Source organism: Thermostichus sp. MS-CIW-37, from assembly GCF_054060065.1.
The window spans coordinates 1-57,244 of record NZ_JBSSCV010000017.1 but is presented as its reverse complement, the minus strand read 5'-3'; the positions used below and the strand labels follow the sequence as shown (position 1 = coordinate 57,244).

The following is a 57,244-nucleotide window of genomic DNA, read 5'->3' as shown; positions in this document are numbered from 1 at the left end:
AGGGCATGATCTGCTCTCTGGCCGAGCTGGGGCTGGAGAAATCTTCCGAAGGGATCCACGAATTCCCGCCCGACTTGGATCTGGAGGTTCATCCGCTTGGCTCTGATGTGCGCCCCCTTCTAGGCTTGGACGATGTGGTGCTGGATCTCACTTCCACCGCCAACCGGGCCGATGCCCTGAGCATGGTGGGGATCGCCCGCGAAGTGGCTGCCCTCACCCGCAACCCGCTGCGCCTGCCCCCCGTCCAGCCTCTCCAAACCAAGCCCATCCCCAACTTTCAGTTGCGCATTGCCGACGCCAAAGCCTGCCCCGCCTACAGTGGCGTGTTGATCGAGGGGGTGAAAGTCGGCCCTTCCCCCGACTGGCTAAAACACCGACTGGCCGCCGCCGGGATGCGCTCCATCAACAACGTAGTGGATGTTACCAACCTGATCCTGCTGGAATGGGGCCAGCCCTTGCACGCCTTTGACTGGGAGCGCCTGCTCCAGGTCATGGGCAAGAAAAAACCCACCATCGAGGTGCGCTTGGCCCAGCCGGGAGAAACCTTAAAGACCTTGGACGGCCAAACCCGCACCTTGCAAGCCGACAGTCATCTCATTGTGGCCGGCAGCCAACCGGTAGCTCTGGCCGGGGTCATGGGAGGGGAAGAAACCGAGGTCGGCTCGACCACCACTCGCATTTTCTTGGAAGCAGCCCTATTCGATCCAGCGGTGACGCGGCGCTCGGCCCGGTCTCAAGGTCTGCGCACCGAGGCTTCCACCCGCTATGAGCGAGGGGTTAACTTTGCCACCCTCGATCAGGCCCGGGATCGGGCGGTGCAGTTGATCCTGGAACTGGCAGGGGGAGCAGTAACCGGCCTTACCACCTTTGACCGGCGGCCCCCCCTGGAACGCAGCCTGAAATTGCGGCTGTCGCGGCTGATCGATGTGTTGGGGGACGAGGTGCAGGCGGCGGATGTGGAGGAGATCCTATCTGCCTTGGGCTTTCAGCTCTCCCGTTGCGAAGGGGCCAATTCCCAGAGTGCCCTCTCCCCCGCTACCGAGACGGCAACCGTGGCCCGCTGCGTCTGGCAGGTCGCCGTTCCCCCCTATCGCCTGCGGGACATTGAGCGGGAGATCGACCTCATCGAGGAGTTTGCCCGTCTCTACGGCTATGACCGCTTCTCAGAAACCCTACCCACCGAGCCGCAGGTGGGATCCCTTTCGGCGCGGGAAACATTCACCCGCCAGATCCGAGAAGTGCTGCGGGGCATTGGCCTGACGGAGGTGTATCACATCTCCCTCTGCCCAGCGGAGGAGGATGGATCTTTGGTGAGGATTGCCAATCCACTTTCGCCTGAATATTCAGCCGTGCGCAATGCGCTACTTCCCGGCCTGGTGGAGGCCTTCCGCTTCAACTGGGATCAAGGCAACGGCCCGCTGCAAGCCTTTGAAATCGGTCGTGTTTTTGCCCATGCCCTTCCCCCCAACCCCCACCCTTACCGGGAAGCTGAGCATATCGGCGGTATCTTGGGCGGGGATCCCAATCCCCACGATTGGCAGCACCGCAACCGACCCATGGACTGGTTCGAGGCCAAGGGACTGCTGGTCTCTGCCCTGGAGCGGCTGGGATTTGGCCCGGAGTTTCGTCTGGATCCCCCTGAAGAGCAATCGCCGCTGCTGCACCCCGGTCGCCAGGCCGGCCTGTGGCTCGAGGGATCCCGCATCGGTTTGTTCGGGCAACTGCACCCCCGCCTCTGTCAGGAAAAGGGGCTGCCAGATCAGGTCTATGGGTTTGAGCTGCAGTTGGATCCCTTGCTGGAAAGCCTGGAGAGACGGGGCATTGTGCAATTTGTCCCCTTTTCGCCCTTTCCTGCTGCCGATCGGGATATCGCCTTCTTTGCGCCACTCGACCTTGCCGTTGGTGAGATCGAGAAGGTTATCCGTCGAGCGGGCGGAGAACTTCTCCAATCGGTGCAGCTTTTCGACGAGTACCGGGGCCAAGGAGTACCTGCAGGGCAGCGCAGCCTTGCCTTCCGCCTGGTGTACCGTGCTCCCGATCGCACCCTCACGGATGCGGAGGTAGAAGCTCTGCAAAACCAGGTGAGGGCGCAGTTGACAACACAATTTCCGGTTACCTTGCGCAGCTAGCCGACCACTTTACCCCAGCCGCGGCGGGCTGCCCTTCTCTGGCAGCATCTTCATCAGCAGTTTGGCCCGGCGTTGCTTGCTTCTGTGCCGGACGAATGGCTAGGACGGTTGGTGGGGGTGTCGGGAGATCTGATCCAACGTTGCCGTCGAGAAATGAGGATCCCCGCTGGCGCTTTGGGCTGCAGAGAGCAAGATTGAGACGGGGGGAGCCCAAGAGAGAAACTCGAGCGCTTGTTTCACCAAAAGACAAGCTGCTGCCGCCTCAACCCCAGCAAAAGGACGGCAAAACACTTGGTCAAAGGAATTGGTGGCTTTCCGGCTGCAACACTATCTCGCTCGGTACAGCACCGGCGGGCGCTGTAAGGGCAAAGCAGATGGCTTCCGCAGCCGTGGCAGGGCTGAGCATCTTGTCTCGTTGCACCTTCAGGCTGATGGGATCCCAGAAGGGTGAGTCGATGCCCCCGAAGTAAAACAGCGTAAATCTGACCCCAAAGCGCTTCAGCTCATCGGCCATGCACTTGCTAAACCCGACCACCCCAAACTTGGCCGCACAGTAAGCAGAGGCCATCGCCATGGGATGACGTCCAAGAACGCCGGGGAAATTGAGGATGTGGCCGGATTTTTGCTCCCGCATGGGGTTGGCAGCCAGTTGGCTGGTGTAGAAGCTGCCCTTCAGGTTGACCGCTATCATCCGCTCTAGGTCTGCGGGGGTTAGTTGCGGAGCAGGTTTCAGGATCCCGGCCCCGGCCAGGTTGATCAGCACGTCAATGCGCCCATGCGTTTGCACCGTTTGGTTGACCAGTGCCTCTACCTGGGCATAGTCTGTCACATCGGTAGGGATCCCCACTCCAGAGGCAGCCCCCAGAGAGAGCGATTTCTCCACCAGAGTTCGCAGAGGCTCCTCTCGCCGAGCGGCCAAGACCAGATGGGATCCGGCCTGAGCCAGCATGGGCACCAGGACGCTGCCGATACCCCCTGTTGCCCCTGTGATCAAAATAACTGCCTGCGATAGCGGAGAAGACACGTTACGTTTCTTAAACTCTTTTTCCCATCATACACAGGGATCCCGACAAGCCAGTCACAGCCCCACTGGATCCCTCGACAGAGGTCATCTGAGCGGTGGAGAAGACAGAAAGGGCTGGCACAGCCACAACCCACTGAACCCCAAAGTCAGCAGAGTGAGGGGCAGGCCAAAGCGCAGATGTTCCCCAAACGAAAGCACATAGCCTTTTTTGGCCGCTGCCTCAACCGTGATCAGATTGGCCACCGCCCCAAATAGAGTCAAATTGCCCGCCAAAGTGGAGCCGGCAGCCAGCAACAACCAAGCGGTAGTCTCCTGCCGAGGGAGCAACGATTGCAGCAACAGCACCGCCGGCACATTGGAGATGATGTTGGACAAAACGGCCACACTGCTCAGCAGGGCAAGAGGGGATCCCGCCAGACTCTCTGCCAAGGATCCCAAGCCCATCCCCCAAACAGTGACCAGCTCTCGCGTTGCCCGCGTTAGGATGAACAGCCCGGAAAACATCACCAGCAGATTCCAGTCCACCTGCCCCAAAAATCGCTCCGGCTTCAGCCTGCGGGTAATCAACAACAGGGCCGCCGCCACCAAAGCCGATTCTGCCAAGGGAAGTCCGGCTACAAAGGCCACAAACAGCCCCCCCGTAATCACCACGCTCTTGCGCAACAGGGGCGGGTAGAGCCGCAGCGGCAGCCAAGGCACCCGAGCAAAGGGTTTCAACGAGCGCACCTCAGGGTAGTACAGCCACAGCAACCCCACTTCCAGCAGCAGCCCCACCACGGCAATGGGGGTCATCTGGGCAGCAAACTCCAGGTAGCCGATCCCAGAGAAGGAGCCGATCAAAATATTCTGCGGGTTGCCGCTCAAGGTGGCGACGGATCCCAGGTTGGTGGCTGCCGCCAAGCCCAGCAGATAGGGAATCGGGTTTAACCCCAGCACCGTTGTGACCTGCAAAGTCAGGGGAGTAAACACCAGCGCCAGCGTGTCGTTGAGCAGGAAAGCCGAGAGCAGCCCGCTGCCGAACACCAGCATGATCAACAGACCAAAGGGGCTGCGGCTCACCCGAATCAAGCCCAGCAAAGCCAACTGAAAAGCCCCCCCATAGGACAAGCTGGCATTTACCACCATCATGCTCAGGAGAAACACAATCGTGGTCGGGTCAATGGCTTCCCAAGCCTGCCGTAGCGACAAGGTCCCCAAGCCAATCAACAGGGCGGATCCCACCAGGGCGATGGTGGCCCGGTTCATACGCAACCTAGGCAGGGATCCCAGTCCCAACCCGACATAGCTCAAACCCAACACCAACCAAGACAGCCCCTGCACCCCTCAATCCCTCCCCCACTTCTTTCAGGATCCCTGATGGGTTTAGCCAATGGCAAAGGCTGGAGTTGAAACAGGCCCAACATTCCCGATACTCAATAAGTCACAAATAAGTCACAAGAACCAATCATGGTCAGAAACCTTTCGGGATAGTCCAAAAGCTCCGCTGGATCAGCGCGTTTGCCTCGGCGAGCTGCAGACCGAGCAGAGGTGGCGAGAATATCCAAGGTCTGGCCATCGTTCGTAGGATAATGGGAGCCCGCAGACATTGAGTTACCCACCGTTCACTGAGGAGTTGTCCCCTTGGTCAAAGAACGCGTAGAGGTGATCGTCCCGGCCACCACCGCCAATTTGGGGCCAGGGTTCGACTGCATCGGTGCAGCCCTAGAGCTCTACAATCACTTCTATTTTCGCGAGATCCCTTCTGGCCTCAGCATCCACTACCGCGGCAGCGACCACATTAGCCAGAGCAAGGACAACCTGGTGTACCGGGCTTTTTGCCGCGCCTTTGAGTTGCTGAGTAAGCCTGTGCCGGGGGTAGAAATCGAAATTACCCTCAACGTGCCCCTGGCGCGGGGGTTGGGCAGTTCTGCCACCGCCATTGTCGGCGGCTTACTGGGGGCCAATGCCATTGGAGCACTCAACTTAGCTCCCGAAACCCTTCTACAACTGGCTATTGCCTTGGAGGGCCACCCAGACAATGTGGTGCCCGCCCTGCAGGGCAGTTGTCAGCTTTGTGTGCAGGGACAGCAGGGGCAATGGGTGTTTTGTCCCGTGGAGTGGCATGAGAGCATTGGCATCCTGGCCGTAGTGCCCAACTTTAAGCTTTCCACCCAAGCGGCCCGCGAGATCCTGCCCAAATCCGTCAGCTTGGCGGATGCAGTTTTTTCCAGCAGCCATCTGGGCCTACTCATCCGCAGCCTGCAGTCGGGGCGGGTGGACTGGCTGAAGGTGGCTCTGCAGGATCGGCTGCACCAGCCGGCGCGTATGGAGCTGATCACTGGGTTCAAAACGGTTCAAGCTGCAGCCATGGCTGCCGGAGCCTATGGGGTGGTGATCAGCGGAGCCGGCCCCACTCTTCTGGCCCTCTGTGCTCCCGAGAATCGGGAACGGGTGGGATCCGCGATGGTCAGCGCTTGGGCGCAGTTGGATATTGAAGCGGAGGCCAAACTGCTCAACCTGGACCGGCAGGGAGGACGGGTGGTGATCCACTCCCAGCCGTCTGGATAGGAAACTCCCTCTCCAGTCGGGGAGCTACCCTGCTGCCGGGAAGCCATCTTGCAGCAGCAACACCAAGGGCGGAAGAAATAGCCAAGCCGCCACCATCAAGGACGCCACTGCCGCCATCAACACCGCTGCCGCCGCGCAATCTTTGGCGATCTCGGCCAGGAGATGGTACTTGCTGCCCAGGGTGAGATCCACCACTGCTTCCAGAGCGGTATTCACCAGCTCCAGCGCCATCACCAAACCGCTGGTTAGGCTAATCACGGCCATTTCCAGGGCGCTCAGCTGCAGGCCCAGCCCAAGGCCAAAGGCCATCACCGCCATCACCATGTGAATGCGCAAGTTGCGCTGGGTGCGGATGGCATAGACCAAGCCCTTGCCCGCGTAGTAGAAACTTTTGCCCAAGTTGTCGGCCACTTGCCAAGAGGGGGGGCGTCGCCAGGGATCCATCCCCGAAGGCTCGGCAGTTGCTGCGGGATCGGCCTCAGAGATAGGCGCTGGGTCTACACCGGTGGGCCCGGAATGGACGCGCCGCCGGAACACCGCCAGGCGAGAACGCTCCGGCAACCGACTAGGGCTGTTGGCCATGGGCCACCTCCCCATCCAGTTGGATGGCGGCAAGCAACTGTCGCTGTTGCTGCAACATGCGCTGTAGGGACAGTTCATCCGGGTGATCCCACCCCAGCAGATGGAGCAACCCGTGGCTGGCCAACCAGGCCAACTCTTGCGAAAGACGATGCCCCTGCGCCTTGGCTTGTGCGCGGGCGGTGGGCACCGAAATCACAATATCCCCCAGTAGGCGTACCCCCGTTATGTCTTGGATCTCAAAGGGGGCAAACATCTCCTGCGCGGCAAAGGCCAACACATCGGTGGGCTCGTCGAGATGGCGAAACTCGCGGTTGAGCTGGCGGATGTGTTCATCGGAAGTGAGGCAAAGGCTGAGCTCGCATGGCTCCTGTACTCCCAGCTCTTTCAGCCAGATCTCGAACCAATGACGCCAAGTGGCTTCTTCAATCGGGCTTGGGATGTTGAATTGCAGATAGAGATCTAAAAATCCATCCATGCGGGCCTCACTCACACCACGCCCCTTATTCTACTGGTTTGCCCAGATTGGGCCAGGTTTTGCTTCTTTGCTCTGCCAGCTGTTTCAGCGCCTGTCGTAGTCGATTCTCCAGCTCATGGCAGCCCGAATGCAAATCCTCTGGCGGGAACAGATCTCCGGCAACGCCGACCGCCCAGGCCCCTGCTTGCAGGTATTCCGCTGCCCCGGCCAAGGTGACTCCCCCTGTGGGGATCAACGGCAGGGATCCCAGCACCGATTGTAGATGGCGCAGGTAGCGGGATCCCCCCATGCTCTCCACCGGAAACACCTTCACTGCCGTTGCCCCCGCCTGCCACGCCCTCCAGATCTCGCCGGGGGTGAGGGCACCGGGCACGATGGGCAGCCCTACTTCCCGACCCCAACGGATGACTTGCTCATCGGTGAAGGGGCAAACGCAAAACTGGGCTCCTGCCTGCCAAGCCTGCTCCGCCATCTGTCGATTGAGAACAGTGCCCACCCCTATCCAACACTGCGGGTGGTCTTGCCGCAGTTGGGCAATCAACTCCAGGTATTGGGGAACTTGCGTGGTGATTTCAATGTGGCGGATCCCGGCCCGGATGGCCAGCATGGATCCCTCTAGGGCCTGGGCTGGGCTGGCACAGAGGCGGATCACGGCAATCAGCGGCTGCTGCCACAGATGGAGTAACCAGGGGTGCTGTGACCCTTTCCCGAAACCGCACTCAAAATCCTCGAATACCATCTGTGGGGAAATACCCTCTCATCGGTTTCTCATCTTTGCCAGATGTTGAGGTCGCTGTCGCTCGCCGGTGGGTTGGGCTGCCCACCATCAGACCCATGAGATCCAAAGGTTAGTACGAGCCTAACAGCGGTGTGGTTATTTCAAACAGGTTTGAGACAGTTCCCGGTTGCCCCTCGCCCCTAACCCTTCTTTCCCTGGGAGAGGAAAGTCAAAACAAAGAAACGAATAGTTTCACTGCTCCTGAGAGTGACGCCGCTGTGTCGCCAGGGTCTTTTTCTTATGTCCTGTCGCTTCTTTCTATTTCTTGTCAAGCAGCCATAACCGGCAATAGCCAGCTCAGGCTCGATCAGATCCGTGGGGATCTTTGTATCCTTAGGGTCGATGGGTCGGTTGCAGAGGGTGTGAGGAGTGACGAGTCTGAGTCGTGGGGCACGCAGACTGAAAGTGTGGGTGATGCTTGGATTGCTCACCCTCTTGCTGTTGGTGGGACTGGGGGGGGTTGCCCCGTCTCAGGCGCAGAATGTCAACCAATTGCAACAGCGGCAGCAGCAGATCCAGCAACAAATCCAGAGCACTCAGCGCCGCTTGGGAGAACTGCGCCAAGCAGAAGAAGAAGCCCGCCGCCGCATGGGATCCCTGCAGCAAAACATTCGACAGACCGAATCCAGCCTTCGCGACAATCAGTATCGTCTGGAACAAGCCCAGAAAGCCCTGGAGCAAGCTCAAAAGGAGCTACAGGAGCTGGAAGACCGCCTGAGACGGCAGCAACAGGGCACGGCTGCCCGTTTGCGCTACATGCAGCGACAGGGGGCCGAACATTGGTGGGCTTTGCTGCTCACCAGCCGTGACTTGAACGAGTTTTTCGACCGCCGCCACCAACTGCAACTGTTGATCGAGGCGGATCGGCAGTTGATCCAAGAGCTGCAAGCAATGGCCAAAGAGGTGGATCAACAGCGCATTGCCCTGGAGATGCAGCGCAACGAGATTTCCTTGATTTTGCAGGAGCTGGCCGCCCAGAAGAATCAACTGCAGCAGCAGGCTGCCGCCCAAGAGCAACTGGTGGGCCGCTTGGCCAACGAACGCGCGGCCTATGAAGCAGCCCAACGGCGGTTGGAAGCCGATTCTCGACAGCTCACCAGTCTGATCCAGCAACTGATCGCCCAGCAGGCCCAACAGCAAGGGGGCAGGGATCCCGTTCAAGGGACAGGCCGATTCATTGCTCCGGTGCGCGGGCCGATCACCAGCGGCTTTGGCTGGCGGGTTCACCCCCTCTACCGCAGTCGCCGCTTTCATGCGGGGATCGATTTTGGTGTGCCCACCGGCACCGCAGTCAGAGCTTCAGACCGGGGCACCGTCATCTACGCCGGTTGGTACGGCGGCTACGGCTATACGGTGATTGTGAATCACGGCGGCGGCATCACCACCCTGTACGCCCACAACAGCCGCGTTGCCGTTGGGGTAGGCCAGCAGGTACAGCGGGGGCAAGTTGTTGCTGCTTCCGGCTCCACCGGCCTCTCCACCGGGCCCCATGTTCACTTTGAAGTGCGCGTCAACGGCCAACCGGTCGATCCCCGCCGCTACCTCTGAAGCAAAGCCTCCGCCGCCACCGGCCTCAGGGATCCCGCCTGCAATGTCCACCGCACATCGGCAATGGAGGACAGCTCCTCCGGGTCGTGGGAAACCACCAGCACCGTCCAGGTGGACTTTAGCCGAGCCAACAGCTCGATCAACTGCCGTCGCACCGACCAATCCAATCCTGCCGTCGGCTCATCCAGCAACAGCAAAAACGGGCCACGGATCAACTGGACGGCCAGGGCCAAGCGCCGCTGTTGCCCGCCGCTGAGGCGGTTTGGGGAGGTATGTAGAGGGATCCCTTCCAATCCCACCTGTCTGAGGGCGTTTTCGATCTCTTTTCTCTGTAGCTCTGGATAACCAAAGCGCATTTCCTCCAGCACCGTCAAGCCGCAAAAGTGGCGCTCTGGAAACTGAAACACCAACCCCGCCATGCTGCGCAAGCGGTTGGGGGAAAGTTCTGCCCCTCCCCAGGTAATCCGTCCTTGAGTGGGCCGCGCCAAGCCAGCCAAAATCTCCAGCAGGGTGCTCTTGCCCGCCCCACTTTTGCCCACGATCAGCCCCAACTGGTTCAGGCCCAACTCAAAGGAGAGATCGTTGAGAATGGGCTGGGAAACGCCTGCCGGATGGTAGGAAAGATGCTGAACTTGCAACATGAGGGGCAAAAGAGGGGGATGCTGTCGTTATTTTGGCACCGGAAGATCCCCGCGCGACAGCTATGGCCCTTCTTCAGCAGGAAGGTCGAAGCTTGGGAAACACCTCTATCCGGAGGAGCAGATTAAGCTAGCCTAAAGGTAGGGTAAATTATCGCTCTGGTTATCCTGATGGCGCAGCCTTCTTCTGCAGATTCTCCTTCGGTTGGGGCGGGATCCTCCCCGCAGGTGAGCTATACCCGCCTGGCTATGCGCAACATGGTGCGCAAAGGCAGAACCTCCCTGCTGCACTTCACCCTGACGGCAGTGGGGTTAGTGGCCTTGCTGGTGGGGCTGGCCTACCTGTTTCAGTAAACTACCCGACCCTAACTGCTTCGCAGTACAGGGCGGGCTTTCGGTAGCCCTGCAGTTAGCAAGCCAACCACGGGCCTCTGGGGTGGTTTACAACACCCCCAATCGACCGTTACCAGTGCCTTAAACAACCGTTTCTGGTGTCCGCAGTATAGTTATAACCTGGGTTCCGCGAGAATGTCCTGGCAATACCCTCCCGCGGTTGTTCCTGGGGCGGAAGAGGCACACCTTGGGAAGTCTTTCATTACGTTCAATGTCTCTCCTTAAGTTTTTCCCAAGATTAGGTGTTAGGAAGGAACAAGCAGCAATGGCTCCTACGGTTGGACCTACGGTCCGCTTCCGCGAACGAGCGCACGGCAATCCCGGCTGCTGAAACGCCAACCTTTGGCTTTAATGCTACGCATCGCTAACGCGACTGGATTTTGGCCTATGCAGACTTCGCCAGATCTCACCTCCGCTCGTTCTGTCATTCGCCTGCTGTTGTTTGCCAAGAGTCGAGCTGTCGTTGCCGAACTTGAGGAACATCTGCGCCAGCACATCCAGGGGTTGCCCGGTCAATACCCTGCCCAACTGGAAGTGGTGCCACTGGAGGAGCACCCCTACCTAGCAGAGCATTACAAGCTGGTGGCGACTCCGGCTCTGGTCAAGGCTGAGCCCTTGCCTGCTCAGGTTTTGGCGGGCGGAGACTTGGCGACGCAGTTGGAAGTGTGGTGGCCCCGTTGGCAAGGCCAGGCGGCCTTGGCTTCCCATCAAGAAGGGGCAGGACAGGATCCCACCTCCCCTCCGACCACCGAGGCGCTGTTGCAAATGTCGGAAGAGGTGTTTTTGCTGCGGCAGGAGCGGGCCCAATTGCGGGAGCAGTTGGACTTCAAAGATCGCGTTCTGGCCATGCTGGTGCATGATTTGCGCAGCCCCCTGACGGCCACGGCTTTGGCGGTCGAAACCCTGCAACAGGGGCGCGAGGGATCCCTGGACAAAGCGCTAGAGCGGCAGTTGTTCGACCACGCGCGCCAGCAACTGCGCAAGATGGACAGCATGATCACCGACATTCTGGAGTCGGCCCGTGGCGCTGCCTCAGAGCTGAGAATTCGAGCCGTAGAAACCCAGTTGCCCGGCCTCTGTCAGGCGGTGATCGAGGAGCTATGGCCGCGCATTCAAGGCAAGCGGCTGCAGTTTCAAGCGGATATTCCCGTGGATCTGCCCTCCGTCCATGTGGATCCCGACAAGATCCGCCAAGTTCTGTTCAACCTGCTGGACAACGCCATCAAGTACACCCCTGCCGAGGGATCCATCCGCCTCGATGTCCTCCATCGCACCAGCCAAAAGGTGCAGGTGACCGTCAGCGATACCGGCCCTGGGATCCCGGAAGCCGACCAAGAGAGCATCTTCTCCGATTCCGTCCGCCTGTCCCGGGATCAGCAGCAGGAGGGCTATGGCATCGGCCTTTCCCTCTGCCGACGGATTGTGCGTGCCCACTACGGCCAGATTTGGGTGGAGTCTTCCTTGGGCAAAGGCAGCAGCTTTCATTTCACTTTGCCTGTATATCGGCTCTGCAAGCGCTAGCCGAGAGCTGGCTCCCCAGTGGTGCAAGCCCTCAGAGACTGACGGTTTTCCAGCATCAAGGAGTTGCCAACAGCCGGCAGAATAGGCACGTACGGAGTCCTGGGTTTACTGCTCGCGCTGCGCGACGCTTCCGCGTTGGAGCGGTTCCGTCTTTCAGGTCTTTTGCGTTTGAATGGGTTAAGGATCCCTTGGCTTTTTCCTCTTCATCTTCTTCATCTACAGTAAAGTGCTTCTCGATGAGTGCTTCTGGGATGAGCCCCGTAGAGACGAGTCGTTGTGCCGCTGAGCTGCCCCTACTGCTGGCTCCGGCAGGGGATTGGGAGTGTGCCAAGGCGGCGGTGGAAAACGGGGCCGATGCCATCTATTTTGGGCTGGAGCGCTTCAACGCCCGGATGCGTGCCCGCAATTTTACGGAAGCGGATTTGCCGGAACTGATGGCCTGGCTGCACCGGCGGGGGGTACGGGGCTATGTTACTTTAAATACCCTGGTTTTTCCAAGGGAGCTGACGGAAGCCGAGGGATACATCCGCTCGATGATCGCGGCGGGGGTGGATGCGGTGATTGTGCAGGATATCGGCATAGCCCGCCTGATCCGGCATCTTTCTCCCGACTTTCCCATCCACGCTTCTACGCAAATGACCATTACCAGCGGAGTGGGAGCGGAGTTTGCCGCCGAGCTGGGCTGTGAGGTGGTGGTGCTGGCGCGGGAATGTTCCCTGCGGGAAATCGCCCAGATCCGGGCCTATCTGGAAGAGAAGGGATCCCCTCTATCTCTGGAGGTCTTCGTGCATGGGGCGTTGTGTGTGGCCTACTCGGGGCAATGTCTGACCAGCGAGGCGCTGGGGGGGCGTTCGGCCAACCGAGGCGAATGTGCTCAAGCCTGCCGCATGCCCTATGAGCTGGTGGTAGACGGGATCCGCCGCGACTTAGGCGAAAAGCGGTATCTGCTCAGCCCTCAAGATTTGGCCGGGCTGGAGGTGCTGCCGGAGCTGGTGAAGCTGGGGATCCGCTGTCTGAAAATTGAGGGCCGACTGAAATCCCCAGAATATGTAGCCAATGTAACGCGGGTGTATCGGCAGGCGTTGGATGCGCTGGGAGCGGGGCAGCCGTGGCAGCCTTCGCAGCAGGAACGCTACGAGCTGGAGATGAGCTTTTCTCGCGGGCTTTATACGGGCTGGCTGCGGGGCATCAACAACCAGGAGCTGGTGCACGCGCGGTTTGGCAAGAAACGGGGGGTTTACCTGGGGCAGGTGGTGGGGATCCAACAGGATCAGGTGGGGATCCGGCTGGAGGCACCCCTCAAAGCTGGGGACGGCGTGGTGTTTGACCAGGGGCAGCCGGAGTTGCCGGAGCAGGGTGGGCGAGTTTACCGGGTGCAAGAGAAGCAGGGGCTGGCCTGGCTCAGCTTCGGAGAGGGGGTCATTGATCTCAAACGTCTGCGGGTGGGGGATCGCCTCTGGAAGACCAGCGACCCGGAACTGGAAAAGCGCCTGCGCCAAAGCTACGCCGGGGATCACCCCCGCTTTCAGCGGCCTGTCCACATGGAGGTTCACGGCCAAGTGGGATCCCCGCTGACGCTGATCCTGCGGGATGAGCAAGGCCATACGGTGCAGGTGGATTCGCCGCTGCCCCTGGAAGCTGCCCACCGCCAACCCCTCACCACCGAAAAACTGCGACAGCAACTGGGCCGTTTGGGCTCCACTCCCTTCAAGTTGGGATCCCTGCACAATGCCTTGCAGGGGGAGGTAATGCTGCCGGTGAGCCTGCTCAACCAGATGCGCCGACAAGCGGTGGAACGCCTACAAGCTCTGCGGGCCCAGCCCCCGCGCTGGCAACTCAACCCTGAAGCTCGCTGGCAAGATCTGGTGCCTTCTCAGGAGGAGCCCGCAAGGGGATCCCCGCAGTTGGTGGCGTTGGTGCGGGATCCGGCGCAACTGCCGCCGGTGATAGCCAGCGGTATCCGGCAGATCTATCTGGAGTTTGAGGATCCCCGCCGCTATCGGGAGGTGATCCGCACAACCAAAGCCATCCATCCTGAGGTGGAGCTGTGGGCTGCCCCGCCCCGCATCACCAAGCCGGGAGAAACCTGGATCCTAAAGCAAGTGTTGGCCGCTGGGGCCGATGGCTACTTGGTGAGAAATTACGATCATCTCCGTTTCTTTGCCGGGCAGCGCTGCATTGGGGATTTTTCGTTAAATGTGGCCAATCCCATCACAGCCTACTATCTCAAAACCCGCTACAACCTAGAGCGCTTGACGGCTTCCTATGACCTCAACCATGAGCAACTGGGATCCCTGCTGCAAGCCGGCCCCGCCGGTGGGTACGAGGTTACCCTTCATCAACACATGCCCCTGTTCCACATGGAGCACTGTGTCTTCTGCGCCTTTTTATCCAGCGGAACGGATTACACCAATTGTGGTCGCCCTTGCGAAAAACATGAAGTGAAGCTGAGGGACAGGACCAATGTCGAGCATATTTTGAAGGCCGATGCCGGCTGTCGGAATACCCTCTACAACGGCAAGGCCCAAACGGGGGCAGAGTATGTGCCGAAATTATTGGCCTTGGGCCTGCGCTATCTGCGCATCGAATTTTTGCATGAATCCCCCGCCGAGATTCAACAAACGCTGCATCGCTATCAGCAACTCTTACAAGGACAACTTAGCGGATCCCAACTGTGGCAGGAGCTAAAGCTATACAGCCAATTGGGGGTTACGCGCGGGTCTTTGGAGAGTTAACGGCTGCGCTGTCTTTCTCTAGGGCGCCGGCTCTGCAGCTGTGCTCCGACCGGAGCAATGCGAAAAACATTCCGGCAAAGTTGGCGTAAAATTTCCTCAGGGTATTGTTATTCCCAGGTGCTTCCCCAACCTCTTCTCAGCTTTTTCTCTATCCTCTGGTTGCCGTGAAACACACCCTCAGCGCCCTCGTGCAGGATCAGCCTGGCGTTTTAACCCGCATTGCGGGGATGTTTGCCCGTCGCGGCTTCAACATCGACAGCCTCACCGTTGGCCCCACCGAACGACCGGGGATCTCTCGCATCACCATGGTGGTGCAGGGAGATGAACACGATGTGGAGCAGATGACGAAGCAGCTCTACAAGCTCATCGACGTGCTGAAAGTTACCGATATCACCCATGTTCCCTGCGTGGAACGGGAGCTGATGCTGGTCAAGGTCAATGCCAGCCCCGATACCCGCTCCGCCATTATGGATGTGGCCCAAATGTTTCGCGCCCGGATTGTGGATGTGGCGGAGGAGTCTTTGACTCTCGAGGTAACCGGGGATCCCGGCAAAATGGTGGCCATCATCAAGATGTTGACCAGCTTTGGCATCCGTGAGATCGCCCGTACCGGCCTTGTGGCTCTCACCCGCGAGTCCGGTGTGAATACGGAATACTTGAAGCAACACCCCACCCTAGTCACCATCTGATGGCCCCAGGAGAAGCGATGCCGAAGTCGGGGTGGAGGGGCCAGGGATCGGTTCTGCGGGGCACGATTAGCCTTGTGGCTATTGTGCTGGTGGGGCTGCTGGCCGGCTGCGGCCCTAGACCGCCAAAGCCGATTGTGCAGCAGGCCCTCGCCTATCAGATCGCTCATGTGTCCGGGCCGGTGGGATCCTTGGTGGGCAGTGACCAGCTAGCAGCCCGCCTGCAATTGCAGGATGTGAAAATCCGCCAGGATCGCCGTGAACCCTTGCTGTTGGCCTCAGGAGAAACCCTGGAAGGCCATCACCTCAGCGGCACCTACACCCTGAGCGTGCAGCCGCCGGGATCCCGCCGCCCCTATCGCCGCAAAGGGGATCCCTTCCAGCTCACCCTGGCCCACCAAAAGGCACAAACTGTTGCTACACAACGCTCGCCCGACCGCGTCAAAACCGTGCCCGAACGGTGGCTGCTGGCCTACAGCTCACCGGATTCCAAGACTTGGGAGGTCATCGACTTTCTGCCTCAGCCCGCACCGGCACCGGAGTTGCCTCCTGCCGGGCCAGAACCTACACTGCCGGCAACTGCACCTGCTGCCGCCGACGTTGGCAGGACGGAGTCCGATGGAGCTCCCAGCCCTACCAATACTTCTACTCCCACCTGAAGCAGAGGTATGGGGATGTCCCAGCTCACCGCAGCAGAGCTGCCCCCCAGCCAAATAGCCCATCCACCAACAGGGTATTCAGCACTGCTCCCGCAAATGCCCAATGGTGCAAGCGGCGGGATCCCTGGACTCTCCACAATCCAACACCCAGCAACAGAAGGCCCAAGCCGATGCCCCAACCCAGGCCCCAGGGGGTAGCCATTTTGTCGAGGGCCGCCCTAAAAGGGACAACCGCCTGCTCCAACCGGTCAAACTGCATCGCCTGCCGCCACTCAGGCAGCAGCCCCACCGAGTGAATGTAGAGATCTGTAACCGCCGTACCCCACAGGGAGCCGAGATAAAACCAGGTACCGATGCGGGCAAACCGTCGCCGTGTCCCCCACCAGACAATCGGGATCCCCAAGGCTTCCATGGGCATGTGCCAAAGAGGCTCAAAGCGCAGCCATCCCCAATACAGGGATCCTGCCAGCCAAGTCAGGGTAAAGCCGTACAGCAAATCTCCCCACAGGCGGGTACGGGGCTGGGAGTAGAGATGCAAGCTAAGGCCCAGCCAGCCCAAAGACATCACCAAGCTGACCCAAGGGGCATACCGCACCAGGGGCGCTTGCACAAAAACGGGCAGACTCACGAGCAGAGCTGCCACTCCCCCAATGGCATGGTGGGATCGAAAACGCCTTTGAGCCGAGAGAGGGCGGGGATCCAGCCCGGCCAAACGCTCAGAGGACAGCAGAGGCTCATCTTGGAGAGGGGGTAAAAAAGGTGTAGAAGACAAAATGCAATATTAAAAACCTTTACATCAGTTAACATAGCACCTTCTTTGCCCTTCCCTCTTCTCCCCAGCAGGAGCGGGGAAGCCTTGGGGGCCTGGCATTCTCTCTCCAGAGATGTCAGGGTGGGAAGGAGGTGCTGGCCGGAGGAAACTGTATGGACTTGTTGTTGGCAGGAGACATCGGGGGCACCAAAACCAGCCTCAGCCTTGTCAATGCCGAGGATCCCGAGCACAGCCTTTACCACTGCCGCTATGCCAGCCAAGATTACGCCAACCTTGCCCCGATGGTGGGAGAGTTTCTGGCCCAGGCTCGGCGGGAGCTGGGGCGAGATCCACAGCCTGCTGCCGCCTGTTTTGCAGTGGCCGGCCCCGTCATGGAAACAAGGGGCTCAGGGTCTGAGGGACAGACTGCCAAAGTGACCAACTTGCCCTGGGATCTGCAGTCGAGCCAATTGGCCGCAGAGCTGGGGATCCCGCGCGTAGCCTTGATCAACGACTTCAGCGCTGTGGGGTATGGCGTGCTTGCCCTCGGCGACCAGGATCTGGACACCTTGCAAGTGGGTGAGCGTCAACCGCGGGCTCCGATTGGCGTGATGGGAGCAGGCACGGGTTTGGGGCAGGCTTACCTTACCTGGGGAGAAGGGGGTTACCAAGTTCATGCCAGCGAGGGCGGTCACGTGGACTTTTCCCCGCGCACCCCTCTGGAGTGGGAGCTCTTGAGGTATTTGCAAAAACGGCACGGACGTGTCTCCACCGAGCGGGTGGTCTCAGGGCAGGGGATCGTTGCCATTTATCAATTTTTGCGGGATAGCCAGTGGGGCTCAGGAGAAGAACAGCTGCTGGCCCAAATTGAGGCTTGGGAAAAGGGAGCTAAGCATATTGACCCGGCAGCCCAAATTGCCAATGCTGCCATGGAAGCACGGGATCCCCTGGCGGTGGAGTGTCTGCGGCTTTTCATCAGCCTGTACGGGGCTGCAGTCGGGAACTTTGCCCTACACCTATTGCCGCGCGGGGGCCTGTTCATCGCTGGGGGGATCGCGCCCAAGCTCTTGCGCCTACTGCATCAAGGGGAGTTTTTGTCCTCGTTTTTGGATAAGGGGCGGATGCGTCCTCTTCTGGAGCAACTGTCGGTGCAGGTGGTGGTGAATGCGCAGGTGGGGCTGAGGGGAGCTGCTCGCTACGCCGCCAACCTTTTGTGAAGGAGCAGCCGCTGCTGTTGAGGTTGCCACCCCTGGAACACCCCATCCAGCAGGTGATGGCAGCGCCCCCAACGGATGCTGGAATCGTGCTGGAAAATCTCGCCCAGCCGTCCTTTGCCCCAGACTCCATCTTGAGCCAGCAGATGGGGCAAGATGGGATTGCGCCTTTGCTGGGCTGGATTGGCAGACCCCACACCGGAAAGCACTCTGCCTGTGGCTCCGCCATCCAACTGACAATGATCGCCACCACGCAGAGGGACTTTATAGAAACTTCATGGTTGATCCGATGAATCCAATCTTTTGGGCTTTGGGCATAGCTGTGCTGCTGGCCGTGGGCTTGGCAGCCTATCTGTTGACTGCTCGCAAATACGAGTCTCCCGCCTCTGTGGCCAAGTCTTACGACGAGTGGACTCGGGATGGGATCCTAGAGTTTTACTGGGGCGAACACATTCACCTAGGCCACTACGGCTCTCCTCCCCAACGAAAAAATTTTCTGCAGGCCAAGCACGACTTTGTCCACGAGATGGTGCGCTGGGGGGGGTTGGATCGACTGCCTGCAGGGACGACCGTGTTGGATGTGGGCTGCGGCATTGGTGGGAGCTGCCGCATCTTGGCCCGCGACTACGGCTTTGTTGTAACCGGTATCACCATCAGTCCTCAGCAGGTGAAGCGGGCCCAGGAGCTCACCCCCCCTGATCTGCCTGTCCAGTTTCAGGTGGCAGATGCCCTCGACCTGCCCTTCCCCGATGCCAGCTTCGATGTGGTGTGGTCCATTGAGGCAGGGCCTCACATGCCGGACAAGGCCCGCTATGCCCAAGAGATGCTGCGGGTGTTGAAGCCAGGGGGAATCCTGGTGGTGGCGGACTGGAACCAGCGGGACGACCGGCAAAAGCCCCTGAACTTTTGGGAGCGGCTGGTGATGCGGCAACTGTTGGATCAATGGTCACACCCTTCCTTCTCCAGCATCGAAGGCTTTGCCGAGCAGTTGGAGGCTACTGGCCTGGTGGCGGGACGGGTAGAAACCGCCGACTGGACTCAGGAGACCCTTCCCTCTTGGCTGGATTCCATCTGGCAGGGCATTGTCCGTCCCGAAGGGTTGCTGAAGTTTGGCTTGGTGGGCCTGATTAAGTCGCTACGGGAGGTGCCCACTTTCTTGCTCATGCGCCTGGCCTTCGGCACCGGCCTCTGCCGCTTTGGCATGTTCAGGGCCGTGCGAGCCGCCACGTCGGCAGACTCCACCCGCACAGAAGTGGTTGCCCACAGCAGCCAATAGGAGAATAAGAGAGATGACAACTCTTGCTCCCACTCCGGATACTTTGGCAGCCCTCTACGACGTGATTATCGTCGGCGGAGGCATCGCGGGCTTAACCCTAGCTTGTGCCCTGCGGGGATCCGGCCTGCGGTTGGCCCTCATTGAGGCCCAGTCGGCTGAGGCAGTCAAACAGCGCCCCCTGGCCTATGCCCTTTCGCCGCTGTCAATCCGCATCTTCCGGGCCGTCGGGGTGTGGGAGGCGCTGGCTCCCCACATTACGCCCTTTGCTCAGGTGATTTTAACCGACGCCAACGCTCCCCAGCGGGTGACGTTTAGACCGGAGGATGTGGGGGAAGCGGCAGTTTTCTACTGTGGCGAGCATGCCTGGCTGCAGCAGGCGCTCCAGGAGCAGGTGGCTGCCGATCCCAAAATTAGCTGCTACTACGAAGCCAAGGTGGAGAGCGTAACCTATGGGAAGGCTGCAGCCGAGGTAGAGCTGGAAACGGCCCAGGGGCGTCGCCAACTGCGGGCCTCCCTGGTGGTCGCCGCCGACGGCCTGCGCTCCCAGGTGCGGCAGTGGGCAGGGATCCCTAGCGACGGCTGGGACTATTGGCAGTCCTGCATCACCGCCTTGGTGGCCCCTTCCCAAGACCACCAAAACATTGCCTACGAGCGCTTCTGGCCTGCCGGCCCCTTCGCCATCTTGCCCCTGCCCGGCAACCGCTGTCAGGTGGTCTGGATCATGCCCCACGAGCAGGCCAAAGCCACCCTGGCCCTTCCTCAGGCCGACTTCTTGGCCGAGATGCAGCGCTACTACGGCGGTCAGAGCGGCCAGCTCACTTTGCTGAACCGGCCCCAGGTTTTCCCGGCTCGCCTACGGCAAAGCCGCCGCTACTATCAGCATCGTCTTGCCTTGGTGGGAGATGCCGCCCACCACTGCCATCCGGTGGCTGGCCAAGGGCTCAACCTCGGCATCCGCGACGCCGCTGCCCTGGCCCAGGTGCTCCTAGACGCCTGGAGACGGCATGAGGATCTGGGAGATGTCAAAGTCCTGCGCCGCTACGGTCGCCGTCGCCGCTGGGAAAACTGGGTGGTGCTGCTCTTCACGGATCTGCTCACCCGCACTTTCTCCAACTCCTACTGGCCCGTAGTGGTTATGCGGCGGTGGATCCTGAGAGGGATGATGGCCTTCCCCCCCCTGCGGTGCTTGCTGCTGTGCTTGATGACGGGACTTTGGGGGAGCTCTCCCTACAGTCCCAGCTCCTCCTTGGCCTTCTGAGCGGCCAGGAGCACCTCCGCATCCTCAGCCTGAGACCAGTCAGGATCGGCAATTTCGGCGTAGAACCGCTGGTCGTAGGGGCGGGTTTGCACCACCACCGGCATGGGCACGGCATGGCCCAGAATTAGGGCTTGCTGTTTGGAGTCCAACTTGGCCAGCACCGTTTTCAAGTTCTGGCTGCCCGCCACCCCTGTGAACACCGCCTCGATATCTTGGTCGTCGTTGAGGAGTGCCGTAATGCGAGTGCCCAACTGCGACATCACTTCGCTATCGATGCGGGAAGGGCGTTGATCCACCACCAGCAGCGTGACAAAGTACTTGCGCATCTCGCGGGCAATGGTGCCGAAAATGGTCTGCTTGGCTGCCCGCGGATTCAAAAAGCGATGGGCCTCCTCAATGGTGATGCATAGTTGACGGGGCTTGTCGAGGGGATTTTTGGATTGCAAGTACCGCTCCGTCTGGTGCACGTAGGCCTGGTGAATGCGGCGGGTGATGACGTTGGCAGCCAACATGTAGGAGAGCAGGTTGGACTGGGATCCAAACTCGATAACCACGTGAATGCCGCGGCTGAGGGCATCCAAAATCTGGCCGATGTAGTTGTGGGGCAGGGTGCTGCGGATGTACTTGAGGTTGTCAAGGCGGGTGAGCTTGCGCTGCAGGGCCATCATCGAGGCTTTGTTGCCCATTTTCTGTTCGCAAAACTCTTGAATCTCGGTGTTGGAAAGGCTCAAGAGGCGGCTGATCCAGTCGCGGCCAAACTCGTTGCGCAGGATAATGGCGTTTTCCAGGCTGGCTTCCGATAGGTTCAGCTCCTCTGCCAACAGGGCCAGATCCTCCACCTCGATCTGGTTGTAGGCGATGAAGAGCTCCTGCGCATCCCGCACCCCTCGCCGCCGGGTGGAATCGGGATCCAGGGTATAGATCTGTACCTGACCGGGAAAGAGCTGCCGCAAGCCCTTGACGGTGCTGGCGTGTTTGTCTTCGCTGGCCGCCTCCCAGCCGTACTCGGAGTGCATGTCAAAGATCAAGTTCACCGCTGCCCGTTTGCGGATGATGCCGGCCAGGATCAGGCGGGCTAGAAAGGACTTGCCGGTGCCCGATTTGCCGAAAATGCCGTTGCTGCGCTCCACCCAGCGATCCAAGTCCAAACAGATGGGCACAGCCATGTCGAGGGGCTGGCCGATAGCAAAGTTGCGCCGCTCCGGGTCGTCTTCCCAGCCGAAAACGGTGCGAAAGTCCAGTTCCCGTGCCTCATACACTTGCGAAAAATGGGCGGGCACTGTTTTCACGGGCAGCAGCTCCATGGCGCCAGCGGAAGGGGGTTCTTGGCCGAGGGGAGCTGCCAACGCTTCTGGCCGTTCGGGATTGACCAGGGGATACAGCCTTTCCCCTTCCGTTTGCCGCGGCACCAACATCAGCATCGGGGTGAGGGCAATAATGCCGTAGGTGCCGGTACCTGCCAGCACCTCCTGCAGCAAGGTCTCTTCCGGGCGGGGGGGATTGACCAGAATTTGGGGGTTGCTGGTTTCTAGGGTAACGTCAGTAAGCAGGCCAAAGAAGCGGTTGCGCTGCCCCTGGATCACCACGAATTTGCCCACCCGCAAGTCTTCTACCGAGACACCGGGATTGAGGCGAGCTTCCAGCCCTCGACTCAGGGATCCCTGAATCACGGTGGCCAAAGGTTGAGGAGGGGTCATGGCAGTGGGGGTTGGGTTCCAGATGCCTTATTCAGTTGCCCATCTGTAAGCGGGCGCTGGTGCGGGGGGCGCCATCCTGCACAATCCAGGTGCGGACGATCTCCACTTCCTCCGGCGTCCAAAAGCCCAGACGGGACAGGGGCAGCCCGCGGGCCTGAATGTAAGCAATCTCAGGGGATCCGCCGCGAGCTTGGGGGCGGTTGGGGTTAACGGCGTTGAGGATGTAGGCGTGGCGGCTCGTCCACCGGGGATTGATCAACTCGCTATTGGGATCCCCGGGCCTGACATAGGCCATCGTGGCCTCATAACTGTCCAGCAACTGGGTGCGCTGCCGTCCTGCCGGCTGATGGCAACCCACACAACTGGCTTCTAGCAGCGGTTTGACATCCCGTTCGTAGATAAATTGCGGTTCGGTGCGAAAACTCAGCTGAATGGCCTGCTCGAGGGGCAGCCCCTCTTGGGGAGAAAGCGTGAGGGTGTAACGGGTGCTAAAGCGCAAAGGATCCCGAGGCTTAAGCAACAACTCGTCTCCCTGCACATCAAAAATAACCGCTGCCGGCGGATCCAACTGAACCGCCAGACGTTGTAGATTGGGATCCAGTGGCCGATTGAATTGCAGCCGAATGACTCCATCCACAAAAACATCCTGCTGTTCGGGGGTAGGCTGGGAAGACACCCACTCCAAAAATGCCTGACTTTGAGAAGCATTCGACTGAGGCCAAACTTGCCGATGAGACTCGATGACAAAGAACGCTGCTGCCAACAACAACAGCCCCGCCCAAGTTCGCCACCGCCGCCAATGGCGAAAGACATTTTGTACGGTCGGAGTGTTCATTGCCGCAGACCCAATTTAACTGTTGTCAGAATAGCGAACTTACCCACACTTCAGCCATTGATGAGGTACAAACTGCCAGGGATCCCCAGCGGATCATGAGGATCCCTTGTTCTGAAAAGTAGAAAGACAATGAGCACCGGAGCGAAGGGAAGAGGTCGCTGCTCCCAAGCCCCTAGAGGCCGAAAGGAATACCAAAGGCTTTACCCAAGCTGAGATGAACTCACCAGCAGGGAAAAGCATCCAGGGAGACAGCAAATCAGTTGACCCGCTCCAGCTTGATGTTATGGTGGCCCAGCTTGATCTCGAACTCATCTCCGGGCTTGAGGCCCATCTTCTTGGTGTAGGCAGCTCCAATCAGGAGGTTGCCATTCTTATGAACCGAAACCCGGAAGGTAGGAGCGCGGCCACGGGATCCATTTTCGTCACTAGCGCCGAGATCCACGCCAACGGCCTTCAACAGGGCGTTGTTAAACTGCATCAGATTCACTCGCTCCTGACCATTCTTGGTATAGGTGACATAACCACAGGCGCGAGCTTTTTCCTTGCGATCCGCATTTCCCATTGAAGTTACCTTGTCGAGGAGCTCTTGGCCAGTGAGTGGTTTTGGTTTACTGGTTGTAGCCATATCGAGATGGTTTTAGGGACAACTGTTAGTGTAGCCAGAAACAAACAGGGATTGCAACAGAGTTTGATCCAATTCCTTCTTATTACAGGGAATAAGTCAGCGACCGCAATGGGATCTGAGGGGTGGTTGCGCAAAACAGCAGTGGGGAATTCCCTCTAAAGGCCAGAACCTGTGGGGGAGACTTTGGCTGAAATTGGGTAATGACAGATCCTCAGGCCCTATTCTCGACAGGGTCAAAAGTATCTTTGGGCGAGGGATCCCCGCTTCGCCGCCGGAATTGAGCAAAACCAGCGAAACTGGAAACAAGGCTGTTTGCGTGTCACTCGATATGGATCCCTTTTGGTCAGGGCGGCGTCTCCTCATTGGGGTGAGTGGGGGGATTGCTGCCTACAAAACGGCAGCTTTGGTGTCTGCTCTGGCGCAGCAGGGAGCAGAGCTCAAGGTGGTTTTGACAAAAGCTGCGGAACATTTTATTTCTCCTTTGGCTTTTGCCACCTTGTCTCGCCAACCGGCTTTCACCGATGCCGCCTTTTGGCAGGCAACACGAGGACGACCGCTGCACATCGAGTTGGGGGAATGGGCGGAGACTCTCCTCATTGCGCCCTTGTCGGCCAACACCTTGGGCAAGTTGGCTCATGGGCTGGCGGATAATTTGCTCACCAATGTGATCCTGGCTTCCCAGTGTCCGGTGGCGGTGGCACCGGCTATGAATACGCAGATGTGGAAGGCAGAGAAGGTAGCCGAGAATTGGCAGCGGCTGCAGCAGGATCCCCGTTTTTGGGCCTTACCGACGGCCAGTGGCCGCTTGGCCTGTGATGCGGTGGGGGAAGGGCGCATGTTGGAGCCGGAGGCCCTGCAGGAGTATGTGCGGGCTTTGCTCTGGACAGCGGGGAAAAAAGATTGGCAAGGCAAGCGGGTGTTGGTGACGGCGGGGGGGACACGGGAGCCCATCGACGCGGTGCGTTTTATCGGCAATCCGGCCAGTGGTCGGATGGGCGTGGCATTGGCGGTGGCGGCGGCCTGCCGAGGAGCGACGGTGACGCTGGTTCATGGGCCGTTGGGGATCCCTTTTGATCCAGCGCCCTTCGCCATTCGGGCCATTCCGGTGGAAACGGCAGCCCAACTGGAGGCGGCTTTGCAGGCGGAATTTCCCCAGGCGGATCTCTTGTGGATGGCTGCTGCTGTGGGGGATGTGCGCCCCTCTCAGGTTTACGCGGGGAAGCTGCCCAAAGCCGATCTACCCCAGATGTTGCCGTTGGAGCCGATCCCTGACCTGCTGGCAGCTCTGGCCCGCCACAAACGCCCTGGCCAACGCCTCATCGGCTTTGCCGCCCAAAGTGGGGATCCCTTGCCACCGGCCAGAGAGAAGCTCCGCCAGAAGGGCCTGGATGCTATTGTGGCCAACCCCATCGACCAACCGGATAGCGGCTTTGGCAGCAGCCACAACCAAGGCTATTGGATCCCCCAGCAGGGAAACCCAGAACGGATCCCATTGGCGACCAAGTCAACCCTGGCCCACCGGCTGCTGGATCTGGCCCGGCACTTGGAGTTGGGCTGACTTCGACACCAAGACTAACGATCTTGCCAAAGATCAGGTACCTTTGAGGCTAAGCGCAGAGGGATCCCATGGCGATCATCGTCCTGAAAGCCTGGTATTTGGATTCGGTGTTGTCTGCTTCCCAAGTCCAACAGAGGGCCCCCGACCTGCGCCTGAGCCGTACCGGCCTCTTGAAGACGGCGATGCGGGCCGACTTTCTCGACGATGTGGAGCAGGTGAAGGCTTCCCTGTGGTGGCAGCGCTACCTGGAAGGAGAGCTGGTGGAGTTTTACATCGAGGGCAGCGGTGCCTACAGCATCTCCAACCTCGATTTAATTAGCCGCGAGATCTACTTTAATAAGCGGGCCACTCTGAACATGACCGAGCCCGTCATCTACTTCTGCGGCCAATCGGATTACCCCAACTCCAGCGCCACTCTGTACCGGGCATTGCAAGCCGTGGTGGAGGCTCTCAATCGCGACCACAGACCGGTCGTGCCCCTGCAGCTGCAGGGATCCCTTCCCGCTGAGGCTGAGACCCCGCTCATCGATGCGGCCTTGATTCGCAAGCTCAAGCACGCGCTGCTGGTGGTGGCCGATGTAACCCCTGTGCAGGTGAATGGCCGGGGGCGTCCCCTACCCAGCCCTCAGGTCTGTCTGGAGTTGGGCTATGCCCTGCAATCGAAGCGCCCCGAACAATTGCTGCTGGTACAACTCCCCCGCGACGGCATCGAGGGATCCTTCCCCTTTGAGGTGGAAGACAGCAGTTTTTTGAAAATCACCGATCCCCAGCGTCTGGTCGATCACCTGGGAGCCGAGATCGCCCGGCAGTTGCAGCGCAACCGGGTTATCTCCCTCTAGCCAGCAGCACCTATCCAACCTCCCCTCGCAGCCGTTAGACTCTTGGAGATGGTCACTCCTGGCCATGGGGGATCTGGCTCCCCGAAACCCAAACAGCCTCCATCGTCGCTACCTTTTCTCCCCTTGTGAACCATGACCCTGGCTAACGCAAATCCTTTGGTTTCGCCGGATCGCTCTGCATCAGGTTGGCAGAGAGGTCTGAACAGCATAATGTTCCTGCTGCTGTTGGGGGTTCCCCTATCTTGGGTGGGGCACTTCCGGGGCTGGGATCCCAACCTGGTCTTCCTCTGTGCGGCTTTGGCGGTGGTGGCCTTGGCAAAGTTTATGGGTCAGGCCACGGAAGAGATTGCAGCCTTGACAGGGCCGACAGTCGGGGGGCTGATCAACGCCACCTTTGGCAATGCGGCGGAGTTAATCATCGGCTTGGTGGCACTGCGGGCGGGGCTGGTGGATGTGGTAAAAGCCTCCATCACCGGCGCGATCATCAGTAACCTACTCCTGGTGGCCGGCTTGGCCATGTTTTTGGGCGGGATCAAGTTTCGGGAGCAGAGCTTTCGACCCGAGGTGGCCCGCATGAATGCCTCGGTGATGAACCTGGCGGTGGTGGCCTTGATCTTGCCCAGCGTGGTCACCTATGCCGATGCCAACTTGGGGGAGATCTCCATCCAAGAGCTATCCACGGCGGTAGCCCTGGTGCTGATCGGGGTTTACGGTCTTACTTTGCTGTTTTCCCTCAAAACCCACAGCTACCTCTACACCCTTCACGAAGCGGAAGCCGCAGAAGATGAGGCGGCCAGTCGCCTGGCCCTCAATCCGGTTTTGCAGGCGGAGGGATCCATTCCCCAGGTGTTGACGGCTCCGCCCGAGGGAGCCGGTTTGGGGTTTTGGGTGCTGGCCCTCTTGGGGTTGACGGTGTTGGTGGCGCTGGAGTCGGAACTGTTGGTGAGCACTCTAGAGGATACGCTGGAACACTTTCACATGACGCCGCTGTTTATGGGGGTGATTTTGTTGCCGATCATCGGCAACGCGGCAGAGCATGCGACGGCGATCACGGTGGCCATGAAAGACAAGATGGATCTCTCCTTCTCGGTGGCGCTGGGCTCGACGATGCAGATTGCCCTGTTTGTGGCACCCCTGCTGGTGCTGGCCGGGGATGTGCTGCATCAGCCCATGAACTTTAACTTCGGCATGGTGGAGTTGGTGGCCATTGCAGTCTCGGTGCTGCTGATCAATTCCGTTAGCAGCGATGGGCGATCCAACTGGCTGGAAGGGCTACTGCTCTTGGCCACCTACGCCATCCTTGGGATTGCCTTCTTCTTTCTGGAGTGAGGTTGTTCAAGTGCTTCGCACCGCTGACGCGAACGGCTCATGCTGCACAAACTGCGATCGGTAGACAAGCCGGAGCCGGGGAAAACGGGATCCCTGTTTTGGCCTCTCCTTTTCAGTGCATCTCTTGCCCTATCCCCCATAAGCGGGCCCGCATGGGGGCAGGAAACTGCTGAAAACAACGGCACCGCCCCCAACCTGCCTTTGCTCAACCGTTTGGATGCCCTAGAAGAGCTGCGGCAAGCGCTTAGCCTCCCCACCTCTTCTATCCAGGCGGAGGCCGTGACGCTGGATGGGCGGCGTTTGTTCGTGGTTACCGCACCGCAGGGGGATCCCGGCAGCCTGCCTCCGGTGTCGCAGCGGGTGCGCTCCATTGAACAAACCCTGCACCAGTTGGCCAGCGCCGGATTCGATCCAGAGGCGCTGCAGGTTGAAGTCACCCTGGACGGCCAGACCAACCAGCCTGTTATCCGGGTGAATGGGCGACATTTGCTAACCATCACCTCCCTCGATGCTCAATTCCAGGGCGCCCAACCCATGGACTGGGCTGAGCAGGTAGCCGGCATTGTTGAGGAAGCGCTGCGCACTTCGCAACGGGAGCGGCAGCCTCAATTTTTGCGCCGCCAAGCGGTGATTGCCCTCGGCATCCTGGCTGTGGTAGGGAGCCTGAGCCAGCTCTGCCAGCGAAAACGGCGACGGCTGCAGCAAAAACGCGATGCCCTGCAGACGGAATACCAGGCCATCCAAGCAGAGATTCAGGAGCGCCTAGCGGGGGAAGAGCAGCCGGGCGTGGATCCCGTCTTGGTCGAACAACAGGCCGGACGCAAACGGCAGGAATCCTATTTAGAGCTGCAAATTCGCCTGCTGCGCCTGGTGCAAATTGGCCTGTGGGTGGGCGGAGTTGGGGTGAGCTTGGGCCTTTTCCCACAAACGCGACCCCTGCAAACGTTTTTCCTGGTTTCGCTGCGCGGCCCTCTGTTGCGGTTGACAGGGGTGGGTCTGGCCACCTATGGCAGTGTCTGGCTGAGTGGACTAGTGCTGGATAACCTCTTTGCTGCCCTGCGCCAAGAGCAAAATGCCCCCACCTATCGCCTCAGCAAACGCCTCAGCACCTTTGCCAGCGTCTCTAAAGGAGTTGCAGCCACTACCCTGGTTTTGCTTGGATCCCTGGCCGGACTGGCCTCAGTGGGGGTCGACATCGGCCCCTTGGTGGCCAGCCTGGGCTTTATTGGGCTGGGGATTTCCTTTGCTGCTCAGGATCTGATTAAAGATGTGATCAATGGGCTGTTGATTTTAATTGAAGATCAATTTGCCGAAGGGGATGTGATCGTGGTGGACGGGCGGGGCGGCCTTGTGGAACACATGGATCTGCGGCTAACCCAGTTGCGCAACACCGAAGGCAGCTTGATCTCCATTCCCAACAGTGCCATCCGGGTGGTGGAGAACCTCTCCAACGGCTGGTCACGGGTGGATCTGGGGATCATGATTGCCTATGAAAATGACCTGGAACAGGCGATACGCATCACCGAGCAGGTGGCTCTGCAGATGTACCGGGAGCCAGCTTGGCGGGAAAAAATCCTCGAGCCCCCCGAAATGCACGGTGTCGATGATCTGGGGGAGCGGGGGATCACGTTGCGCATTTGGATCAAGGTGCAGCCCCTGCAGCAGTGGAGGGTGGCGCGGGAATACCGCCGTCGCCTCAAACACGCCTTCGACCAAGCAGGGATCCAGATTCCTTTCCCACAGCAGACCCTCTGGTTCCACAGCCCCTTGGAGATGCGCATCCAGGGTCTCAGCCCAGAGGAGACCCACCGCCTGCTGCACCTAATGGAATCGCGGCTCGAGGCTCGCCTGCGGGAAAGGGATCCCGTTGCAAACGACTTGACAAATTGACAAAATAGGCGGCTGCCGAAAGCTTCTACCCTTAGCCGCTCAGCCGGCTAGCAGTTTCAACAGGGCGGTCGCGCCAGCAGGCCGCAAGTCTAGTGACTACTCATCGCCGATGATTTCCGGCTCAGTCAGTTCATCCGACATTTCGATGACAGCGCGGCGGATCGGCTTCATCCAGCCATCTTCTATATCATCCGGATCCTCGTAGCGGCGGCGCTTGGCGCGGTTGGCCACCTGTACCGTGATGCGATAGCGATTTTTGGAAGCGTTGATCAGAGCCTCTACCCGACGCATCAGCTCGTCATTGTCAATAGCCAGTTGATTCTTGCGGGAAGCCATAATCGCAGTCTTAAATCTTGATATCTTGTTGCCACCAGGATCCCAACGAGACTCCGTCCCGCTAACGCGAAAGGACTCCGTCCCGCTACCGCGATCCTAGCAGAGAACCTTCCAGTTCTTGCATTCCTGTAGCGTTGCATGGCAATAGGGTGGGACTTTTGCCAAGAACTCATTTGTCAAGATTTGTCAAGAACTCATTTGTAGAGCAGCTTGCTCTGCTCTTGTACAACTCACAGGGGCTGCTAATCCAGCAAAAACTGTACCCACTTCGGCGGGGGTGGCAGCGGGCAACGAAAGTGCTCCATCACCAGGGCGGCCACCAAATGCACCGTGAATACGTAGATGAGGGAATTGAAGGCAATAAATCCCACCACCACCACCTGAACCATCCAGGGTTCTGCCACCCAGTAGACGCCCCATCGGCTGAGGGACACATCCAGGAGCCAGTTGGTTAGGCCGGTAAGTTGAATGGTTACGTAGATCCAGAGGTTTTCCCCCACCAGTAGGGAGGAAAGCACCAACTGAAAGATCAAGCCCAGGGCGCTGAGCACAGCCCCGCTCACCACCGAGACGTACCAGGAAAGACGCTGCTGCCACAGGCGGGCACACCAATAGCCCAGCAGACCATAGGGAATGACATAGAGAATGCTGCGCGTGGGCCCTATCAGCACCGTCAGCAACAGGCCGGAGACCACCAGGGCCATTGCCCCTGTGCGGGGATCCCAGCGCATCACCGCCAGCGCCACCGGAATGGGGAAAAACAGACGTATAAAGGGGGCCAGCGGCGTGTAGCTCAGGATCCAGATCAAGGCCGCGGTACTGGCCAAAAAAGCCGTTTCCACCACCCTCAAAGCCGGAGAACGGGGAGGTGGGGGGGGTAAGGGAGGAAAGTCATCCTGCACAGAAGGCTGAGGCGGCGGGGGCACATCCAGAAAAGCACAACTTTTCCCAGCTTAGCTTGTCGGGGTGTGGGGGTAGCTAAGCCCCGCACTGTACTCGTAGAGTCAGTGTCGGGATACAGATACCCCCACATGGTGTATGGTGGGAGTACTTGCACAAAACGGCTTTTGCCGGAATCTGGTGCAACTACGCGGTAGGGCATTCCGTGTCTGCTCGTGGAGGGTTCTTGCGTAGGCTCCCCGATGAAGCGAGAAGCCCACGCTGTACCCGTAGGGTCAGCGATGGGAGTATGTCACGCCACCGGTTGCCGGGTTGGGCGAATTGTTGCCCAGAGGTGTGGATCTGGACTGCAAATCGGCTACAGGATAGGCCCTGTTGTCGATTGGGGCTGCCTCAGCGGATCCCTTTTGGATTTCAGGACATTCGGCAACATTTCCCAAGGCCAACCGTGAACCGACCTCAATCGGCCAGTCTCCTCCGCCCCTACCCATCAACTTGTCTTGAAATGAGTGGGGCGTTCTGATAGAGTCGAGGCGGGATTTGCCCCGAAAAAGGCGGATCCCTTCTGGACAAGTCTAGGGTTAATGCTATGGCAGTGCGGGTGGGCATCAACGGTTTTGGCCGCATCGGACGGCTGGTGTTGCGGGCTGCTTGGGGCTGGGAAGAGCTGGAATTCGCCCACATCAACGAGATCAAAGGGGGAGCGGCGACGGCGGCCCACCTGTTGAAGTTTGACTCGGTGCAGGGCCGCTGGGCTATCGACATTGAGGGATCCGATAACCGGCTGCGCATCCAAGAGAAAACCCTCACCTTTAGCGAACACAAGTCTCCTGGTGAAGTGCCCTGGGCAGAGTTGGGGATCGAGCTAGTGCTGGAATGCTCGGGCAAATTTGTCAAGGCAGCGGAGCTGGATGCCTACTTCAAAGCGGGGGTGCGCAAGGTGATTGTGGCTGCCCCTGTCAAGGACGAAGAGGCCCTCAACATTGTTATGGGCGTCAACGATCACCTGTACGACCCGGCCCGGCACCATTTGCTCACGGCGGCTTCCTGCACCACCAACTGCCTGGCTCCTTTGGTGAAGGTCATCCACGAGGGAATCGGCATTGTTCACGGGGTGATCACCACCATCCATGACGTCACCAATACCCAAACCATGGTGGATGCCCCCCACAAAGACCTGCGGCGGGCCCGCTCCGCTCTGCTGTCTTTGGTGCCCACCACCACCGGCTCGGCCACGGCCATTGGTCTGATTTACCCCGAACTCAACGGCAAGTTGAACGGCATTGCCGTGCGCGTGCCCCTCTTGAATGCTTCCCTAACCGATGCCGTGTTTGAGGTCAGGCGGCCCACCACTGTGGAGGAGGTTAATCACCTTTTAAAAACGGCAGCCGAGGGCGAACTCAAGGGGATCCTCGGCTACGAGGAGCTGCCCCTGGTCTCGGTGGATTTCAAAGGGGATCCCCGTTCCAGCATTGTGGATGCGCCCTCGACGATGGTGGTGGATGGTACCCAGGTGAAGATCCTGGCCTGGTACGACAACGAATGGGGCTACGCCAACCGCATGGCGGAACTGGCCCGCAAAGTGGCCCGCAGTCTATAGAAACATCTCCCTTGGAGACCTGCCCATGACTTCTGTTTCGACGGCTCAAGCCTCTGCGGTTCGCAACTACGCCCTGGTTACAGCGGCCTATTGGGGGTTCACCATCACCGATGGCGCCATCCGCATGTTGGTGCTGCTGCACTTCCACAAGTTGGGCTTTACCCCGATCCAAATTGCCATGCTGTTTCTCTTCTACGAGATCTTCGGGGTGATTACCAACTTCCTGGGCGGCTGGATTGGATCCCTGTTTGGCCTGCGGCTGACCCTCTATGGCGGCATTGCCATCCAGATCTTGGGATTGGTGATGCTGGGCGTGTTGAACATGCAGTGGCCGGTCTGGGGCCAGGTGGCCTACGTGATGACGGCCCAAGCTCTGGCCGGGATCGCCAAAGACCTCACCAAGATGAGCTCCAAAAGCGCCATCCGCCTGGTGGTGCCCAAAGAAGCGGAATCCCGCCTGTTTCGTTGGGTGGCTATGCTCACGGGATCCAAAAACGCCCTCAAGGGGGTGGGGTTCTTTGTGGGAGCGGCCCTGCTGCAGATCTTCACCGAAATCTACGGGGATCCCATGGGCTTCCGCATGGCCAACTTTGTGCAGGCGGGGGCGTTGGCTTTGATCTTCTGTTCGGGGGCGCTGCTGCCTGCAGACATGGGCAAAATCAAGGCCAAGATCCCCTTCAAGCGGCTGTTTTCCAAGAGCAGAGAGATCAACATCCTCTCGGCAGCTCGCTTTTTCCTGTTTGGGTCGCGGGATGTGTGGTTTGTGGTGGCCCTGCCGGTGTTTCTCTACGACGAGCTGGGCTGGACTTTTATGCAGGTGGGCAGTTACATGGCCATCTGGGTGATTGGCTATGGGTTCATTCAGTTTGTAGCGCCGCAACTGCTGGGTGGGGGTCGCCCTGGCCGTGCTCCCAAGGCCCGCACCATCCAGATTTGGACCTTCGTGCTGACGGCGGTGCCGGCGATCATTGCCACAGCCTTCATGGCCGGGCTGGCACCGGAGCTGGTGATCACCGGCGGCTTGATCCTGTTCGGGATCGTCTTTGCCTTCAATTCGGCAGTGCATTCCTACCTAGTGCTGGCCTACACGGAGGATGACGATGTAGCCCTCAATGTGGGCTTTTATTACATGGCTAATTCCGGCGGGCGGCTGTTGGGGACGGTAACTTCTGGGATCCTCTTCCAGTTCTACGGATTGGAGGGCTGTCTTTGGTTTTCCACCCTCTTAATCTTGGCGGCGGGGCTGTTCTCGTTGAAATTGCCGGATCCCAGCAAAACCCCGGTGGAGTGGGTGGTTAAGCCAGGGGATTGAGGATGGAGGGCTACCAGCGGAGATGATGCAGTCCGCTCAACCCAATCCACACATGGATGGGCAGGGAAAGAAGTCTGCGCTGCCGATGCAACTCAGCCCAAACAAGAGGCCCAACGATGAGATAGTAGAGGAGCAAGCAGCTTTTCCGGCAGACTATGAGCCTGCGCATCGTTCCCACGACGCCCTTTCCCGGCCAAAGACCCGGCACTTCTGGCCTGCGCAAGCCGGTATCGGTGTTTCAGCAGCCCCACTACCTGGAAAACTTCGTCCAATCCATTTTTGATGTCCTGGAGGGATCCGCCGGCCAAACCCTGGTGGTGGGGGGAGATGGCCGCTACTACAACCGCGAGGCCATTCAGATCCTGCTCAAGATGGCGGCGGCCAACGGCATCGGGCGAGTCCTGGTGGGCCAAGGAGGGATCCTCTCCACGCCGGCGGTTTCCTGTCTCATCCGCAAGTACGGCGCCTACGGGGGGATCATCTTCTCTGCCAGCCACAACCCCGGCGGCCCCCAGGGGGATTTCGGCATCAAGTACAACATCGGCAACGGTGGCCCTGCCCCGGAGAAGGTGACCGAGGCCATTTACGCCCGCACCCAGCAGATCCGGGAGTACCGCATCCTGGAAGCTCCCGATGTCGATCTGGATCGCTTGGGCGAGCAACGGCTGGGGTCCCTGACGGTGTCCGTCATCGACCCGGTGGCCGATTACTTGGGCCTGATGCAGCGCCTGTTTGATTTCGAGGCCATCCGCGACTACCTGGCCTCTGGGATCCGCATTGCCTTCGACGCCATGCACGCCGTCACCGGCCCCTATGCCCACGCCATTTTCCAGGGATCCCTGGGAGCACCAGAGGGCAGTGTGCTCAACGGGCAGCCCCTGCCGGATTTTGGCGGCGGACACCCGGATCCTAACCTGGTGCATGCCCGCCCATTGGTGGAACTGTTGTTTCGGGAAGATGGGCCGGACTTTGGGGCCGCTTCCGATGGGGATGGGGATCGCAATCTGATCCTGGGCCGCCAATTTTACGTGACCCCCAGCGACAGCTTGGCAGTCTTGGCTGCCAATGCCCACCTGGTACCCGGCTACCGAGAAGGTCTGGCGGGAATTGCCCGCTCCATGCCCACCAGCCAGGCAGCGGATCGGGTGGCGGCCAAGCTGGGGATCCCTTGCTACGAGACCCCCACCGGCTGGAAATTCTTCGGCAACCTGCTGGATGCCGGCAAGGTCACCCTCTGCGGGGAAGAGAGCTTCGGCACCGGATCTCACCACATCCGAGAAAAAGACGGGCTCTGGGCCGTCCTGTTTTGGCTGAACATTTTGGCCGTTCGACGGCAGCCGGTGCGGCAGATCGTGGAAGAGCACTGGCGCACCTATGGGCGCAACGTCTACTCCCGTCACGACTACGAGGGACTGCCGGTGGAGGTGGCCGAGGCGCTGATGGAAGACTTGCGACGCTCCCTGCCCGGGTGGGTGGGCCAGCGCCTGGGATCCCAGCTGGTGGCCTACGCTGACGACTTCAGCTACACCGATCCCGTGGACGGCAGCACCACCAGCCACCAAGGGATCCGCATTGGCTTTGAGGATGGATCCCGCATCATCTACCGGCTTTCGGGAACCGGCACCCACGGAGCCACCCTGCGGGTGTACTTGGAGCGGCTGGAGCCGGATCCGGCCCGACATGGCCTGGAGCCCCAAGCGGCCTTGGCCGAACAGATTCAACTGGCCGATCACCTTGCCCAAATTCGCGCCCGCACCGGTCGGCAGCAGCCAGACGTCATCACCTAGCCCGTCGCAACAGTGGACAGGGAGCCTTCCCAGGGAAGCGGGGATCAGGGCCTGAGGCCATCCGAGCCGGTCGCTTCGGCGTCGCGGAGCAGAAAGGTGCCGATAGGGGAGGTGATGGGAGAGGTCAGTTGAAAATCTCCCCGCTCTTGGGTGAGGCCCACCGGGCGACTGGGGAAAGCCACCAGGATCCCTTCCAGGCGCAGCGACTCGGCTACCGGATCGTAGGCCAGGCGCAGCTCAAAATCCCGCAGGTCGCGGCGGACTTCCACGCGGCGGATCCCTTCTTCCGTCAGGCCCAAGCGCAGCCGCCAGTGATTTTGCCATCGCGTGCCGAGGGTGGCATCCAGCTCCAGACCATAGGTAGAGATCTGGCCCAACCGGGGATCGTAAACCGCCTGCAGCGCATAGCTGATCCCCGGCTCATACACATCCAGGCCAGAGCGTTGATCCCGGTTAAATGTGGTGCTGCTGCGTCCCCGATACTCCAGACGAACGGGTTGGAGCTGTCCCTGGTTCAGGTCGTAGGCCGTCTGCAACTGAATGTTGAACAGATCAGGGACGGTGCTCCAGGTGAAGTTGGCGTTGAGGGTATCCCACTTCTGGGTGATGAAGTCGTAGCCAAGGCTGGTGTCCAGGCGCACCAGGTTTTTCACCTCTGCCTGCAGCTCCTGCAAGTTGCGGGAGGCAATCGCTGCCAAATCCTCCGGGGTATCGTCGGGGAAGGTCAGGGCTATCGGCAGCTCGCCGGGCAGGTCATCTTCAAAGGCAATGTAGCCTGGGGGCACATCGGGTAGGGGATCGCGGGGCGTAAAGAAGCTGATGTTGGCATTGATGCGATCCACATCTTTAGGGCTGGTGGAGAGGGTTTGGAAGGGCACAGAATTGTTGCCGTAGAAGGTGCGGCTGTAGCGCAGGTCGATGGTATTCCAGTCGGCAGGTCTGAGACTGAGGCGAGGGTTGAGGCTGACGGTAGACTCCTGGTCAGGAGTGGAGTAGAGGACTTGGGTGTAATCGATAGAACCCGGCATGAAGGTGATCCAGGGAGCCGGTTGAATATCGTTGAACTGGAGGCTGGAGCGCAGCTCGTAGCGATTGAAAAAGTGGAGACCTGCCCCCACCTCTTGATCCGGCTGTTGCTCTTGAGTCAGGGTGAGGGCGCTGCTGAGGGCAATATCGGGCGTGATGCGAATGAGGTCGGGGTTAAAGGCCAGCTCGAAGTTGCGACGCGGCTCGTTGTCGCCATTGGAACTGCTGTAGGCACGGTAGGCCAGGCGATAGGTACCTCCCCAACCGGGTGGGGTCAGTTGAGTGCCCAGCGTCAACCGCGCATCGGCAAAGTCGGGGCCATCTTTGACGCTCACCCGCTGGTTGTAGTCCAAGCGCAGATCCGATTGCAGCCAATGCACGCCCCCGTAGCGCTGAGTGTGGCTGAGGGTGAGGGGGAAGCTGTAGATGCCCCGCTCCTGGGATCCGGTGCGGCTGATGTTGAGGGTGGTGGTGGAGAGATCCCCCTGAAAGGTGGCGTTGAGACGCAGATCGGCGTTGTCGTTGCGCCCGCCGGCAGGACGGTAGGTGTTGTCCAGGTTGAGGTTGAGCTGTCCCCGCAGTTGGCCTTCCTGCCCAAAGAGGTTGGCAGCGTAAAAGTCGAAGTTGTGGTCGATGCGGAAACGGCTGGAGAAGCGCTGTTGGTCGGCTTCGGTCACCAAGTAAAACTGGGCTCGCCCGTAGTTGACACTGTCCGGGATGGGCAGGATGTAGTCGTGCAGGAAGCCGATGCCCAAGCCTTTTTTCTGCATGACATCCAGCCGCAGGCCGCCGAAGTTGTATTCGTCGAAGCGGTAGGCCCAACTGGATTTGACAAACACCCCCTCTGTCTCGCTGCGCCCCGGCAGCACCCACTGGTGATCTCGCAGGCTGTAGATGAACAGGGGGAAATAGGCGATCTGAAGGCCCGCCCGCAGATCCCCTGCTTCTGTCAGCTCGCCGCCGGCAAACACGCGGGCGTCGTAGACGATCACCCGGTCATCGGGAAACACCTCCACCCGATCCCCTTGCACGTAGTGGGTGATGGGTGGCTCTGGCGAGGTGGTGACGGTGGCTTTCTCGAAAAAGATCTGATCCCCCAAAATGGCGGTGGTCTCTTGGCTGCGCACAAAAACCTTGGTGCCCGGCTCCTCCCCCGGCAGAATGACCAGCGAGCTCTCAAATTGGGCGGTGCGACCGGGGATATCCAGATCCAAATTTCGCCCTTCGATTTGCCGGATCCCCCGCCCTTGGGGGCCAGGGGGCTGCTCCATGCGAAAAGGGCCCTCGCTGCGCAGGCGTCGCTCTCGCCGATAAAACAGCAGCCGGTCGCCGGTGATGCGGGTGCCGTCGGCCAGTTGGATCAAGGCGTTCCCCTCGGCAATGCCCAGATCCTGTTCGGCGATGTAGCTGAGGACATCCCCACTCACGTTGATTTGATCCGGGTCGAGGGGGATTTGCCGCTGCGCGGTGGCCGAGAGTTGCTGGCGAATCTGGGATCCCTGGCTGCCGGTGCCAAGATTTTCTGCCGCTGAAACGGCATCTGCACCAGTGCCCAGATCCTGTAGGAGCGGGAACCGCTCCAGCAGTTGAGGAGCCAGGGGTGAGCCAGCGGTGGGGATAAAGGCTTCCGTTCCCCTTGGAGGGGATCCCGTCAGCCCCGACCCAGGGGTGGCCTCTGCCAACAGGACACCGCCCAAATCCAAGCTCCCACCGGCTTGGGAGATCAAGGGAGGAACCGTCGAAGCTGGGATCCGATTTAACCTTGCCTCTGAACCGGCTCCACCTTGCAGTTGGGCCGTAGCCCGGTTTTCGCCATTGGATTCCGATCGCGTTAGCGGGACGGAGTCCTTGGTGGGGCGCAGCCAGGGTTGCTCTTCCACCTGCAGGGCTTCAGCCTGAGAAGTCATGGGCTGGGAAAGCCGAAGGGAGTTCAGGCTGGGAACTGCCGCGGTGGGCGTCGCCGGTGAAGGGGGTTGGGGAGAAGGTGTTGCCTGGGCCTGCTGCGCCTGTCGCCGAGCATGGGCTGCTGCCCCTTCGGCCAACAGCCGTTGTAGCCGCTGTCGGTTCAGTTCTTCTGGCGTGAGGGGCTTTTCAGGAGAGTTGGCAGAGGGAGGAGAGACCGGGGCCGCAGGGGGTAGGGTTGCCGCAGTCAAGGCCGTAGCAGGCAGGGGAGAAGCAGCCGCCGGCGGGGAGGATTGCGCCTCAACCAGGGTAATGGGATCTCCATCGGTAGGAGCAATCGGTTCTGGACTGGAAGCCCGGCGGGCCAGTTGCAGGCGCTGAGCGGGTGTTTGCGCTGACCGAAAGCGCTGGTAGCCCTCCAGAGAGAACTCCGTCCCGCCGACGCCAACAGTGGGCAGGGGGTCCAACTGGGCGAAGACGGCCTCCCCCGTCCCCAACCACAGGGAGCCGCCCCAGCAAAGAGCCAACCACTTTGCCCAAGGGCTGAAGTCAGGGGGGAAGTTGCAGGATTTCACCGTAAAAACCGCCACAGTAAAGAAAGGCCTACCCCACCGAAAATCATATTCGGCAACCAGGCAGCCAGCCAGGGATCGATGTGCTCAACTCGACCCATTGCTCGTCCCAGGCTCATCAGTACATAGTAAATAAACACCAGAACGATCGCTAGCGCCACGCCGCCGTAGCGCCCAGTTTGCCGCACCGTTTGCAGGCCCAAGGGGGCAGCCACCAAGATGGCGAAGAAGCTGGCCAAAGGAATGGCGAACTTGAGGTGGTATTCTGTCAGGCAGCGGGCCACATCGGCAGAAGGGCGTTGCTCCGCTCGATATCGCTGGCACTGCTCCCACAGCTCCCCCGCCCGTTGCTCTTGGGGCACTTTTTCCGCGTACACCAGGCCCACCAGTTTGTTGACGATGTTTAACTCCATTTCTTCTACCTGGCCTTCGTAGTAGGTGCGCCCCTGCTCGTCATAACGGCGGATCACCACATCTCGCAGTTGCCACGATTGGCCCACCTGCTGCGCGGTTTGGGCGGAGATCACCTGCGGATAGCGCAGGTGGCCGGTCTCAGCTTTGCGATCCAGGATCAGCAAATCCCGCATCAAGCCGGTCTCTGGGTCGAGGGATCCCACATGAAACCAGAGCTCATCATCCACCCGCACGATCTCTTCTGGATTAAACAAAAGGGCATCCTGAGCCAAGATGAGGTTCTTGTTCAGGGTTTTCACCTTTTGGTTGGTTTCCGGCACAATGACTTCATTGGTCAACAGTGCCAAGCCGCTGATCAGCAGGCCAATACAGAGCACGGGAATAAACACCTTGCGGTAAGGGATCCCAGCAGCACGCAGGGCGATGATCTCGCTATCGGCTCCCATTTTGCCCAGGGTGAGCAAGGTGGCAAAGAGGCCGGCAATGGGAAAGGTGACCACCAAAATGGCGGGCAAATTGAGGATGAGAATGTGCAAAATGGTTAGCGGAGGAGCGCCCTTTTTCACCAGCAGATCGGCGTAGATAAAGAGCTGGTTGCCCAGCATCAGCACCGTCCCCCCGGCCACTCCCAGAAAGAAGGGGCGAATCATCTCTTTGAAGAGATAAAACTCCAAAAAGGCAGCCCCCAATTTCAGGGATCCCCAAAAGCTGCCCGTTTGAGCAGGAGCTCTGCGCAGTTTACCCTCGGCGAGTGGGGCAGTCATTACATCACCTCGGATCACACTCTCAGCCAAACCTAGACGATAAAAAACCCCAGATGGAGCCCATCAGAGGGCGTCGGTGATGCGAAACTGAAACATGCCCTGCTGCTGCTCGTCTCCTTCGACGGTGTATTCATCCCGTTTCATGTTCAGGGTGACCAGCTTGCCGCTGAGGCGATTGGCGCCCCGGCACATCTGATCCAGCGCGTTGCGGCCCGGCAGAGCTTGGGTGCTCTCCCCGGGAAGGCGGTTGACCTCTCCCCGATCGCAGAGCACCACAGGAGCCTGTTCGGCGCTGATTTTGAAAATTTGTTCTCGGTCGAAGTAATCGGCGCGATCCCCTTCGATGGCGCGGTTGGCCTGCACAATAACCACATTGCCGAAGAAGCGGGCATCGCCGCTGGCTTGGTCGATCTCCACCCGGTCGGCGTAGATCACCGTCGGCTGATCCACATCCGCCTGGGTCTCCGGGTTTTGTAGCCGCCGCGCCAGCCAGTCCCCTTCGATCTGCTCGATCACCACCTCTCCCCGCAGCTCCACCTTTTCAGGGGTGATGGTGGCTTGGTTGGCCTTGGCCCTACGTCCCCGCTGGATAAACTCGACGGCATCGCTAAACTCGGAAGTACCGGTGCGGGAGTTGTAAACCAGGCGGGCAGCCCGCACTTCGGTTTCGGCTTGGCGCAGTTCTTCCGTCAGGGATCCCCCGCCGGGCGTGGGGATAGAGGCAGCCATCTGCCGGTAAAGGACGTTCTCTTCAAAGAAGAAGATCTTGTCGCGGTGGTTGCCCTCTAGGCGGGCTGAGGTGAGCACCCGTCCGGGCTCTTCCAGGGTGACCCCTCCGGTCAACAAACTTTGGGATTCGCGGCGGCGGTAGGTGCCCTGGGCCGACCGGATGATGGTTTCCCCCTGCTGGATCTCCAGGTTGCCTTCCCCTTGGGCAATTTGCGTGTTGCGGTCGTAGGTGAGGCGGTCGGCGATGATAGTGACTTCTTGATCCTGTCGGTTGGGGGTTGCCTCCGGGCCGGGGGAAGCCTGGGCCAAGCGCAGATCCGCCAACAAGGGATCCCGGCTGCTGTCGCCGGCCACCTCCTGTAACACCACGCCGCCGGAGAGAATGCTTTGGGCCTGTTGCCGCAGGTAGGTGCCCTGGGGAGCGCGAATTTCGATGCCACGTTCGCGAATGCGCAGGTTCCCTTTCCCCTGAGCCACTTGTTGGGTGCGGTCGTAGGTGATCTGGTCGGCGGTGATGGTGATGGAAGCGGGATCCGCTGCAGCACTGGCCACCCACTGGGAAGCGCTGGCGGGATCGGTCGGGGGGGCGGCTGCCGGGCTGTCGGTGCGCAGCACCACCAGCTTGCCCTGCTGAGCGCTGAGAAGGGCAAATTGAAAGTTAAACGAGCCAGAGCGGCCCTGCAACACCATTTCCCGGCCTTTGAGGGTGAACTCCGCGGGCACCTCGATGCGTTCTTCGGGGGTGACTCTCAGGGCGCTGGTCAAGAGCAAGCTGCCATCGTCGCTCCTCACCTCTACCTCGCCATCCAAATACAGCTCGTCGGCGGTGGCATTGTAGCGGGCTCGCTTGGCCCGCCAAGTCATCTGCTCGCTGCTATCAAAAAAGGGATCCGGCACCCCTTCCTGTCGGTCGGCGCTTTCTCCGTAGAAGTAGCCGTGCGCCCCCTGCTCAAATACCTGTTGCCCGGCTGCCAGATCCACCTGCTCGGCGATCAGTCGCCAACGCTGATGGCCTCCCCGACGACCCAAGATATCTACCCTGCGGCTGACCGAGAGGGGCTGGTCGGGGGGAGGAGACTCCACCTTCACTTCTTCGATGTCGATCAACAAGGCCCAGCCCACCAAAGCAGCCAAGATGCTGCTCCCCAACAGCGCCACCCCCAGGTTGGAATTGAAGAATCGCCGCATCCTGTTTTCGCTGCCGCCTCACCTCGACCCGAACTGACCACTCCCCTTGGAGCCAACGCTCTAAGCTAGCACTCTAGGCTGTAGCTTATCCCATTTTGCCGGCTGCACCGGGGGGATCCCGCGCACACCTAGCCTTAAGCCGACTTTTCAGCCTTCAGCCATAGCGGCTGAGGATGAACCCTAGCCCCAGAAACAGCCCCAGCCAAAAATGGAGACTGACGGCGATGAACTTGGAGTGGCTAATCCGCTGCGGCTGATCGTGATAGGTACCCAGCAGGCGGGAAAGCCGCACTGCAAACGGGATCCCCGCCAAACTCAGCAGTGTCCAAGCCGGAAAGATCCCCAGCCCCACAAACAGCAGCATCAAGGCAAAAAGGCTGCTGCAGAGCCAGGGGATGAGGCGGGCCGAGCGCAAGGTTCCCAGGCGGGCCACCGGCGAGCGCTTGCCACAGGCTAAGTCATCCTGCACTTGATGGAAATGGGAACAAAACAAAATCAAGCTGGTCGCCATTCCCACCACCAGTGAGGCCGCTAACCCCGGCAGCGACCAAGTCTGGCTTTGGCTGTAGTGGGCAGCCGAGACCGCCAGCGGCCCAAAGCTGAAAAAGCAGAGGATCTCCCCCAGGCCCTGGTAGCCCAGGCGCAGGGGCGGCCCTTGGTAGGCATAGCCCAGCCCACAGGCCACCAGCACCAACAGCAGCACCGTCGGATCCCATTGCCGCCAGCTCAGCCACAGGATCCCCAGCAGACCCAGGGCCAAAAAGGCATTCCCCACCCAAAACACCTGCCCCGGCTTGCCCGTCAGGTTGACCAGCGAGTGGAGTTTGTTTTTGTCCACCCCTGTCTGGGCATCGAACACGTCGTTGCTGATGTTGACCCAGGCCAAGATGCAGATGGCGGCTCCCAAAAACACCCCCAAAACCCCCAAGTCCAGCACCCCTGACTGGGCATAGGCAATGGCGGATCCCACCCAGATGGGCATGATCGCCACACTGTACATGGGGGGCTTGAGGGCAGCCATCCACAATTGCCGGCGGGAGGGGTCACTCCATGCGACCTCTGCTGGTGGCTGCACTTGGCCGACGTCTGGATTCATGGGAGTTCTCCTTGGGAAGCAAGCCTGCTCTGGGGCCTGTCTCTGGATCTGTCTACAACCATCTGCTCTGTAGGGTAGAGCGCCTGAGAAAGCATCCCCCAGGATGCTAAGAAACTTTGCAGTCCGTGAAGAAGCTCCTCAGATCTGGCCCCCAGAAGCTCAGGCTGCCGGCCCTTCTCCTAATCTCTTATCCTAAAGTCATCTTCTGCCGGTCTCCATCGACGGGTGTCCTGTTTTCGGCCAAGGTGGGATCGTCTTCTTTTTCTTGCGCATGACCTCTTCTCTTTCCCCTTGGAATGCCCACGGTACGCTTGAGTGCCTGGAGTGGCCGAGAGCATGGCCGCCGACTCGCACTTCTACCTGGACGGACGAGGCGAGGGATCGGCGCCACTGGGATCCCTTCCTAACCGCCTGCCAACAGATGGCGCGGGCGCGGGGCGTGCCCCAAATCCTCAGCTTGTCCCAGCCCATCCCAGAGCTGGATCCGCTGGCGGTGCTGGCCCAGAAGCTGGGTTCTCTCCCCACGAACCGATTCCCGAGCTACTGTTATTTCTCCCACAAGGCCCGCGGGGAAAGGGTGCGGGTGCTGGGGTGGGGATCCCTGCGGCGGGTCGATCTCTCGGGAGAAGGGGGCTTGCAGGCGGCGCGGATTTTTGTGGAAGAGCTGCAGCCCCATGTCCATACCGCTTGCGTCGGCAGAATGGAGCCCTCTGAGGTGGGGGGATCCCCAGGCAGCCGGCAGGAACGCCCTCTGTGTTTCTGTCGCCTCAGTTTCAGCCCCAGGAGCAAAGGGGGGGCAGCGCTGGTGCTGCCACGTTGGCAACTGTTGCAGGTGCCAGACTCCTGGGGATCCCTGACGGTAGCGCGGCTCAATCTGGAAATTGCTCCCGAAAGTGACCTAGCAGCTTTGGCCGGGCAGATCACCGCCTTTTTTGCCCAAATGGAGCGCCTTTCTCGATCCCCCTTGCCCTTGTGGGAATTGCAAGCTCCCGTGCCGGTGGAGGTGGAGGAAGCTGCCCTCTTGGGGCGCATCCAAAAAGCCCTGCAGGCGATTCGGGCGGGATTCTTAGAAAAGGTGGTGCTGGCAGAGGCTGTGGATCTGCACTTGCCTGCCTCGCCATCGATCCCGCCTCTGCTGGCTTATCTGGAAAAGCATCATCCCGATTGCAGCATCTTTGCCTTCGCCGCTCGCGCTACTCGGACGGAGTCCCTGGGGGCAGACAGGCGGGGGAGTTCGCCGGCCAGTCCTCTCCCTCTGACCCAAGAGGGGATCTCTCCCCAGGTTTTCTTGGGGGCCACTCCGGAGCGCCTGCTCTCTGTGTGGCAAGGTCGGGCGCAGATCGATGCCTTAGCCGGCTCTGCAGCCCGTGGAGCCACCAGCCACCAGGATCAGGTGCTGGCCGAGAGGTTGCTTTGCAGCCCCAAAGACCGCCGAGAACATGAGTGGGTGGTGCGCTCGATCCGGGAGGCTCTGGGTCGGTTGGGGATGGATCCCTGCATTTCCCCTCAGCCTCGGCTGCTCCGTTTGGCCAACATCCAGCATCTGCAAACTTTGATCGAGGCCGAGCTCCCCGCCGATGTGCATCTGTTCGACCTGCTGGCCCAGCTCCACCCGACGGCGGCAGTGGGAGGGTATCCCCAGCAGGCGGCGCTGCAGTGGCTGGAGCGGTTGGAACCCTTTGATCGCTCTAGCTATGCTGCTCCTTTGGGCTGGGTAGATTTACAGGGCAATGGCGAGTTTGTGGTGGGGATCCGCTCCGCCCTGATTCGGGGGGATCGAGCCCGTCTGTATGCCGGTGCCGGGATTGTGGCCGACTCCAACCCAGAGCAGGAGCTGGCCGAGATTCGTCTGAAGCTGCGCTCTCTGGTGCAGGCTCTGGCCCTACGCCCTGCGGCTCTCCCGCTCCCAAGCCTCTGAGAGAGGGGATCGAGAGGGTGTTTCTGCCGCCACTGCGCGAGGTTGATACGAACCGCTCCACGAACCGCTACAGTGAGAAAGCTGGTCTTTGATTGGCCTCGGTGTTCTCTGCGGCATGGCGACCCTAAATCCCACCCATCCCCCTCGTATGGCCGGATCCCGCGCGCAAGTGGGGCTTTGGCCCGGCCTGATCCAGCACTATCGGGAATGGCTCCCCGTCAGCGCCAGCACACCTGTGGTCACGCTACATGAGGGCAACACGCCCCTGGTGCCTTCCCCGGCTTTGAGCCAACGGCTGGGGCGAGACTGCCAAGTTTACCTGAAGCTGGAGGGCCTCAACCCCACCGGTAGTTTTAAGGATCGGGGTATGACGATGGCGGTGTCCAAGGCCAAAGAGGCCGGAGCAGAGGCCGTGATCTGCGCCAGTACCGGCAACACCTCGGCGGCTGCCGCTGCCTTTGCAGCCAAAGGGGGTCTGCGGGCCTATGTGCTGATCCCAGATGGCTATGTGGCCAAGGGCAAACTGGCCCAAACCCTGATGTATGGGGCGGAGATCATCGCCATTCAGGGCAACTTCGACCAAGCGCTGGCCATGGTGCGGCAACTGGCGGAAACCTACCCAGTGGCTTTGGTGAACTCGGTTAACCGCTTCCGCTTAGAAGGGCAAAAAACCGCCGCCTTCGAGGTGGTGGATGCTTTGGGGGATGCCCCCGATTGGCTCTGTATCCCGGTGGGCAACGCGGGCAACATCACCGCCTACTGGATGGGGTTTTGCCAGTATCGCCAGCAGGGCAAGGCTACCCGTCGCCCTCGTCTCTACGGCTTCGAGGCTGCCGGTGCTGCTCCCATGGTGTTAAACCGGGTGGTGGAACACCCAGAGACGGTGGCCACAGCCATTCGCATCGGCAACCCTGCCAGTTGGGTGAAGGCCAAGGCGGCAGTGCAGGTGAGCGGCGGCCAGGTGGATAGCGTCACCGATGAGGAAATTCTGGCGGCCTATCGTCTCCTGGCCGCAGAGGAAGGGATCTTTTGCGAGCCGGCCAGTGCAGCCTCGGTGGCAGGATTGCTGAAATGGCGAGAGCAGGTGCCTGCTGGAGCACAGGTGGTGTGCGTGCTGACGGGCCATGGCCTCAAGGATCCCGACACGGCTACCCACCAGGGATCCGCTCCTATCCACACCGGCGTTGTCCCTGAGCTGTCCGCTGTTGCCCGTCTGATGGGTTTTTAGGAGAGTCGATAAGTCGATACCGGTCAGGCAGCCTGCGACTTCATGGGCTCCGAGCAGGCCAAAATGAACTGGTCGATCTCCAGCAGGATGCGTTCTGCCTCGGCCAGAGAGGCCGGTACGCTTGCCAGCACCTGGGCATCTACTTCCGCAGCCTGCTCCGCTTCTTGCAAGAGGTTCATCGAGTCATGGCCGAGCAGGAGCTCCAGCTCGTTCAGGGTTACCATGGCCAGCTGCTCCTCGGCTTGATGGAGCTTATTTCGTAAAGTCTGAACTTGTTCGGTTTGCGCCTTCAGCCCGACTTCCGCCTGCTCCGCGCGAGACATAGCCAGTTGTGCAGCCTGCTGGGCCTCATCCCGCTGAGCTTTCAGGAAGGCCATCTCTTGCTCCAATTGTGCCAATCGCTCTTGCAGGCTGTAAATGTGCTGATCCCGGTCTCCCAAAGCTCGCTCTAGCTCGCGATTTCGAACTTCCATCTGCTGACGAGCTTCGTTCGCTTGGGCTAGCTGTTCCGCCAAGTTTGCCATTTCCTCTTCCACGTTGGTAAGCCGACTCAAGCGTTCCAAAACCTGAGCATTTTCGGCTTCCAGTTTCTCAATCAGCGCTTGAGCGCTCAACAGTTCTGCTTTGGTGGAGTCCAGCTCGCCACAGACTTGATCGTAGTTGGCGATTAGCTCGCCAAGCCGGGCTTCTTTGGCTTGCAGTTCTTCTCGCAAGGAGTTCATCCAGCGGTCGCTCTGCTCAATCCGCTGTTGCAAGAGCGGCAGTTGAACCAGAGCTTGTTGGGCAGCACTGAAATAGCCAAGGAGTCGTTTGAAGTGGCGCTGTAGGTGGCTGTGGGACTGATCCAATTTGTCGAAGGCTTCGTTGAGAGAGAGATAGGCCTCGCACAGTTTCATGTAGCGCCGAGCCACAGAATCAGGATGATCCATAGGGTTATAGAGTCCAGGTGGGGGTGCCGTGTCCATTTTATGCCGTTCATTCTATCGGCCAAGCCCGGAAAAGGAGGCATTCGATACAACAACTGGGGGCTTAATTTTACTTTAATATCCGGTGCCCCAATCTCTCTTGCGAGCCAAGGCCAAAGATTCTGCCCCAATACAGCTTCAGACGTTACCCACAGGCTACACAGAGACTAAAGCGGCTCCTCAAAAGCAATTGAAATCTTGTCTTGACCACACAACCGGTTCATCTACATATTTAGTGTTCATGAGAAGATGCCCACGAGCTCTAGCGCTAGATGTGCTGCAAAAGTAGGGCTCTTCATGGCTCAAACCGGCTGCGCATTGGGGATCCCTAGCTTCTCCAAATAGGCGGCTGCCCGCAGCAACTTGGCTTCTTGATAGGGGGCGGCCACCAGTTGTACGCCAAAAGGCAGGGATCCGCTCTCGCGCAACGGCAGCGAAAGCACCGGCAGACCGATAAACGAGAGGGGCTGGGTGTAGAGGCCGAGGTTGGGCCGGGTGAGAACTTCTACCCCATCGATCACCATCTTCTCTTGGCCAAGTAAGGGGGCAGAGCAGGGGGTGGTGGGGGCAATGAACAGATCGATCTCCTGAAAAATGGTCTGCACCTGCTGGCGGTACCAGCGGCGAAAGCGCTGTGCCTGCAAGATCCAACTGGCGGGCAGCAAAGCTCCGGCCAAAAAGCGATCCCGGGTGGCCGGATCGAAGTCGTGGGGGCGAGTTCGCAGGTTGGGCAGGTGCAGGTTGGCTCCCTCGGCAGCCGTGATCAGGTAGGCGGCGGCGCGGGCGCGCTGGGCTTCCGGGATCCGCACAGTCTGGCGGGCCCCCAGGGCTTGGGCCACTTTTTCTACTCCGGCCAAGATGGGGGGCTCTGCCCCTCGGGCAAAGTAATCATCCGCCACCGCGATGCGCAAGCCTTCGATCCCCTGCCCCAACTGCCCAAAGGTGGGATCCACAGGACGCCGGGTACAGACGGGATCTTGGGGATCCGGCCCTTGCATAACATCGAAGCTGAGGGCAATATCGGCCACCGAACGGGCCAAGGGGCCCACGTGGTCGAAGCTGGCGGCAAACAGAGCCACCCCTGCCCGCGACAGACGGCCATAGGTGGGCTTGAGGCCGTAGACGCCACACAAAGAGGCCGGTACCCGAATCGAGCCGTTGGTGTCGCTGCCCAGGGCAAGGGGCACCAAACCTCCTGCCACCGCTGCTGCCGAGCCGCCAGAGGATCCCCCCGCACTGCGGTTGAGATCGTGGGGGTTGTGGGTGGGGCCGTAGTGGCTGTTTTCGGTGACGAAGCCATAGGCATACTCGTCCATATTGAGGGTGCCCACCAAGATTGCCCCTGCCTGCTTGAGACGAGCCACCACTGTTGCATCTTGGATGGCCGGGGGGTTCTCGCGGTTGATTACTGAGCCAGCTAGGGTGGTGAGGCCGGCCACGTCAAACAAGTTCTTGACGGCAAAGGGCACCCCTGCCAGCGGGCCCACCGGGATCCCTTGAGCCACCTGTCGATCCACCTGCTCCGCTGCTTGCAGAGCCGATTCCTCCAGCACGGCTGTGAAGGCATTGAGCTGGGGATCCCGCCGGCGAATCCGCTCCAGACAGGCGGCCACCACCGCTTGGGCACTCACGGATCCCTGGCGGACAGCCCTGGCAATGGAGACCGCGTCGGCGCTGCCGAGAAGATGGGGATCGCCGGTCATACTTGCGAGTCAAAGGTGGGAGCTGGCTCAACCGTCGGCGGCAGTGGGAACTCCAGCACCTGCTGAGCAATGGGCAAAAAGCGGGCAAAGTTTTCGATCACCCCTGCTCGGTGGTCGGGATGCAGGGGCAGTTGCAGCAGTTGGGCCATCTGGTCGACGTAGGTTTCCGGATCCCAGGGTTGCATGGTTCTAGGGTCAGCAGGCCGGTTGCGGCAAAGATACCACAAGCTCGCCTGCGAACACCACCAGGCAGCCTCCAACAACAAGACCGTCGTTGGCTAGGGAGCGGCCATCTGCACAGCGTTGCCCTGCAGCGACCAGAAGCGCTCGTTGGGCAAGACAGGACGGGTTACCGCTTGCCGTTCCAGCTCCTCCAGAGCGACGCGGCGGCTACTTGCAGAGCTATTGGCGGCAGCGCTGGCCTGTAGGCGTTTTCGGAATAGGCGCAACTGCTGCTGCTCCGCGGCGGGAGAAACATGCTGGGTAAAGAGGGGATGCAAGATTTTCTCCTCCTGATCAAACTGAGCCCGCAATTGCCGATAGAAGTGAAGGGCAGCAGAAGGATCCACCTGCTGCGGGGTGCGCTCTGATTGGTGCAAAAAGCGCGTCAGCTCCGGGATCTGATCCCGCAGATGTTGCTCCAGCTGCTCAATTTGGTCGCTAAGGTGGGGATCCCCCTGGAGAGCCGACCTGAGCAGGGGGTAGAGAACATGGCGCTCCAGTTGAATGTGGCGGGAGAGGCGCTGTCGCAACCTTTGTACACAGAGGCGTCGCTGCTCCAGATCCAACTCCGGCGCTCGAGACAGGCGAGTCAAAAACTGCAGGATGACGCGGTGCTGTTCAGCACAAAGGGCAACCAGCGTACCGGCAGAGGCTGCTCGCGTCAGCGGGAGGGACTCCTCAGAGGACATGGCATTCACAGCAGAGAAGTTTCATCTCAGCTTAACTTTGTCAAGAAATGATGGCCTGCGTAGGGGTACGGAAATGGCCCAGATGTTTTGTATACACCCGGACGGCAATCCCGAGAACGGCTGCCCTGATTTGAACTCCGGCAACGCCACTCTCTAGGCTTGCACAGGCCAGCGGCGTTTCCAAGCAGAAGTGGGCTCCAAAGGGGATCCCTGCTGTTCCCGTTGGCGTTGCAGACGGATTTGCGCTCTATCTCCTTTCAAGGTGGGATCCCGGTAGGGCACGGCAGCGCGAGTTTTCAGGTGCTCCCACTCCATGGGGGAAAGAGGCGGCAGGTGGTCAGGTTGGGGCGAGGCCACTGTCCCCGGCCAAGGACGACCTATCGGGGGGGTAGAGCCGATGAAAAGCCCTGCTTCCAACAGAGCCGCTCGCACCGCCGCTGCACAGGAATAGGTGGCCAAAATGCCGGTTGGTCGCATCCGTTCAGCCACGGCCCGCAGGAAATCCACCGTCCACAGCTCTGGGCAAACAGAAGGCGAGAAGGGATCCAAAAACACCGCATCTGCCCACCCCAGCGGCACCTGCAACACCGTTTGCCGGGCATCGCCCCACAGCAGCGTTCCGCGCCAGCGCTCCGATTGCCAGGATCCCTGTTCAATCCAGTGTTGCCATTCTTGCCCAAAGCTCCAGTCGGATCCCACCCCTGCCTGCCAAGCTTGCCGGGGTACTTCCGGGGATCGCTCCAGGCCGATTACCTCCACAAGACAATCGGGCCGGATTTGCCAAATGGTTTCTAGGGCAAGGCCGGAGTTGTAGCCCAGGCCAAAGCAAATATCCAAAAGGCAAATGGGCTGGGCGGGATCCCGTTCCAACGGCAGCCGATCCAGCCGGCAAGGGCGGACAAACTTCTCCAAAGCCTCCTGGGCGGCACCACTGACGTTGTGAAAAGCCTGTCCAAACTCTTCCGAGAAAAAGGTCAGGGATCCATCCCCTGTGGTCAGCACCTGCCACCGAGTCTCCATCGCTTGCTGTTGTCTCTATTTTCAGTCGGGCGATTCTTTGATAGCTTGAGAACGTTGAGATGTGTTTCGCAGCTCACCGGCAGGGCTCTCGACATCCCTGAGTAGGGAGGATATTTCAACAGCTATGTCTCTACTGGATTGGTTTGCGGAGCGGCGCAGACAAACCTCTCTGAACCTGACAGGTAGCAGCCCCTTCGACAAAGAGCGTCAGGTAAGAGAGATTGCCGACGGCCTCTGGCAAAAGTGTCCTGCCTGTGACACCCTGACCTACACCAAGGATCTGCAGCAAAACTGGCAAGTCTGCCCTAGCTGTGGGCATCACCATCGCATTACAGCTCCAGAGCGGCTGGAACAGCTTTTGGATCCCGGATCCTGGCAACCCCTCGACGAGCACCTGGCTCCCACGGATCCCCTACACTTTTTCGACCAAAAGCCCTACTCCGAGCGCTTGGCCACCTACCAGGAGCGCACCCAGCTCAAGGATGCCGTCCTGACAGGGTTGGGAAGCCTGGAAGGGATCCCGGTGGCGATTGGGGTGATGGACTTTCGCTTTATGGGCGGCAGCATGGGCTCGGTGGTAGGCGAGAAGATCGCCCGCCTCACGGAACGGGCCACCTGCGATCACCTGCCTTTGATCCTGTTTTCGGCTTCGGGGGGGGCCCGCATGCAGGAAGGGATCCTCAGCCTCATGCAGATGGCCAAAACCTCAGCCGCCCTACAAAGGCACCGCGACGCCGGACAATTGTTCATCTCTGTGCTCACCCATCCCACCTATGGCGGGGTGACTGCCAGCTTTGCCATGTTGGGAGACCTGATCCTGGCCGAGCCGGGCGCGCAGGTGGGGTTTGCCGGGCCGAATGTAATCGAGCAAACCATTGGCAAGGGCAAGCTTCCCGAAGGCTTCCAAACCGCCGAATATTTGCTGGCCCAAGGGCTCATCGACGCGATTGTGCCCCGCACCGAGTTGCGCAAGCGCCTGGCCCAGTTGCTCTCCATGCACCGCCCCCGTTTGCATGTGTCCCTTCCTTCAATCAGCTCAGAGGCTTTAACCCTGCAGCCCATGCTGTAGGTAGATCTGGCTGGAACCTGAGATGGGTGGCCGAGGCGGGATCCCTTCCCTGCGGGGGATGGAGTTCCTGCTAAGCTCTGGGGCGGCTCTTACTTCATGGGTTTACACGGCTTCCCTCTGGCTTGTTGGGAGAGGAGCTGGGGGCGAGAGGGCAGATGTTTTTGGAGGGAGCCGCGCTGTCCCTGGGGATCTTCACAAGATTTCCTGGTGGGCGGTAGCGGATGGTGTTAAGGTGGGGCATGAGGTCTTCACTGGAAACGATGGATTTCAAGCTGCGCATCCGTACTGCTGAAACTCCGCAAGGGCAAAAACTGGCAATTGTGCCCCTGGAAGGTCGTTTTGATGCCAAGGCTGCTTCAGAAGCTCGGCAGTTGCTCCAGCAAGTTATAGATTTCGGTTACACCAATATGTTGATCGACATGTCATCGGTCACTTTTATGGACAGCTCTGGGCTGGGGGTGTTGATCTCGGCTTTGCGCAAGTGCCGTGCTGCTGGGGGCAACCTCAGCCTCTGTTGCGTGCCGGAAAATGTGGCCCTCGTCCTCAACCTCACCTCTATGGAAAAGGTATTGACCTGCTTTAGCGACCTGGAGACCGGCATTGCCAACTTTTCCAGCGCTCCCACGGCTCGTTAGGCCAACATTAGGCCTTACTTTTGGGGATCCCCCGATGCTCTTTTCAGCCCATCAGCGAATTCTGGTGATCCCTCTAGCAATTTTCTCAACAATCTTCAGCCATGCCCCAGACCGGCCTCGATACCTTTCAGCTTCTCTACCAGCACCACCGTGGCCCCAGCTTCTGCGAGCGCATGCTGGCAACAGCTCCTGGGCGCTTTAACGAAGCGTTTTGGCACTTCTGGCAGATGCACATCGAGCCCTGTCTGCCTCCTGCACCGCGCTTGTTGGATCTGGGAACCGGGCCGGGGTTTGCTCTGGGTCAGTGGGCGCAACGCTATCCCGGAGGACACTTCATCGGGGTGGATGTGATGCCCTACATGTTGGAGCGAGCGGCGGCAGATTTGAAGGGGATCCCTGGAATCCAGCTGTTGCAGGCCGACCTGCACGACCCTCACTTGCCGCTTGCGGCCAACAGCATCGATGCAGCTCAGGCAGTGGTGGTGTTGCACGAGATGGTGCAGCCCTTGCGCTTGTTGCAGGAGGTGTTGCGTCTACTCAAGCCGGGGGGGCGATTTTTGCTGGTGGATTGGGTGCGCGCCCCGCTCAGCCTCTACTTCGATGCCGATACAGAGGCCCAACTCTTCCAGTCGGACACGCCTTTGGAAACGCTGCTGGATCAGTTTACCCACTTCTACGAGCACAATCGCTTCAGCGCCGAAGACCTGGTGTGGTTGCTGGAGAAGGTGGGTTTCGCAGTGGTGGCTCAGCAGCTCTACAACCAAAATCGCTTTGTGCGACTTGCAGCCGAAAAGCCTATCTCCTGAATGTCCAACTGCCCATAACGAGATGTTTTGGACTACGGAGTGCAGAATAGACCAATAAACAGAACAGTGTCCAAATCAATTCAGATTACTCTCGCTGTTTTCGTTCATGGCTGCAGGGATCCAATGGGCAGGCTGCGCCTGGGCAAACACCTGCACTTCAGTGCTCATCTTGCGCAGTTGGCGGGCTAACTTGATTGCCTTGTCGCGGGGAAGGGGTGGGCTCACCACCGCCGGCAGACAGCCCAATAGGGGTTTCAGGGCCGTTTTGGGCAGGCGTGCGTAGAACGATAAAGCCGAGAGGATCTCCTCTTCAAAATAGGGGTTGCGATACTCTAGGAGGCGCACCTGATACAGCTCTGGGGGAAGAGGCCGTCCTTGGGTTAAGCGAATCAGGGATCCCACCGTTCCCATCACATAGAGTTGATCGCCTTCTTTCAACGGGGTCTTGCCCTCTTTTTGCCAGATCTTGGGAAAAACACAGGGCTTACCCGGTCGGGAGCGATGCAGCAAGATCACCAGGTCATAATCCTGGGCCAGTTGGTGCAAGGATAGCCCCAGGTAGTGGCAATGGGCAGAGACCTCCAGCAGCGTCACCAGCAGAGTTTCCCCTTGCCAAGCCAGAGTGCCGTAGACGGATCCCACCAGTGCTGCTGTGGCAAAAGCCCGTGCCCCCAACCCGGTAGCACTGTAGCTGATCCCCAGCGTCTGCATGTGGCGCTGCATCCGAGCGGCCAATTCGGGATCGGTAACCCGCAAAATGGTGCGGATCCCCGGTTGCAGGCTGTGGGCCGTCAGGGCCGTCTCCAGGTTGGTGAGATCGTCAGGGGTGGTGCAGATTAGGCAGCGGCTGCCCTGAATGCGAGCCTGCTGCAGCGTGCTTGCCAGGGCATAATCCCCACGAACCACCACCGCTCCCTCCCGTTCCGCTGCCTCCAAGAGAGGGTTCTCGCTATTGGGATCCACCACCACCACCTCGTAGCCCATCTGCCGCAACAACTGCAGCACCAAATAGCTCAGCCGCCCCAACCCTGCGATCACCACATGATCCTCTTTGGGCATACGGGCAGCCCGACCCAAGCCAAAGCGACTGCTCACCAATTTGTCGGTCACCAAGCCGTAAATCAACCCCACCAGGGCAGCCCCCACCAAGGTCATCATCACCGCCAGCACCTTCACCCCCAGCGGTGTTTCCGGCTGTTGAAAAGCCTCAATATCCCCGTAGCCCCCTGTCAGCACCACGATCGTCAGCAAAAGCCCATCGATGAGGGGTTTGCCGATCATCCTGAAATTGATCACCCCCAGCACCAACATGGCCCCCAGGGTGAAGGTGAGGGTGCGCACGATGGGCTTGACCTGTAGGAGTCCCTGCACTCCTCTGCGCAGCCAAGACCCAAGGGATCCCCGCCCCAGCAATCTGCCTTGCCGTTGTTGTCGCTTATCCTGCACCTGTTCGCTGGCCCAGCGCTGCGCCCGTGAGGAGCCCCGTCGCCCGTTGCGTTCCAGCAGTTGCAGGTAGGCTCTGGGGTTGCAAATGACCAAAACGCGATCCCCCTCCAGCAGCTCTGCCTCGTGGTCAAAGTCGTCGAAAACTCGCTGTTTGGAAAAGTCAGAAAGCCCATCCACCGGGTAATGAAACAGCACCCGCGCCCCAAAAGTTTCCTCCAGCTCCGAGAGGGGCATATGCAGCAGGCGGGAGTTGTATCCGATGGTCAGCTCTACCACGTTCCAGAGGGTGGTCTCTCGGTCTGAGACAAAGTAAGCCGGATCTGCCAGCTCTGGCGGAAGCGTGGCCGGCTGGGCTTCCAGCTGGGGCAGCTCAAAGTAGCCAACAAATTCGTCGGAAACAGCCTTGAGGGCAAAAGCCGGGGCAGCCAAAGCCGCCACCGATAGGGAAAAATGCTGCGGCAAAGCCGAGTCGAGATAGCGGGCAAGGCTGTGGTTGAACAGACGGGAGACGACACGCACCTGTGGATTGAGATCTCGAATCAGCAAAGCCAGCTCAAAGTTGGCTTGGTCATCGTCCTCCAGCAGCAGCGCCACCTTGACCCGCTCGATCCCAGCTTGCCGTAACACCTCCGGCTGTCGCGGATCCCCCTGCAGGTATTCCCAGTCCTCTTTCGGATAGGGCCGTGGGCCGGGAGCCACCACCACAGCCCGCTGTCCAAAAGCCTCTAGGGCCTGGAGAGTGAGCTCCACTAAGTCGTTGTAGCCGCAGACCAGGATAGAGACGCCCGGATCCCTGCCGTTCTCTTGCACCTGCGCCTGAGGTAGTCCAGAAAGGGAGCCCACCATACTCCGCCATCTACCCTGCTCCCGTTATACCCGAAGCCCTTCCAGCTTTTGCGGGTGTTGTCAATACTGCTCCGCGGGGCTCCGGCCACAGACCGATTGCTCAACAAGATCGGCAAGATCGGCTGGGTCGCCGGCCATCTCGAGTGCTGTCGAGAACAGGGGAAAGTTGGCCAGTTCCATCCCAAAGGGTGAGAGATGAGAAAAACTTCTAAGAGCTTGACCCGGTACTTGAGATCCTCTATCATTGCCCCAAGGCGAGGTTCTTGAATAAAAGTCTCAATAAAGCTGGCCTAAGATGAGGGTCAACGGAGTGAGATTTGCGGGAACCGCCTTTGTCCTTTGGGCGTAGCTTTCAGGTTTTTTCTCAGAGAGAGGCATGGCCAGCTTGGCCGGTGGAGCTGTGTCTCTTGAGATGTTTTTGAACTTAGGAGTTGGGTATGCGCTTATCGCGACGGCAATTTGTCAGTGGAGCCACGCTAGGTTCTGCGGCTCTGGCAGCAGGGTCTCTTCTGCGTCCGGCCCATGGCGCCAATCGGGAAGTGAACCTCTACACCTCGCGGCACTACGGCACAGACGAGAAATTGTACGAACTTTTCCAGCAGAAAACGGGCATTACCGTGAATTGGGTGCAGGGCAACGCCGACGAGATCGCCCAGCGCATCCGCAGCGAGGGATCCAACAGCCCCGCCGACATCTTCATGACGGTGGATATTGCCCGGCTGTGGCGGGCTCAGAACGAGGGCTTGTTTCAGCCCATCCAGTCCGAGACGCTCTCCAAAAATATTCCCGAGTATCTGCGGGATCCAGAGGGGTACTGGTTTGGCCTCACCAAACGAGCCCGGGTGATCATGTACAACAAAGACAAGGTGGATCCCAAGGAGTTGTCCACCTATGAGGACTTGGCAAACCCCAAATGGCGGGGCAAGGTGCTCACCCGCTCCTCCAGCAACGTCTACAGCCAATCCTTGACGGCCTCGATCATCTTGGCCCACGGGATCCCGGAAACAGAGCAATGGGCACGGGGTTTAGTAGCCAATTTTGCTCGTCCGCCGGAAGGGGGAGACACGGATCAGATCAAGGCCGTGGCCGCCGGAGTGGGAGATGTGGCTCTGGCCAACACCTACTATTTGCCCCGTTTGATCAAATCCGACAATCCAGAAGATCGCGCCGTAGCCGAGAAAATCGGCGTCTTCTTCCCCAACCAAGAGGATCGCGGCACCCACGTCAACATCAGCGGGGCCGGCATTCTGAAAACAGCTCCCAACAAAGAAGCAGCCATCCAATTTTTGGAGTTTCTCTCCGGGCCAGAGGCGCAGGCCATTTTTGCCCAGAGCAACAACGAGTATCCAGTGCTGCCAGGGGCCGAGATCGACTCGGTGGTGGCCAGCTTTGGCACCTTTAAGGAAGACACGATCAACGCTGCCAGCATTGGCCGTGTCACCCCTGATGCGTTAAGAGTCATGGATCGGGCAGGTTGGCGATAGGGGTTGGGATCGCCCAGAGCGCCGGGGTGGCCGAGAGTCTTCTTCATTGGCTCCCCGGCATGGCTTATGGCTCGGCCATAGATCAAAGCCAAGCCTCAGATTTTGGTCTTGAGACGTGACATACTCCCGCACTCATGCTGACGTATAGATAGAGAGCGGGCTTTCGGTAGCCCTGTAGTTGGCAAGCCAACCACGTTCGCGAAGCCAGCCGTAGGCTTAGCCTCTGGGCTGGTTTACAGCAGCCCCCAAAAGTGCAATCATATTTGCCCCATTCAAGTCCGCATTCCCTTCCCATCCACAATGCTCACACTCAAACTTCTTCCCACTGCGATAGGATCGCGCAGGGTCGGGATGGATGTGCAGACACCGGTGGCAAGTTTGGGATGTATAGGCAGGCGGAACAAGAATCAGAGAAACCCCTGCACGCAGAGCCTTGTACTCCAGAAACTGTCTCAGTTCTCCTTGCCAGACAGCTGTTGCAGCAGTTCTCTGCATCTGCGCCGCCAACTGCGTGTGCCCTTACTGGCTTTGCGTTGGAGTACCGCCCTCAACCGCAAGTAGTGGTCTCGGACGCTGTTCAACTGCTGTCCATTCCAGTTG

The 57,244-nt window shown here is 59.8% G+C and carries 47 protein-coding genes and 1 pseudogene (1 of these 48 cut by a window edge); 24 read left to right on the top strand and 24 right to left on the bottom strand.

Annotated elements, in window-relative coordinates; all coding sequences use genetic code 11:
- On the top strand, nt 1-2,129 hold the 3' portion of the coding sequence (pheT, locus tag ACVWYZ_RS09120; RefSeq protein ID WP_457466866.1) for a phenylalanine--tRNA ligase subunit beta. Its footprint begins 349 nt before the window's first position; the window shows 2,129 of its 2,478 coding nt (coding positions 350-2,478); its start codon lies off the left edge, out of view; the stop codon is at nt 2,127-2,129.
- Nucleotides 2,130-2,424: 295 nt separating this feature from the next.
- Here the strand turns inward: pheT and ACVWYZ_RS09115 are convergent, their stop codons facing one another.
- Entirely contained in the window at nt 2,425-3,153 is a 729-nt protein-coding gene (locus ACVWYZ_RS09115) for an SDR family oxidoreductase (protein WP_414427456.1), read from the bottom strand.
- A gap of 84 nt (nt 3,154-3,237) precedes the next feature.
- Nucleotides 3,238-4,473, bottom strand: coding sequence for an anion transporter (locus tag ACVWYZ_RS09110; RefSeq protein WP_457466859.1), 1,236 nt, complete (start codon nt 4,471-4,473; stop codon nt 3,238-3,240).
- 300 nt (nt 4,474-4,773) lie between these two features.
- On the opposite strand from ACVWYZ_RS09110, the gene thrB reads away from it, so the two are divergent.
- Nucleotides 4,774-5,700 (top strand): homoserine kinase, encoded by a 927-nt coding sequence (thrB, locus tag ACVWYZ_RS09105; RefSeq protein ID WP_011433497.1) that lies wholly within the window; start codon nt 4,774-4,776, stop codon nt 5,698-5,700.
- Nucleotides 5,701-5,724: 24 nt separating this feature from the next.
- On the opposite strand, the gene ACVWYZ_RS09100 is transcribed toward thrB, so the two are convergent.
- From ACVWYZ_RS09100 to eda, 3 genes are read right to left on the bottom strand one after another with little or no spacing between them, the layout of a single operon-like run.
- Nucleotides 5,725-6,282 (bottom strand): diacylglycerol kinase family protein, encoded by a 558-nt coding sequence (locus ACVWYZ_RS09100; RefSeq protein WP_457444482.1) that lies wholly within the window; start codon nt 6,280-6,282, stop codon nt 5,725-5,727.
- Nucleotides 6,266-6,757, bottom strand: a complete 492-nt coding sequence (gene ybeY, locus ACVWYZ_RS09095) for an rRNA maturation RNase YbeY (RefSeq protein WP_457466858.1) — start codon at nt 6,755-6,757, stop codon at nt 6,266-6,268. The genes ACVWYZ_RS09100 and ybeY overlap by 17 nt, the downstream gene beginning before the upstream one ends.
- Before the next feature lie 25 nt (nt 6,758-6,782).
- Entirely contained in the window at nt 6,783-7,496 is a 714-nt protein-coding gene (gene eda, locus ACVWYZ_RS09090) for a bifunctional 4-hydroxy-2-oxoglutarate aldolase/2-dehydro-3-deoxy-phosphogluconate aldolase (RefSeq protein ID WP_414409478.1), read from the bottom strand.
- Nucleotides 7,497-7,949: 453 nt separating this feature from the next.
- Here eda and ACVWYZ_RS09085 point away from each other — a divergent pair, with 453 nt between their 5' ends.
- Nucleotides 7,950-9,083 (top strand): murein hydrolase activator EnvC family protein, encoded by a 1,134-nt coding sequence (locus ACVWYZ_RS09085; RefSeq protein WP_457466857.1) that lies wholly within the window; start codon nt 7,950-7,952, stop codon nt 9,081-9,083.
- Here the strand turns inward: ACVWYZ_RS09085 and ACVWYZ_RS09080 are convergent.
- Nucleotides 9,074-9,724, bottom strand: coding sequence for an ABC transporter ATP-binding protein (locus tag ACVWYZ_RS09080; protein WP_414374439.1), 651 nt, complete (start codon nt 9,722-9,724; stop codon nt 9,074-9,076). The genes ACVWYZ_RS09085 and ACVWYZ_RS09080 overlap by 10 nt on opposite strands.
- A gap of 168 nt (nt 9,725-9,892) precedes the next feature.
- Between ACVWYZ_RS09080 and ACVWYZ_RS09075 the strand changes: the two genes are divergently transcribed.
- From ACVWYZ_RS09075 to ACVWYZ_RS09055, 5 genes are all read left to right on the top strand, one after another.
- Nucleotides 9,893-10,075 carry a DUF3285 domain-containing protein gene (locus tag ACVWYZ_RS09075; protein ID WP_457466856.1) on the top strand — a complete coding sequence of 61 codons (183 nt, stop codon included), beginning with the start codon at nt 9,893-9,895 and terminating at the stop codon, nt 10,073-10,075.
- A 426-nt stretch (nt 10,076-10,501) separates the two neighbouring features.
- A complete protein-coding gene (locus ACVWYZ_RS09070) occupies nt 10,502-11,635 on the top strand; it encodes a histidine kinase (protein WP_414409015.1) in 1,134 nt (377 codons plus the stop codon).
- A 236-nt stretch (nt 11,636-11,871) separates the two neighbouring features.
- On the top strand, nt 11,872-14,370 hold the full coding sequence (locus ACVWYZ_RS09065) for a peptidase U32 family protein (RefSeq protein WP_457466855.1): 2,499 nt from the start codon (nt 11,872-11,874) through the stop codon (nt 14,368-14,370).
- Nucleotides 14,371-14,534: 164 nt separating this feature from the next.
- A complete protein-coding gene (gene ilvN / locus ACVWYZ_RS09060; RefSeq protein ID WP_414374441.1) occupies nt 14,535-15,059 on the top strand; it encodes an acetolactate synthase small subunit in 525 nt (174 codons plus the stop codon).
- Nucleotides 15,060-15,076: 17 nt separating this feature from the next.
- Nucleotides 15,077-15,715: a hypothetical protein gene (locus ACVWYZ_RS09055; RefSeq protein WP_457466854.1), complete on the top strand. Its 639-nt coding sequence runs from the start codon at nt 15,077-15,079 to the stop codon at nt 15,713-15,715.
- Between the two features lie 25 nt (nt 15,716-15,740).
- Here the strand turns inward: ACVWYZ_RS09055 and ACVWYZ_RS09050 are convergent, their stop codons facing one another.
- Nucleotides 15,741-16,487, bottom strand: a complete 747-nt coding sequence (locus tag ACVWYZ_RS09050; protein WP_414329009.1) for a DUF3120 domain-containing protein — start codon at nt 16,485-16,487, stop codon at nt 15,741-15,743.
- A 152-nt stretch (nt 16,488-16,639) separates the two neighbouring features.
- On the opposite strand from ACVWYZ_RS09050, the gene ACVWYZ_RS09045 reads away from it, so the two are divergent.
- Nucleotides 16,640-17,683: a glucokinase gene (locus ACVWYZ_RS09045; protein WP_011432607.1), complete on the top strand. Its 1,044-nt coding sequence runs from the start codon at nt 16,640-16,642 to the stop codon at nt 17,681-17,683.
- Here the strand turns inward: ACVWYZ_RS09045 and ACVWYZ_RS09040 are convergent.
- Nucleotides 17,662-17,877, bottom strand: a complete 216-nt coding sequence (locus ACVWYZ_RS09040; protein ID WP_414355485.1) for a hypothetical protein — start codon at nt 17,875-17,877, stop codon at nt 17,662-17,664. The two genes, ACVWYZ_RS09045 and ACVWYZ_RS09040, sit on opposite strands and share 22 nt — an antisense overlap.
- A gap of 92 nt (nt 17,878-17,969) precedes the next feature.
- On the opposite strand from ACVWYZ_RS09040, the gene ACVWYZ_RS09035 reads away from it, so the two are divergent.
- Nucleotides 17,970-18,956 carry a methyltransferase domain-containing protein gene (locus ACVWYZ_RS09035; RefSeq protein ID WP_041436329.1) on the top strand — a complete coding sequence of 329 codons (987 nt, stop codon included), beginning with the start codon at nt 17,970-17,972 and terminating at the stop codon, nt 18,954-18,956.
- Nucleotides 18,957-18,969: 13 nt separating this feature from the next.
- Nucleotides 18,970-20,214, top strand: a complete 1,245-nt coding sequence (locus ACVWYZ_RS09030; RefSeq protein ID WP_457466853.1) for an FAD-dependent hydroxylase — start codon at nt 18,970-18,972, stop codon at nt 20,212-20,214.
- Here ACVWYZ_RS09030 and ACVWYZ_RS09025 read toward each other — a convergent pair.
- The 3 genes from ACVWYZ_RS09025 to ACVWYZ_RS09015 form a co-directional block, all read right to left on the bottom strand.
- Nucleotides 20,184-21,911 carry a helicase HerA domain-containing protein gene (locus ACVWYZ_RS09025; protein ID WP_457439208.1) on the bottom strand — a complete coding sequence of 576 codons (1,728 nt, stop codon included), beginning with the start codon at nt 21,909-21,911 and terminating at the stop codon, nt 20,184-20,186. The genes ACVWYZ_RS09030 and ACVWYZ_RS09025 overlap by 31 nt on opposite strands.
- Nucleotides 21,912-21,942: 31 nt before the next feature.
- Complete coding sequence (locus ACVWYZ_RS09020) at nt 21,943-22,746, bottom strand: Ig-like domain-containing protein (RefSeq protein ID WP_457466852.1); 804 nt, start codon at nt 22,744-22,746, stop codon at nt 21,943-21,945.
- A gap of 256 nt (nt 22,747-23,002) precedes the next feature.
- The gene (locus tag ACVWYZ_RS09015; protein ID WP_011432615.1) at nt 23,003-23,371 is read right to left on the bottom strand and encodes an AbrB family transcriptional regulator; all 369 of its coding nucleotides are present in this window, start codon (nt 23,369-23,371) and stop codon (nt 23,003-23,005) included.
- Between the two features lie 328 nt (nt 23,372-23,699).
- Between ACVWYZ_RS09015 and coaBC the strand changes: the two genes are divergently transcribed.
- The 4 genes from coaBC (at nt 23,700) to ACVWYZ_RS08995 (ending at nt 28,987) form a co-directional block, all read left to right on the top strand.
- Nucleotides 23,700-24,929 (top strand): bifunctional phosphopantothenoylcysteine decarboxylase/phosphopantothenate--cysteine ligase CoaBC, encoded by a 1,230-nt coding sequence (gene coaBC / locus ACVWYZ_RS09010; RefSeq protein ID WP_457466865.1) that lies wholly within the window; start codon nt 23,700-23,702, stop codon nt 24,927-24,929.
- Between the two features lie 68 nt (nt 24,930-24,997).
- Complete coding sequence (locus ACVWYZ_RS09005) at nt 24,998-25,768, top strand: hypothetical protein (protein ID WP_457466851.1); 771 nt, start codon at nt 24,998-25,000, stop codon at nt 25,766-25,768.
- Between the two features lie 210 nt (nt 25,769-25,978).
- Nucleotides 25,979-27,097, top strand: coding sequence for a calcium/proton exchanger (cax, locus tag ACVWYZ_RS09000; RefSeq protein ID WP_414343365.1), 1,119 nt, complete (start codon nt 25,979-25,981; stop codon nt 27,095-27,097).
- A 39-nt stretch (nt 27,098-27,136) separates the two neighbouring features.
- Nucleotides 27,137-28,987, top strand: coding sequence for a mechanosensitive ion channel family protein (locus ACVWYZ_RS08995; RefSeq protein WP_457466850.1), 1,851 nt, complete (start codon nt 27,137-27,139; stop codon nt 28,985-28,987).
- A gap of 96 nt (nt 28,988-29,083) precedes the next feature.
- On the opposite strand, the gene ACVWYZ_RS08990 is transcribed toward ACVWYZ_RS08995, so the two are convergent.
- A complete protein-coding gene (locus ACVWYZ_RS08990) occupies nt 29,084-29,323 on the bottom strand; it encodes a DNA-directed RNA polymerase subunit omega (protein WP_011433877.1) in 240 nt (79 codons plus the stop codon).
- 242 nt (nt 29,324-29,565) lie between these two features.
- A complete protein-coding gene (locus ACVWYZ_RS08985; protein WP_011433876.1) occupies nt 29,566-30,249 on the bottom strand; it encodes a DUF2232 domain-containing protein in 684 nt (227 codons plus the stop codon).
- Nucleotides 30,250-30,812: 563 nt separating this feature from the next.
- Between ACVWYZ_RS08985 and ACVWYZ_RS08980 the strand changes: the two genes are divergently transcribed.
- The 3 genes from ACVWYZ_RS08980 to ACVWYZ_RS08970 all read left to right on the top strand — a co-directional run bounded on the left by ACVWYZ_RS08980 (nt 30,813) and on the right by ACVWYZ_RS08970 (nt 34,922).
- The gene (locus tag ACVWYZ_RS08980; RefSeq protein WP_414355479.1) at nt 30,813-31,823 is read left to right on the top strand and encodes an ArsJ-associated glyceraldehyde-3-phosphate dehydrogenase; all 1,011 of its coding nucleotides are present in this window, start codon (nt 30,813-30,815) and stop codon (nt 31,821-31,823) included.
- 25 nt (nt 31,824-31,848) lie between these two features.
- A complete protein-coding gene (arsJ, locus tag ACVWYZ_RS08975; RefSeq protein ID WP_457403268.1) occupies nt 31,849-33,135 on the top strand; it encodes an organoarsenical effux MFS transporter ArsJ in 1,287 nt (428 codons plus the stop codon).
- 155 nt (nt 33,136-33,290) lie between these two features.
- Nucleotides 33,291-34,922, top strand: coding sequence for an alpha-D-glucose phosphate-specific phosphoglucomutase (locus ACVWYZ_RS08970; protein WP_457466849.1), 1,632 nt, complete (start codon nt 33,291-33,293; stop codon nt 34,920-34,922).
- A 44-nt stretch (nt 34,923-34,966) separates the two neighbouring features.
- On the opposite strand, the gene ACVWYZ_RS08965 is transcribed toward ACVWYZ_RS08970, so the two are convergent.
- From ACVWYZ_RS08965 to menA, 4 genes are all read right to left on the bottom strand, one after another.
- Nucleotides 34,967-38,440 (bottom strand): hypothetical protein, encoded by a 3,474-nt coding sequence (locus ACVWYZ_RS08965; protein ID WP_457466848.1) that lies wholly within the window; start codon nt 38,438-38,440, stop codon nt 34,967-34,969.
- Nucleotides 38,422-39,600 carry an LptF/LptG family permease gene (locus ACVWYZ_RS08960; RefSeq protein WP_457466847.1) on the bottom strand — a complete coding sequence of 393 codons (1,179 nt, stop codon included), beginning with the start codon at nt 39,598-39,600 and terminating at the stop codon, nt 38,422-38,424. The genes ACVWYZ_RS08965 and ACVWYZ_RS08960 overlap by 19 nt, the downstream gene beginning before the upstream one ends.
- 63 nt (nt 39,601-39,663) lie before the next feature.
- Nucleotides 39,664-41,517, bottom strand: a complete 1,854-nt coding sequence (locus tag ACVWYZ_RS08955; RefSeq protein ID WP_457466846.1) for an LptA/OstA family protein — start codon at nt 41,515-41,517, stop codon at nt 39,664-39,666.
- 154 nt (nt 41,518-41,671) lie between these two features.
- Complete coding sequence (gene menA / locus ACVWYZ_RS08950; protein WP_457466845.1) at nt 41,672-42,613, bottom strand: 2-carboxy-1,4-naphthoquinone phytyltransferase; 942 nt, start codon at nt 42,611-42,613, stop codon at nt 41,672-41,674.
- 271 nt (nt 42,614-42,884) lie between these two features.
- On the opposite strand from menA, the gene ACVWYZ_RS08945 reads away from it, so the two are divergent.
- Nucleotides 42,885-44,531, top strand: a complete 1,647-nt coding sequence (locus ACVWYZ_RS08945; protein ID WP_457466844.1) for an isochorismate synthase — start codon at nt 42,885-42,887, stop codon at nt 44,529-44,531.
- A gap of 148 nt (nt 44,532-44,679) precedes the next feature.
- The gene (gene thrC, locus ACVWYZ_RS08940) at nt 44,680-45,759 is read left to right on the top strand and encodes a threonine synthase (RefSeq protein WP_457466864.1); all 1,080 of its coding nucleotides are present in this window, start codon (nt 44,680-44,682) and stop codon (nt 45,757-45,759) included.
- A gap of 23 nt (nt 45,760-45,782) precedes the next feature.
- Here the strand turns inward: thrC and ACVWYZ_RS08935 are convergent, their stop codons facing one another.
- The 5 genes from ACVWYZ_RS08935 to ACVWYZ_RS08915 all read right to left on the bottom strand — a co-directional run bounded on the left by ACVWYZ_RS08935 (nt 45,783) and on the right by ACVWYZ_RS08915 (nt 50,358).
- The gene (locus ACVWYZ_RS08935; protein WP_457466843.1) at nt 45,783-46,688 is read right to left on the bottom strand and encodes a hypothetical protein; all 906 of its coding nucleotides are present in this window, start codon (nt 46,686-46,688) and stop codon (nt 45,783-45,785) included.
- A gap of 338 nt (nt 46,689-47,026) precedes the next feature.
- Nucleotides 47,027-48,427: an AtzE family amidohydrolase gene (locus tag ACVWYZ_RS08930; protein ID WP_457466842.1), complete on the bottom strand. Its 1,401-nt coding sequence runs from the start codon at nt 48,425-48,427 to the stop codon at nt 47,027-47,029.
- Complete coding sequence (locus ACVWYZ_RS08925; protein WP_414355470.1) at nt 48,424-48,612, bottom strand: DUF4089 domain-containing protein; 189 nt, start codon at nt 48,610-48,612, stop codon at nt 48,424-48,426. Before ACVWYZ_RS08925 ends, ACVWYZ_RS08930 begins: the two co-directional genes overlap by 4 nt.
- A 93-nt stretch (nt 48,613-48,705) precedes the next feature.
- Entirely contained in the window at nt 48,706-49,338 is a 633-nt protein-coding gene (locus tag ACVWYZ_RS08920) for a hemerythrin domain-containing protein (RefSeq protein ID WP_457466841.1), read from the bottom strand.
- Between the two features lie 153 nt (nt 49,339-49,491).
- Entirely contained in the window at nt 49,492-50,358 is an 867-nt protein-coding gene (locus ACVWYZ_RS08915) for a tRNA (5-methylaminomethyl-2-thiouridine)(34)-methyltransferase MnmD (RefSeq protein WP_457466840.1), read from the bottom strand.
- A gap of 124 nt (nt 50,359-50,482) precedes the next feature.
- Between ACVWYZ_RS08915 and accD the strand changes: the two genes are divergently transcribed.
- The 3 genes from accD (at nt 50,483) to ACVWYZ_RS08900 (ending at nt 52,868) form a co-directional block, all read left to right on the top strand.
- A complete protein-coding gene (accD, locus tag ACVWYZ_RS08910) occupies nt 50,483-51,427 on the top strand; it encodes an acetyl-CoA carboxylase, carboxyltransferase subunit beta (protein WP_414408999.1) in 945 nt (314 codons plus the stop codon).
- Between the two features lie 239 nt (nt 51,428-51,666).
- A complete protein-coding gene (locus ACVWYZ_RS08905) occupies nt 51,667-52,062 on the top strand; it encodes an STAS domain-containing protein (protein ID WP_414349838.1) in 396 nt (131 codons plus the stop codon).
- Nucleotides 52,063-52,163: 101 nt separating this feature from the next.
- Nucleotides 52,164-52,868 carry a class I SAM-dependent methyltransferase gene (locus tag ACVWYZ_RS08900; protein ID WP_414383511.1) on the top strand — a complete coding sequence of 235 codons (705 nt, stop codon included), beginning with the start codon at nt 52,164-52,166 and terminating at the stop codon, nt 52,866-52,868.
- A gap of 75 nt (nt 52,869-52,943) precedes the next feature.
- Here ACVWYZ_RS08900 and ACVWYZ_RS08895 read toward each other — a convergent pair whose 3' ends face one another.
- Nucleotides 52,944-55,160 carry an NAD-binding protein gene (locus ACVWYZ_RS08895; protein WP_457466839.1) on the bottom strand — a complete coding sequence of 739 codons (2,217 nt, stop codon included), beginning with the start codon at nt 55,158-55,160 and terminating at the stop codon, nt 52,944-52,946.
- Between the two features lie 437 nt (nt 55,161-55,597).
- On the opposite strand from ACVWYZ_RS08895, the gene ACVWYZ_RS08890 reads away from it, so the two are divergent.
- Nucleotides 55,598-56,644: a Fe(3+) ABC transporter substrate-binding protein gene (locus ACVWYZ_RS08890; RefSeq protein WP_457466838.1), complete on the top strand. Its 1,047-nt coding sequence runs from the start codon at nt 55,598-55,600 to the stop codon at nt 56,642-56,644.
- Between the two features lie 82 nt (nt 56,645-56,726).
- Here the strand turns inward: ACVWYZ_RS08890 and ACVWYZ_RS08885 are convergent.
- A pseudogene (locus tag ACVWYZ_RS08885) lies at nt 56,727-57,244 on the bottom strand (zinc ribbon domain-containing protein); the annotation flags it as partial.

Bases quoted from the DNA above. Each gene is read 5' to 3' on its own strand.
- ACVWYZ_RS08960 (WP_457466847.1), bottom strand. From the start codon at position 39,600: ATGACTGCCCCACTCGCCGAGGGTAAACTGCGCAGAGCTCCTGCTCAA.
- ACVWYZ_RS08915 (WP_457466840.1), bottom strand. From the start codon at position 50,358: ATGGAGACTCGGTGGCAGGTGCTGACCACAGGGGATGGATCCCTGACC.
- ACVWYZ_RS08905 (WP_414349838.1), top strand. From the start codon at position 51,667: ATGAGGTCTTCACTGGAAACGATGGATTTCAAGCTGCGCATCCGTACT.
- ACVWYZ_RS09070 (WP_414409015.1), top strand. From the start codon at position 10,502: ATGCAGACTTCGCCAGATCTCACCTCCGCTCGTTCTGTCATTCGCCTG.
- ACVWYZ_RS09100 (WP_457444482.1), bottom strand. From the start codon at position 6,282: ATGGCCAACAGCCCTAGTCGGTTGCCGGAGCGTTCTCGCCTGGCGGTG.
- ACVWYZ_RS09085 (WP_457466857.1), top strand. From the start codon at position 7,950: ATGCTTGGATTGCTCACCCTCTTGCTGTTGGTGGGACTGGGGGGGGTT.
- ACVWYZ_RS08920 (WP_457466841.1), bottom strand. From the start codon at position 49,338: ATGTCCTCTGAGGAGTCCCTCCCGCTGACGCGAGCAGCCTCTGCCGGT.
- ACVWYZ_RS09075 (WP_457466856.1), top strand. From the start codon at position 9,893: ATGGCGCAGCCTTCTTCTGCAGATTCTCCTTCGGTTGGGGCGGGATCC.
- coaBC (WP_457466865.1), top strand. From the start codon at position 23,700: ATGGATCCCTTTTGGTCAGGGCGGCGTCTCCTCATTGGGGTGAGTGGG.
- ACVWYZ_RS09065 (WP_457466855.1), top strand. From the start codon at position 11,872: ATGAGTGCTTCTGGGATGAGCCCCGTAGAGACGAGTCGTTGTGCCGCT.
- ACVWYZ_RS09015 (WP_011432615.1), bottom strand. From the start codon at position 23,371: ATGGCTACAACCAGTAAACCAAAACCACTCACTGGCCAAGAGCTCCTC.
- arsJ (WP_457403268.1), top strand. From the start codon at position 31,849: ATGACTTCTGTTTCGACGGCTCAAGCCTCTGCGGTTCGCAACTACGCC.
- ACVWYZ_RS08980 (WP_414355479.1), top strand. From the start codon at position 30,813: ATGGCAGTGCGGGTGGGCATCAACGGTTTTGGCCGCATCGGACGGCTG.
- ACVWYZ_RS08995 (WP_457466850.1), top strand. From the start codon at position 27,137: ATGCTGCACAAACTGCGATCGGTAGACAAGCCGGAGCCGGGGAAAACG.
- ACVWYZ_RS09020 (WP_457466852.1), bottom strand. From the start codon at position 22,746: ATGAACACTCCGACCGTACAAAATGTCTTTCGCCATTGGCGGCGGTGG.
- cax (WP_414343365.1), top strand. From the start codon at position 25,979: ATGTTCCTGCTGCTGTTGGGGGTTCCCCTATCTTGGGTGGGGCACTTC.
- ybeY (WP_457466858.1), bottom strand. From the start codon at position 6,757: ATGGATGGATTTTTAGATCTCTATCTGCAATTCAACATCCCAAGCCCG.
- ACVWYZ_RS08990 (WP_011433877.1), bottom strand. From the start codon at position 29,323: ATGGCTTCCCGCAAGAATCAACTGGCTATTGACAATGACGAGCTGATG.
- ACVWYZ_RS09035 (WP_041436329.1), top strand. From the start codon at position 17,970: ATGAATCCAATCTTTTGGGCTTTGGGCATAGCTGTGCTGCTGGCCGTG.
- ACVWYZ_RS08955 (WP_457466846.1), bottom strand. From the start codon at position 41,517: ATGCGGCGATTCTTCAATTCCAACCTGGGGGTGGCGCTGTTGGGGAGC.
- ACVWYZ_RS09030 (WP_457466853.1), top strand. From the start codon at position 18,970: ATGACAACTCTTGCTCCCACTCCGGATACTTTGGCAGCCCTCTACGAC.
- ACVWYZ_RS09045 (WP_011432607.1), top strand. From the start codon at position 16,640: ATGGACTTGTTGTTGGCAGGAGACATCGGGGGCACCAAAACCAGCCTC.
- accD (WP_414408999.1), top strand. From the start codon at position 50,483: ATGTCTCTACTGGATTGGTTTGCGGAGCGGCGCAGACAAACCTCTCTG.
- ACVWYZ_RS09055 (WP_457466854.1), top strand. From the start codon at position 15,077: ATGCCGAAGTCGGGGTGGAGGGGCCAGGGATCGGTTCTGCGGGGCACG.
- menA (WP_457466845.1), bottom strand. From the start codon at position 42,613: ATGAATCCAGACGTCGGCCAAGTGCAGCCACCAGCAGAGGTCGCATGG.
- ACVWYZ_RS09080 (WP_414374439.1), bottom strand. From the start codon at position 9,724: ATGTTGCAAGTTCAGCATCTTTCCTACCATCCGGCAGGCGTTTCCCAG.
- ACVWYZ_RS08900 (WP_414383511.1), top strand. From the start codon at position 52,164: ATGCCCCAGACCGGCCTCGATACCTTTCAGCTTCTCTACCAGCACCAC.
- eda (WP_414409478.1), bottom strand. From the start codon at position 7,496: ATGGTATTCGAGGATTTTGAGTGCGGTTTCGGGAAAGGGTCACAGCAC.
- thrC (WP_457466864.1), top strand. From the start codon at position 44,680: ATGGCCGGATCCCGCGCGCAAGTGGGGCTTTGGCCCGGCCTGATCCAG.
- ACVWYZ_RS08945 (WP_457466844.1), top strand. From the start codon at position 42,885: ATGACCTCTTCTCTTTCCCCTTGGAATGCCCACGGTACGCTTGAGTGC.
- ACVWYZ_RS08930 (WP_457466842.1), bottom strand. From the start codon at position 48,427: ATGACCGGCGATCCCCATCTTCTCGGCAGCGCCGACGCGGTCTCCATT.
- ACVWYZ_RS09025 (WP_457439208.1), bottom strand. From the start codon at position 21,911: ATGACCCCTCCTCAACCTTTGGCCACCGTGATTCAGGGATCCCTGAGT.
- ACVWYZ_RS08935 (WP_457466843.1), bottom strand. From the start codon at position 46,688: ATGGATCATCCTGATTCTGTGGCTCGGCGCTACATGAAACTGTGCGAG.
- ACVWYZ_RS08925 (WP_414355470.1), bottom strand. From the start codon at position 48,612: ATGCAACCCTGGGATCCGGAAACCTACGTCGACCAGATGGCCCAACTG.
- ACVWYZ_RS09005 (WP_457466851.1), top strand. From the start codon at position 24,998: ATGGCGATCATCGTCCTGAAAGCCTGGTATTTGGATTCGGTGTTGTCT.
- ACVWYZ_RS08890 (WP_457466838.1), top strand. From the start codon at position 55,598: ATGCGCTTATCGCGACGGCAATTTGTCAGTGGAGCCACGCTAGGTTCT.
- ACVWYZ_RS08895 (WP_457466839.1), bottom strand. From the start codon at position 55,160: ATGGTGGGCTCCCTTTCTGGACTACCTCAGGCGCAGGTGCAAGAGAAC.
- ACVWYZ_RS08970 (WP_457466849.1), top strand. From the start codon at position 33,291: ATGAGCCTGCGCATCGTTCCCACGACGCCCTTTCCCGGCCAAAGACCC.